The sequence below is a fragment of the Sunxiuqinia rutila genome, assembly GCF_050589705.1.
GTDB lineage: Bacteria > Bacteroidota > Bacteroidia > Bacteroidales > Prolixibacteraceae > Sunxiuqinia > Sunxiuqinia rutila.
In genome coordinates this window covers 229,710-281,245 of the sequence record NZ_JBNGOT010000008.1, presented here as the reverse complement: position 1 = coordinate 281,245, position 51,536 = coordinate 229,710, and the positions used below count along the sequence as shown (strand labels likewise).

The following is a 51,536-nucleotide window of genomic DNA, read 5'->3' as shown; positions in this document are numbered from 1 at the left end:
TCGAACACCTATGATGGCGACATGGTTGACAAGTACTGGAAAATGACTGAGCTGGGGCTGGAAGAAGATGAGCAGTCGTTGACCACCAATTAACAGCATTACAAACCAATGGTGTCCTTGTGTTTCTATACTTTCCGGTGGCTGGCTCTCGGGGCCGCACCGGCAAGGATACCGAAGAAGGGCTCCAGTTCGTTTAAACAATTTTGTTGCTAGGCAATTTGATGATGTTTTTGTATTTTCGGGAAAAGTCAAAAACATGAAAATACCGACCACTAAACAGATAGCAACGATTGATCAATTGACTATTCAGAATGAACCCATTGCCGATATTGACCTGATGGAGCGAGCCTCGCTTCAAATTGCCAATTGGTTGATTCATCATATTTCCAACGAAAAAACACTTTACTTCTTTGCTGGTCCGGGGAACAATGGCGGTGATGCGTTGGCTATTGCGCGGATGATGGCAGACCACGATTATCAGTGTTCGGTGTTCTTGCTCAATTTTGGAAAGGCGCTGACCGGATCGCCGGCAGAAAACTGGCGTCGACTGGAAGAGCAGGGAAAAGTAGCACTTGGCATTATTGATTCAGAAACGGCTATTCCTGCTATTCCCTCTGATGGCATCGTATTGGATGGCCTGTTTGGTTCAGGCCTGAGTCGGAAGCTGGATGGCTTGCCACTTTTGGTGGTTGAAAAAATCAACAGTTCGAGGGCGCAGGTTATTGCCATTGATATTCCGAGTGGATTGTTTGGCGAGGATAACAGTCAAAATGATTTATCGGCTGTTGTACGGGCATCGCATACGCTTACTTTTCAGTTTCCTAAACTGAGTTTTTTATTTCCTGAGCATGACGAAATTCTCGGACAGTGGGAAGTTTTGCCCATTGGGCTTCATCCGGATGCTATTGCTGCGACCGAAACGCCTTTTCATTTGGTGACACTTGATGAAGTGACGAATAAAATGACCCGGCGAAAGAAGTTTTCGCATAAGGGAACATACGGACATGCTTTGCTGGTAGCTGGTTCTTATGGGAAAGTGGGAGCGGCTATCCTTTCCTCAAGGGCTTGCTTGCGTTCGGGAGTAGGTTTGTTAACAACGCATATTCCCCATTCGGCTTATCAAATAATACAAACAGCCATTCCAGAAGCCATGTGTTCAATTGATGCTTCAGACTTGATGTTTACCGAGTTTCCGGACTTAACACAATTTTCCGCTGTTGGGGTTGGCCCGGGCCTGGGCTTGAAGCCCAATTCACAACGCGCATTAAAACAATTGCTGGAAGCTAAACCTTCAAAATTGGTGCTGGATGCAGATGCCCTGAATATCTTAGCGAAGCATCCGGATTGGCTGGAATTACTTCCTGTTAACACGGTTTTAACCCCGCATCCCAAGGAGTTTGAACGCCTGGTGGGAGAGACGCCTGATTCCTATACCCGGCTACAAAAGCAAATGAAGTTCTCCCGAAAATACCAGGTTATTGTGGTACTGAAAGGAGCTCATACCTGCATTTCGTGTCCCGATGGGCAGGTTTTTATCAATGCAACGGGTAATCCGGGCATGGCAACAGCCGGAAGCGGCGATGCTTTAACGGGCATCATTCTGGGTTTGTTGGCGCAGCATTTTCCTCCGCTTGATGCGGCTCAGCTAGGCGTGTTTGTGCATGGTTTGGCAGGAGATCTGGCTGCTGAACAGCAGGGGGAAGTTGCTTTGATTGCGGGGGATTTGATTGATACTTTGGGCGAAGCTTTTTCTGTATTGGTAAAATAAAAGCCTAAACTTTTGGTTCTTATTTCTGTGCGGCGACGAGAAAATGCTAATTTTGTTTCCGTCCTTCATTTTTGAAGGTTCATAATTTAATTTTGATTTCAATTTTAATTTGATTTAAACCATGAAAACATACGTGCTAGTGGCCTTGATTTTGGTTTCGTCCACGGTCTTTGGCTTTCAAAAAGATGATAAAAAGAGTAATGACAATCTGACTGTTCCTACGGAAGGAATGGTGTATAGTTTACCGCGAACCGGTGTTCGTATTCATGTGAAGGCGAAACAGGAGAAGTTCTTTCACGGACCTTATTTTCAATATGCCGAAGCTTTGTTGGGAATTAAAAATGCACCTTCGTCGGATTTTGAGCGCTGGACCATTACGGATATTCAGATTGAAACCTTTAGTGAGCCCGATCCGGAGCAAGTTCACAAGGCCATGGGGCGTGCCGGGGCCATGTTAAGCCTGACGGAGTCGGGAGTTTTGGCAGGCATTAATTCAGATACACCTACTGCGGCAGAAAGCTATGCCGTATCAACTTTTTTGGGCGATACCAAAACCCCGGAGTTCCCGTTTTTGGATTTGTCTCTGAATCCTTTTTATGAAATGGGGGACTCAGCCAGTAGCCGGGCTTTTGTGACCAAGTCCATTGAAGAAAAAGCGCAGGAAGCTGCCCACACGGTAACTAAGTTACGTAAGCGTCGTTTTAAATCCCTGGCCAATGCCTACGAAGAGCAATTGCCTGATGGGCGTGCTTACGAGTTGATGGTTGAAGAGCTGGACAAGCTGGAAGAAGAATATGTTGGCCTATTTGTTGGCAAGTCATACACAAAGTCATTTGAATACAGTTTCGATTTCATCCCTGGAGGAAGCGATGTGTCAGGCGAAGTGGCTTTCCGGTTTTCTGAAAACAAAGGCGTGCTTCCCAAAACGGATTTGAGTGGCAAACCCATTGTGGTGGATCTGAATAAACTGGATGATCTATCATCGGCTCAGGAGAAACTGAAAACTTCGTCCAGTGCAGTTGCCGGACAAAGCGGCATTTTTTACCGGATTCCGGGGAAAGCCGAAATTAAGGTTCTGAACGGATTAAACACCATGGCGATTGCCCGAACAACCATTGCCCAGTTTGGCACGGTGGCTCCATTTCCGGAGAGCTTGCTGGATGGAAGCTACCGCATCTCTTTTCATCCAACAACAGGAGCCGTAAAAAATGTAATGGAAAAGTAGGCGTGCTTTCGACACAACCAAAAATTTTCAAAATTGAATTTAGCCCTATACGACTTGTTGTATGGGGCTTTCGTTTACAATTGATATAAGTCAAAAACAAGTTACGTCATTAAATTGTACTTTTAAGGAATTAGAAAATTAACACGATAAGTTATGAGTCAGAAAATAGTCGAATTGCAACCCAGCAAGCTTTGGGAGAATTTCCACCAGTTAACCCAAATACCACGTCCATCGAATCATGAAGAGCAAGTACAGGAATTTGTTTTCAACTTTGGAAAAGAACTGGGCCTGGAAACCCTAAAGGATGAAGTTGGAAATATTATAGTACGAAAGCCAGCTACCCCGGGTATGGAAAACCGGAAAGGGGTTATTTTGCAGGGGCATTTGGATATGGTTCCGCAGAAAAACAGCGAAAAGGAACATGATTTTGTAAACGACCCGATTGAGGCTTTTGTTGATGGCGACTGGGTGACGGCCAATGGCACTACCCTGGGAGCTGACAATGGAATCGGAGTGGCTGCAGCCATGGCGGTTCTGGCTTCAAACGATTTGAAACACGGCCCACTGGAAGTGCTGTTTACGGCAACAGAAGAAACAGGAATGGACGGAGCCGAAGGATTGAAGGCGGGTGTATTGCAAGGCGAAATATTGTTGAACACCGACTCGGAAGATGAAGGTGAGCTTTATGTTGGCTGTGCCGGAGGAGAAGATGTTGGCATCCGTTTTACATATACCGAAGAGCAAGTGCCGGCCAATGCGGTTGCTTTTGAAGTGAATATTACCGGACTGAAGGGTGGTCACTCAGGCATGGATATTATTTTGCAGCGGGGCAACGCCAACCAGGTATTTTTCAGGTTGCTGAATGAAGCCTATCTGGCTGTTGGAGCCCGCTTGGCAAGCATCAATGGCGGAAGTTTGCGCAATGCTATTCCTCGCGAGGCTTTTGGTGTTATTACTGTTGAAGCGGACAAAAGCGATTCGCTGAAAAATCTGATTGAAACAGAGTTTACTGCGATTAAAAAGGAACTTTCAGCGACTGAGCCGGAAATGAGTCTGAGTATTGTTGAAACAAAACTTCCTGTAGAGTTGATTGATGAAAACACTCAGGTTAATTTGACCAAAGGAGTTTTGGCATGCCCCAATGGCGTAATTCGGATGAGTGACAGCATGCCTGGTTTGGTGGAAACATCGAGCAATATGGCCAGTGTGAAGTCGGATGCAGCCGGAAAAACGATTGACATTGCTTGTTTGATGCGCAGTTCTGTTGATTCAGCCAAAGCGAACCTGGGCAAGCGAATTGCTGCTGCATTTAGCATGGCCGGAGCAAAGGTGAAATTCTCCGGAGCTTATCCGGGCTGGCAGCCTAACATGTCATCGCCAATTCTGAAAACCATGCAGGAAGTATATCAGCAAAAATATGGCAAAGTGCCGGAGATTAAAGCCATTCATGCCGGTTTGGAATGTGGAATTCTGGGCGGAACTTACCCTCATTGGGATATGATTTCTTTTGGCCCAACGATTCGTTTTCCGCATTCGCCAGATGAAAAGGTGAACATTGCCACCGTTCAAAAATTCTGGGACTTTATGGTTGCCACTCTTGAGAATATTCCGGTGAAATAGTGATGTTGTCTTAAAAGAAAGAGCGCCTGATTAAAGACTAATCAGGCGCTCTTTTTTTGTTTAATTTGTGTCTGAATTATCCCCTGTTTTAAAACTCCAGGTTGGACCATTGGCGACAATGTTTCCATCGTATTTAGCCACTACATACCAATAGTAAGTGGTGTTATCGGCTAGGTTGTCAACAACAACCTCCTTAACCGTCAGGCTTTCTCCAACAATGGTTTGAGTACTGGAATTGGATATGAAAAGGTAAACATCGTAAGAAAGGCTGATGTCTGATTTTGACTGATCTACCTTCCACTGCATGGTAAAGGACCGGAGTTGGTCAACTGCTCCATTGCCCGGAACCGGATCGAAAATGGTTACCGAACCATAATCTTTATCGTCTTTTTGTAACACGATATTCATTTGAGTCTGTTCCCGATCATAAACAGAAACGATGATTGTACTGCTCAAGTACTCTTTTTTTCGTGCCGTAACACTTACTTCGCCACTGAGAACTTTGCTAAAGGAAAACTCGCCCGAATTATTGGTAAGGACAGATGAGCTTGCCGGGTTGGTCGCGACAAGTACCCCCTCCAGAGGTTCGTAAGTTTCTCCGTCAACAATTACCCCGTTTAAACTGCCGTAATAGGTAACGTCAACTTTTTCATCTTCGCATGCGGCCAGGAGCAGGAGGAAAAGCAGGAAGATGCTGATGTGATTTATTTTTTTCATAACCGTATTTTTTATTTGATGTAATATTTCAAGCCTAACTTGAAGCCATAAAATGAATCGTTGTAAACACCGCTGATAACTTTATCGTACCGGTCGTTAAGCATGTAATTAAGATACCCTTCGGCCGATACAGCCATTTTGTTGGTCAGCAGGTATTCAGCTCCGCCGCCAAAGCTGGCAAAGGGGATGAAGCGTTTCTCTGAAAGACCAACGTCATGGGTTCCTGAGCGATGAACAGCTCCAGCGCCCAGGTAGGCGAAGGGCGATAATTTTTCATAAGGAAGAAAATAGTAGTTCAGGTTAAGTTGGGAGAGGAGTTCGCGGAGGTCAAAATTGTTTTGAGCATGAACCATGGCTCCGGAGTTCTCCAGTTCCAGATGAAGGTGTGGGGTAATTGATTTTCCAATGGTAAATGTTCCAATGGGGCGAATATCTCCGGCCGTATAGTCTCCATCGTAGTACAGGGCTCCGGCTTTAATTCCCAGGCTCAGTTTTCCGTGAAATCGTTCTTTTTTGAACTGCCTTCCCACATGGTCTTTGGTCAGGTTTTCGGTTTTCTCTTCTTTGTAACGCAAAAAGGCACTACTCAGCGTGTCTGTCTGGTTTTCAAGCGCCCATAGTTTATCAAAAACACCTTCTATAATTAAGCTTTCAACAGCTTTTTCGATGGCTTCGGTTACACAAATTTCAGTGGGTTCATTATAGGTGAATCCGGTCTCCGCTTCCAAAATACGTTTCAATTTTACGTAGCGGAAAAAGCCTGCCGAAACTTCCTGCGAAAGGATGGATTTGGTGGTGTACACGGTTTTCAGAATTTTTCCGTTGGCTGTTGAAACGGCACGCAGGTAAATGCTGATTCGATCTTCCCGGTATTGTCCCGAAAGGTCTGCTCCAAAATAACGCATGCCGGCACCGCCTGTAAAGACATTGGATTCATAAGATACGATGCCGCCCTCGAGAATAACACCGGCAAAAAGCAATGGAGGCAGTAATGCTCCGTTGCCATTGTCTCCTTCGTATTGTGCACGGCTCGAGCGGATGATTTTGCGTTCATTTAATAAGTTGGAGATGTTCTCTCGTTCGATGGGAATGAACCAACCTGATTCTTCGAGAGCTCGGATTAGGATTGTGGTGGCTCCTTGCGTGACGGCAGTTGACCAGTTTGCTCCTGTTACGGAGGGTTTGTATTGGCCTGTCTGATCACGAAACTTGTAGACAGCAGCCACAATTTTTTCCTGGGGCTTGGGAAGTTCCAGAAGGTCTTTTTTTACCGGGGTTTCGGGACCTAATGAGGCGCGTCGGGGGGCTAGCGGCTGATGAATGTATGAACCACAAGCGGTCATAAACATCAGAAGCAATAGCGCACACGAAGCCCTATACAGCTTTCGTCTCTGTTTCATCATAGTTAGTTTATTGGATGAACCAGTTTAAAAGTAAGGAACCTCAACAGTTGTTTGACTGCCTGTGGCTGCGTCTAAAATGGTAATGTTGATCCCATTAGCCTGATCACCGATTTCAATCTGGTAGTTTCCTAAAGTGTAGGTACCGGCCTGCAAAGCATCTTCTCCAAATTGCTTGGTTACAATTTGTCGGGACAGCTGACTTAGAATTTGCCGATTCAGACTTTCTGTGAAACTTTCCAGTGGATCGGAGCTGTAACGACTATAGGCATCCTCCGTATCTTTAGTGATGTCATTCTGGGCTTGTGCAGAACTCATCAACCAACTGAAGTTGTAGGGATTTCCCCCGAAAGCCGGATTTTTGGGTGTATAAATAAAATCCTGTGCGTATGTTTTTCCTGCCACGAAAAAAAATACAATGATTAGTGTATTAAAAAGAATCCTCATCATTTTTTGGTTTTAAATTTTTAAAATATTCCTGTACCTGCCTGGTCTTCTCCATTGAGTTGACGCATGATCTCTTCGTAGTTTTTCAAATAATTGAAGGTTAAGGTTGCTGCTTGTTCTGAAAGTTGCTCGACAATTTCTTGCCGGGGCTGAAGAATAGCCTGGTAAACAACATTGTCGTTTATCGAAACTACGATGAGCGTTGAAGTCAGACGAAATGGTTTTTCCAGTATGGTTATCGTATAGTTTTTAGCGTCAACAGGCGGCTCCCAATTTGCATAGAACAAATCGTAAAAGTCGCGACCAATTTTCGTTTTCGTATTATCGACGAGTAGTCCGTCGATCTCGATTTCAATTTCATTCTCAGTCTCCTCTGTTGCTTTTTGCGTAATCTTCTCCAACAGTTCCTGCAGTACTTTGGGCGCAGGCTGACTGGTTGTCGAATCGGCCTGACTGACGTTATTCGTTAGGGAGAAGAGGGATAATATGGTTATAATCAGAATCATTGCCTGATCTTTAGGGGGTCGGGAAATAGGATTGGTCAATAATCACTTTCATATCTTGACCGGTTTGGGTGACTTCCATTCCTCCTGTAGTGGATAAAAAACTACTATTTACTTGCAGAGAGAGATTTTCTCCTGTTTGCGAATAGTGGTTTCCGTAGAGCTGGCTACTGCTGGCACTGGTAACTTCCAGCATATTGTTGCTGCCGTTTTGAGCGATTGTTTCAACCAAAAATCCAGCGGATTGATTTTGCTGCGAGAAATCCTGAACCAAATGTCCTTGTCCTATCTGGCTTATCAACAGGTAATTTTTCACCCCCGTTTGGGTTGTGTATATCTGATTGTCTTTACCGGCTTGTAAGGTGATTAGTCCATTGTATTGCCCCATTTGTTTGCTGCTTATTGAGTTGTTTTCAGCTTGTGCAGTTTCCATGGAAAAGGAAGTGTTTATTGCCAGCATTTCCGATAACAGATTGCTATAGTCAGCATTGCCTGAACTACTCCACAGAGTGCTTAAGTAGTTCATCTGAAAACTTAGTAAGGTATTGTTATTTCCTTCCTGTATAAAATTCATGCTGTTTTGGGTCCCTTCCTGGTATCCATAAGTCTGGTTGCCGGTAAGTAATTGGTTTTCCCGTGTTTGACTGATGGATGCCTGGTTGTTATCGCCGGCTTGTATCAATTCAGCAATATTGGACTTATCCTGGCCTGTCCCTATTAATCCTTGAAAACTTTCGAGTCCGGACGGGGCAATCTGTTGAATGCTGATTTGTGCATGCCCGGCAGAAGCGAAAAACATTGAAATAAGAATGACTACTAGTTGTTTCATTTGGCAAAAGCTTAAGTGTGTAATACCCCAGCCCGAAGGCTGGGGATTAAAACCATCAAATAAGGATTCAAGGACTCGCCTTTTTCCAGATAGGAGAGATGGTGGCAGGTATTGCGTTTTAGTTCTGTTGGACTACAACAATATTGTCATTGCCAGATTGTGTTGTGACAGACCAGTTCGAGTCGCCATTTTGAGTAACTCGAGAATCATTGTTCATGCCTGACTGAGTTTGCCATGACTCATTCCAATCCCCGGTTTGTTTAACTTCTGCGTAGTTAATACCGCCAGGAAGTATGTCATCAGTCTGTAGTTGGTGAGCATAGTTGTTGTCTCCGGTTTGCCAGATTCTTTCTCGTTCAAACTGGATGACAATTCCTCCAGCAAAACCTTGTCCTTCCATGATTTGCACTGCTTCGTTTGAGTTTCCCATTTGGTTGGCATAAGCACTGGATTTAAACACTTTGTTTCCAACATCCTGACCAAGTTCCTGATAGATAATGTTGGCATCTCCTTTTTGTATAGCAACAGCAGAAGCTCCATCGCCAAAAATGCTCATATTGACTGTGTTCCCATCTCCTTCTTGAGTGGCATATGCATCATAAGGAGCAATACCGGCTGCTGGTGCAGGAGTGTCAAAGTTTCCAACTTCGAGAATATTAGCTTCATTTCCATCACCTATTTGGTTGATGTAGGCATCACCTGTTGCGTTTTGCTGTTCTACTGAAGCGGCGTTGTCATCTCCTGTTTGGAAAATTTCAGAGTTGTGGGCTTGTCCGCCATATCCATTATTGTACTGGGTAACCACGGCATCGTTGTTGTCTCCAAGTTGATCGACATATGACATATTGCCATCCAACGAAGTCCCGCTTCCGTCAAAGCCTTGGGTGATATTAGCGCTGTTTCCATCGCCATCTTCCATAACTGTTGATACATGCTGTGCCATTGTCATGCTAACGGCAAACACAAGTGCAAAAAATAAACTAAACCTTTTCATGCCTCTAATTTTTAAGTTAATAGAAAAATAATTATTTAATTCTGTGTAACATTTACTGAATTAGCATTGCCGACAACCGAATTGTCAGAGAGGTTTCCATTGCCGGTTTGACTAATGTCAAATCCATTTGAGTTGCCTGTAATGTCTAAGTTGATCGTGTTAAAGTTGCCGGTGCTCGATGCCATTCCAACGTTCGTATTGCCCAGGATATCGATAAGGGCCCAGTTGTCTTCTCCGTCTTGCAGCAGGTCTGCTTCATTTTCGTTTCCGTCTTCGTCAATAAATCCATTGTTTACTGTTCCGGTTTGCGTTATCGATAGCTCGTTGTCATTGCCGTACTGTTTGGCTCTTGCCTGATTGTTAAATGGAGCTCCTGGCCATCCGGAAGAGTACCGCTCATTTGATCCATCGAAAATCTCTCCTGCTTGGATTATTTCGGCAGTGTTGCCACTGTTCTGTTGGTAGGTGCTGGCTGTATGGTTTTGCCCTGTTTGGCTAATGCTTGATGTTTGATTCAAACCCCATTGTGTTATTACAGCCGTGTTGTTGTCGCCATTATAAGGATACACTCCGTTAATTCCAACCTGGTATACCGTGGCTGAACCGTTGGAGCCCCATTGGAGAACTTGTGCATTGTCATCATAGCCTAACTGATTGACGGTAGCCTCATTGAGTTCCGACCCATTTCCCGTGTTGTAGTAGAGGTAATTTTCATTGCCTATTTGGTTTGCTGTTAGCGTATGATAATCCCCATGTTGCGCGTTATTCAAATAGCCATCATCACCAGCATCAATTTTATTTCCCATTCCATCTTGGGCGAGGGTGGCTGTATTTCCGTTACCATCTTGCAGAAGGTATGCTTTATTGTCATCATCAACATTATTTGCAGCTCCAGACTGAGCAACGCTTGCGTCATTGTCATTCCCCAGCTGGGTAACTTCGGCGTTGTGTCCGCCGCCATTCCAGCCTCCGCCTGCCTGAGTGACAAACGAGCTGTTGCCATCACCTTCCTGATATACTTTTACGTATTGATTGGTTCCCCCCTGAATGGTCGTAGAGGCGTTGTTTGAGTTGTATTGCTCTACTTTTGAAGTATTCCATTTGGGATCGCCACTATTGGTTTGGTCTTGCAAGGAGGTATTGGATGTGCCGTCTTGAATCAATTCTGCCGTGTTGTTATAGGCTTTTTGATATTGCTCACCCTTATTGCCTGTTCCTGTTTGGTCTATTTTGGCCATATCATATCCGGGCCATGGAGCAAGTTGCTTTTGGATAGCAATGTTGAGAGATCCATCCTGATCTACAAATGCCTGTTGTTTCCCTCCGGTTCCTCCTTCTTGTTCAATGTCGCTCGAGTTTGCTCCTGCTCCTCCGCCATTTTGTTTTACAGTTGCTTCATTGCCAGTTGCGATGGATGTTTGAAGAATAACCGAACTATTGGTTCCTGTTTGTTCAACAGAAGCATCATTGTTAGGACCGTTTTGGGTAACGGTTGAACTGTTCTGCGCCATTGCCATGCTTATGGATAGCATCATTGTTAAAAGATAAATTAGTTTCTTCATACTTTATTGTTTTAGTTTATGTTTGATTATTGTAAAAGTGCTCTCTGTTTCAGAAAGAATATGACTTGTTGTTTTACACTGTTTTATTTTTCATCGTCTTGTCTGTAAGGACCTTTTCGGGGAGAAATGTACAATGTTATGATAATAAGCAAGGGTTGATCGCACGATAAAATTTATTATCCCCGGTATTTATTTACTACTCAAGCTCGACTATCAAATTTCCAACAATCCCCTGTCGGATTCAATAAGGACTTTTACGGAAAGTGTGTTGCTTGAAATTCAGGAAAAATACGGATTGTGTGATTTAGCGATTTATATTAACATGTGTTCAGTATAATATAAAAGGATGTGATTATCGTAAAAGTATTGTGAGCTCAGGAGGCTGTTCATTTGTCGGAAGAGTATTGGAGGCTTTAAATGAGTCGTTCTGGAAATAAATCGAGAAAAAGAACGAAAAATTGTTTAAGATGTTGTAATTTGAAGTCCCTGATAAAGAGAGTAATATACATAAAAAGATAGATGGTAAAGCCACCCCGTCGGTAGATAAATAAATACTTTGATTACCTGGACATGGCTGTAAAAAAGATTCTTGTTATTGATGATAATAAAGCCTTTTCTAAAACCTTGCGAAATGTACTGAAAGGCAATGGTTATGAGGCTGTTATTGCGGGCTCTGGAGGTGAAGGAATTCAAAAGGCCTACGAGTACGGTCCGGATTTGATCTTATGTGATATTAAAATGGCCCCAATTGATGGTTACCAGGTGTGTAATATTTTAAAAGAAAGTAATTTGACAAAGAGGATTCCTTTCATTTTTATTACCGGCAAATCGGGCTTAGATGAAATACGATTAGGCTTGGAGTTAGGGGCTGACGACTATTTGGTTAAACCTTTTAGAAATGACACCTTGCTTGCTTCCATTAAAACGCGCTTAGAGAAATATGAATACCTGGTTAACCTGGGACGAAGCAAGTATCAGGCTTTTGTTGATTATTCGCCTAATGGTATTTTCCTTTTTGATGGGGTAACTATCTATGAGTCCAATCATGCCTTTAACCGGATGGTGGGGATTCGAGAGTCAGCTCTGACAGACACTCCGTTTAGCGATTTGGTTGGAAAAACAAACTTTGCACGGATTGAGGATCGAATTAATCAATGCATGAATGGTTTGCTAAGTAACTTTCAAGAAGAGGTAACGATTCTTTCGGCTTTGGGTATTCAGGAGAAGTTTGTCCTTTATGTTGCTCCTAGTATCAAATACAATGGTTTCTCCTTATTAACCGGCTTGCTCATGCCGATGAGGAGAAGCGAAAAGGTCGGACATGTAGCGTTTGAGCAATTGGTGACTATTCTTGAAGAAGAGGACATTAGCTTGTCGGATCCTGTTGTTTTGCGGCTTCAAAAGGAGTTTGGTTCGGGAGGAGGGCGTACTGTGGGCATAGACTATGGCCACAGTACTGTTACAGCTGAGGTGGAATTCTCTAGTAGGGAGCTTGAAGTTCTGAAACTCTCCTGCAAGGGCATGCCAATCAAGAATATTGCTGAAGAACTATGCATTTCAGGCCGGACCGTCGAAAGTCATCGGGCAAGCCTTATGGAAAAAACAGGCTCCCGGAATATTATTGAAGTGATTATCTATGCGCTTAAAAATCAGCTTATCAAGATTTAATAGGTAGCTGAAAGTGGCTTGAACTTTTAGTAATCCTAAGGAATAAGTCAAAAAACGGATTCCTTTCTTTTTCTAGATCGGTGCTTCTGAATGATTATGAGCGAATATCATGAATAAAGTCAATAAATATCCGTAAATCCTAAAAATAGGTGTTTGTTAACAGTTTTGCTTTTTTGAAGTGATAAAAATACCGCTCTTGCCTTCCAAGGCGATGTTGCAGCCTTGGTTGAAAGGCTTATTCGGCTTTGATTCGTTTTTCAATATATTTCGAATTCATGATTCTTAAAACACCCATATAATCCATTTCAAATTCGAGAAGAGATCCGACCTGGTAATTTTCCTCATTCTTACCAAGGTCTACCACAAGCATGTCCGATGAGGCTCCGACGATCTTGTGATTTCTATTTTTAAGCTTGATATGGTTTTCATCAATGTCCAGCAAGCCTAAATCAATTAATGCACGATGTGAAGTTGCTGCCTGGTCGGTATCTTCAAAAATAACGGTTTCGCCCAGCAGGTTTTTACCCAGCTCGCCAATGGGACGCATGCGTTTTTCGGTCAGTTCGATGATTTCGGCGTACAGCTGAAAAGTATCGTTTTCCATTTGGTCGAAGGTCACATTGTTATACACATCTGTTCCCAGGAAAAAGGTTTCACCAATTCGAAAGTGGTTAATGCCTTTGGGCAGTAGTCCCTGGAATATTAGAGGCACAGTAACGGAGGCTCCCCCCGAAACATATTCAATTTCTTTGTTGAACTTCGCTTCAATCAGTTGCTCATACAGGCAAAGCTGGACTAGTTTGTCGTGACTTGGCAAAATGCCGTACATACACGTTAAATTGGTGCCAATGCCAACCACTTCAATATTGGGCAGCTTGAAGACGGCATCGTAAAAGTCAAGAAAATCTTCCTGTAAAACGCCTTCCCGTAGCTCGCCGGTCTCAATCATAATGATGACCTTATGGATTTTGTCCTGTTTTTGGGCTTCTTTGGATAAGCGGGTGATGGTTTCAATTTCAGTATTGAAACTGATATCGGCATACCTGACAATTTTGTCGATGGAGTGCTTCGGTGGTGGTTTTATGTAGATGGTCTCAATTTCATCGGATATGGACTTAATCATTTTCAGGTTTGAAACCCGGGAGTCACAAAGTTGCTTAACACCAAGATTGATCACTTCCTCCAGATAGCGCTTGTTGCCACAGAGTAGTTTGGAAACGACTGCCCATGTGATGCCGTTATCGGATAAAAGTTTTTCGAGGTAATCGTAGTTTTTCTTTAGCTTTTGGGTGTCTAAAGTAATGAATGCCATAATTTGTTTTTGCCTTTAAGTTGAGGACGGAGCCTGGTTGAATGTGCTCTGTCTGATTATGTTTTAAATGAGTGTTTTAGTTGTCTATTGGATTGAATCCAGCACTTAATTTATCAAGGGAAGACCATGAATTAAATAGTTGTTCGTATAGAGACAAAATTGAGGTGTTCGATGGCTTTCTGTAGCCGTTTTTCTGTTTGTTGCCTGGTATTGTTGATTCAGAAATAGCGAGAATAAAGATGAATGGTGGCGAGAGTCAATATTCATTGTTTTGTCTAATTTTTATTGCTTGTTCCTTGTTGTAAGGGGTTCTGAGTTTTGTTGTCGCTTTTAAAAAACTACAAATTGAACAACAAGCTGACAGGAACATTGTTTTCATTTTTTTTTCATGAACAATGCGTTAATAAATGAAACGTGTAGTGTAGGAATGAATTGTTGGGGTAAAAAAAAAGCTGCTCTTTTCTTTTAGAGCAGCCTTCCTTGAATGACCGAAAGTCTTATAAATCTTTTATTTCGTTGACGAGTTTCTGAAGCGTGCTTTTGGCATCTCCAAACAGCAGGCGTGTTTTATCATCGAAAAACAAACTGTTTTCAATGCCTGCATAGCCTTTCCCGCGTCCCCGTTTCATCACAATGATATTTTTTGATTCGTGTGCCTTGATGATCGGCATGCCGGCAATCGGGCTGGACGCATCGTTGATGGCTGCAGGGTTAACCACATCATTGGCGCCAATGACAATGCTTACATCCGTGCTTGGCATATCCGGGTTGATGTCCGCCATTTCAACCAGCTGGTCATAGGGAACATCTGCTTCGGCTAGCAATACATTCATGTGTCCGGGCATGCGACCGGCTACCGGGTGAATGGCATAGCGAACGTTTACTCCTTTGGATGCCAGCAATTCATCCAGCTCGTGGCAAACATGCTGGGCCTGAGCAACTGCCAGTCCGTAGCCGGGAATAATAACAACACTGCGCGAGTAGGCCAGCAAAACAGAGGCGTCGCTAAGCGTCATTTCCTTCATGGTTCCTTCGGCGCCAGCTGTTGCTGCATTTGCTCCGCCAAAGGCTCCGATAATAACATTCAGCAAGGAGCGGTTCATGGCTTTACACATGAGCAAGGTTAAAATACTTCCGGCAGCACCTACCAAAATACCCCCAAGAATCATTGCCTGGTTGTTGTAAATAAAGCCAGCCATTGCTGCTGCAATTCCGGTAAAACTGTTCAGGAGTGAAATAACAACCGGCATATCGGCTCCGCCAATCGGCATGACAAACAAAACCCCATAAAGCAATGACACAAAGAAAAGCAGGTAGATGGCCCAGTTGAGCTGAGCCGGTGTTTGTCCTGAAAGTAATATGAAGAAGGCCAGTGCAAAGGTTCCGGCAAGGAGGATTAAGTTTACGTAGCTCATGTAGCCGGCACGAATATCTTTCACTTTGCCATCGAGCTTGCCATAAGCGATCATACTTCCACTAAAGGCAACGCTCCCAATGATGAGGCCCAATAGGGTTACCAGTACCGATCCCCAGTTGCTCATATCGGCATTTGGAAATTCGAGCAGAGCCACCAAGGCCGAAGCAGCTCCTCCGGTAGCGTTGTAAAAAGAAACCAGTTGAGGCATGGCTGTCATTTTTATTTTTCGAGCAATGATCCAGCCAACGGTTGAGCCTACGCCAATGGCCGCCAGGATAATCCAGACATTGGCGGGTTGGATACCGCTGCCGTTGGCATTTTTGTGCAACAGCAAAGTGGTTAGCATGGCCAGCACCATGCCGCCTCCGGCATAAAAGTTTCCGCGCCGTGCCGTTTCCGGATGACTTAGCAGTTTTAGTCCCAGCACAAACAGCAGTGCGGCTACCAGGTAGCTTAATTCGAGGAGTGTTCCTCCTACCGTAAATTCCATTCCGTTATAAGTTCCTAATACTTTATCCATGAGCGCCTCCTATTTCTTCTTCTTTTTAAACATTTCCAGCATGCGGTCGGTCACCACAAAACCGCCAACCACATTGAGGGTTCCAAAGATGACAGCCAGGATTCCCAATATCAATTCGGTATTGATTGTGCTGGCATCGGCATGGCCAACCAGAATAATTCCACCAATGATGATGACACCACTGATGGCGTTGGCTCCCGACATGAGGGGGGTATGGAGAACGGCAGGAACATTGGAAATCACCTCAATGCCCAGGAAAATAGAAAGTGCGATGATAAAGATCGCCTCTTTGTAGGTATAGAAAAAAATTAATAATTGATCCATTATGTTGAATTTTAGGAGTGAATAACGGCTTGGACGCGTTCGTTGATGATGGCGCCTTCGTGTGTGATGCAAGTTCCTTTGATGATGACATCGTCAAAGTTGAGGCTGAACGCACCTTCCTCGTTAAAAAGCAATTCCAGGAAGTTGAGGATGTTTTTACCAAACATTTTACTGGCATCGGCAGGCAATAACGAAGGGTAGTTGGATTGCCCGATAATGGTTACGCCATGTTTTATCACTGTTTTATTGTCTTGGCTAAGCGCACAGTTGCCTCCGGTTGATGCAGCCAAATCGATAATGACAGCGCCCGGTTTCATGGCGGCAACGGCATCTTCAGGAAGTAGCAGTGGAGCTTTACGTCCCGGGATTTGAGCGGTGCAAATTACCACATTGGCTTTGGCCGCATGATCGTTGATGGCCTGCTGTTGTTTTTGTTTAAATTCTTCGGTTTGTTCCACAGCATATCCTCCGGCAGCGGCATCTTCTTTGGCACCTTCCACTTCAACAAACTTAGCCCCTAGGCTCATAACTTCTTCCTTGACGGCTGAGCGCACATCGAAAGCCTGTACCTGCGCCCCCAATCGCTTAGCGGTGGCAATGGCCTGCAGGCCTGCAACTCCGGCTCCGAGTACCAAAACAGTGGCTGGACGGATGGTGCCGGCAGCAGTCATAAACATCGGGAAAAAAGTGGGCAGGAGGTTTGCCGCATCTAGTACAGCCTTGTAGCCTGCCACGGTAGCTTGCGATGACAATACGTCCATGGACTGTCCTTGCGTACTTCGGGGAATCATGTCCATGCTGAACGTGGTCATCTTTTTCGACACAAACTGGTTCACCAAATCAGTATTCCAGAGGGGATTGTACTGACTGAGCCAAATTTGCTCTTTTCGAAAGGATTCAATCAATGACTTGTCGGGAGGATGAATCCCAATCAGAAAATCGGTTTTTGCCAATACTTCTTCGCGGGAGGCAATCGTGGCTCCAGCGTCTTTGTAAGCTGCATCACTGGCCAATGCAGACTCACCAGCCCCGGTTTCTATATAAACCGTCACTTTGCGCTGGCTTAAAGCAGAAACCATTTCAGGTAAAAGGGCTACCCGGTTTTCCGAATCTCCCTCTTTTAAGAGTCCAATAAGCATAAATTGATAGTATTTAGTTACTAATTTTAATGTGCTTGTATCTGGTGCTGATGCTTGGTTTTTTTTTTGACTCTTTTACGAATATAGTTAATTAAACTTCTTTGTGAAATTTAATTGGACATGACTTGCCGGACTTTGAAATGAAGACCTGCCCGAATTGGGAGTTCTTTCATATTTGTGAAAAACTATTTTTGAAAAATCCCTTATAAATCCTTGAAGAGAATATCTTTGCATTTCAATTTTAAAGAATGAAAAGTTATGCAGACTTGGTTTGAATGCAAAGTTAAATATGTGAAAGTTGATCAGGATGGACGCGAACGGAAAGTGTCGGAAGCCTACCTGGTAGATGCCGTTTCGTTTACTGATGCTGAAGCGCGGATGATTGAGCAAATGCAGCAGCTGGTTCGCGGAGGCGAGTTTTACATCGACAATATCAAAAAATCGAACGTTATTGAAATCTTTCCTCACGAAGATGGCGAATACTGGTTCAAAGCCAAAATCGGTATTGTTACCATTGACGAGAAAGCTGGCAAGGAAAAGAAAATTAACAACTACTTTTTGGTTGCTGCAGATGACTTCAAACAAGCTCTGCTACGTCTGGAAGAGGATCTTTCCTATATTTTGGTTCCCATTCAAATTTCAGCCATGAACTTAAGTCCCATTGTGGATGTGTTTCCTTACTTCAAAGATGAGGTGAATGAACCGCTTCCCCCGCACTTAAAACCGATTCAAACGGAAGAGCCTGTTGTTGAAGAGCCTGTTGTGAATGAGGAATTTGAAGGCGAGTCGGCCGTTGAGGAAAATGAACAGTCTGAAGAGGCTGACGAAGAATAAAGCACTCAGCCCTTTCAGGAACCTTTGCCAGCAATGGTTCTCCGTTTAGCCTGATTGGGATGATCGAATAATAGCAACAAAAAGAATCCCGAAAGCACACGACTTTCGGGATTCTTTTTTGCCATTTTTAGTGGGTTTGAGGAACTGTTTCTTGTAGTCCGAACATCACCCTGAAAAAGCAAAACTGGTCACGCTTGAGCGGTTCAAACAAATAGTAGGCCGTGGTTACCCGGCAAATGTCTTTTACTTCAGAGAAAATGCGGTTGACTACTTCCTTGCCTTCCTCGCTGATTTGCTCAGAATCGGCAATCCAATCGAAGCAGGAATTGAATTCACGCAGTTGATCGTCAAAGTGCAGAATCCGGTCCACCAGGCTTAACGGAATCGATTTGCTGATTAATGTTTCCTTCAATCCGGGTGTCAGGTTTTTATGCACCACTTTCAGTAAGTAATAAAGGCTTTGGTAATCCCCGTTTTTAGCTTCGCTGAAATAATCGTTATAGCCAAGTGCTTCAAAAATAGATTTCTGAAATTTCTTATTGTCCTTGAAGTCAACTTTGATCAAGGCGCGAAGCAGGGCTACGTTTCTCAACGAAGAAAGCATCAGTTCGTGTACATACTTCTGCATGTCAGCATGTTTGTCATAGTTATCGGCAGGCAGGTATTTTTCTTTAGCCGATTTTATTCTGGACCGGAGCTCATCGGCATAGGCCTGATTCCAGTCATTTCGAATAAGGGAAAGTTCGTAGATGTTCTCGCTGAATGATTGAGCGATTTTCATGCAGGCCAGTAGTGTTGCATTGGCAGTGGAGCATGTTGTTTTCTCTTCCATGTTGCGTTGAATTTTTGGTTAGAATATTACTGAACATCGAGAAAAAAGTTACGACAAAACCAGCTCAAAAAAAATGCATAACCTATTTATAACGAGAAGTATGTTGTAGAATATGTTGAGTGAGTAATTTGAGTGTGTTTATTTGTTGAAAAGAACTTATGCTTTATTAATGGGGATCCCTTTGTGGGTTAGCCAGGGAGAAAGAAAATACGTACTTAAAAGCATATTAGCCCGGGAACTTTCCCAAAAGCTAGAGGCTTAAAATGAAGACTCCCCGATAAATGACTTTACCGGGGAGCTTCTTTATTTTAGTTCATCCAATGACCTTCAGTCATCTGGTGATTTGCATTTCTGACTAGTAATTGATCTTCGAGCCACGTTTCCGTTCTGCTTCGCGCAGCAAAATTTTACGCATACGCAACGATTTGGGAGTAACTTCCAGGTATTCATCCTTTCCGATGTATTCCAGTGCCTCTTCCAGGCTAAATTGAATCGGAGGAGCCAGCTTGGTTTTTTCGTCCGATCCGGAAGCACGCATGTTCGTTAGCTTTTTCGATTGGGTGACGTTGATCGTCAGGTCATCGGCACGGGTGTTTTCGCCAATTACCATACCTTCGTAAACTTCTTCGCCTGGTGGGATAAAGAAACGTCCGCGGTCCTGGAGTTTGTTCAGCGCATAAGCGAAGGTTGTTCCGGGTTCCTTGGCAATCAACGAACCGTTTTTGCGTCCTTCTATTTCGCCTTTCAGCGGTTGGTATTCGATGAAGCGGTGAGTCATTACAGCTTCACCAGCCGTAGCGGTTAGCATGTTGGTTCTTAAACCGATAATTCCACGCGAAGGGATCAGGAATTCCAGGTGAATCCGGTCGCCTTTGCGTTCCATGTTTTGCATTTCGCCTTTGCGAACTGAAACCATCTCAACGACTTTACCTGAATATTCGTCCGGCACATCGACGTGCATTTCTTCAATGGGTTCACATTTAACCCCGCCAATTTCCTTGTACAACACCTGTGGCTGGCCAACTTGTAGTTCGTAGCCTTCGCGACGCATGGTTTCAATCAATACCGACAAGTGAAGTACGCCACGGCCATAAACGGTAAATACATCGGCTGATGCGCTTTTTTCAACACGCAGTGCCAGGTTTTTCTCCAGCTCTTTATACAAGCGGTCGTGTAAGTGGCGTGAAGTAACAAATTTTCCTTCTTTTCCGAAGAAAGGAGAATCGTTGTTGGTAAACACCATGCTCATGGTAGGCTCGTCCACCGCAATTGGGTCCAGTGGTTCCGGGTTGTCGATATCGCAAATGGAATCGCCAATATCGAATCCTTCAATACCGACCAAGGCACAAATATCGCCATTGCTGACTTGCTCCACCTTTTGGCGCCCCAGCCCGGTGAATACGTGTAATTCTTTAATTTTTGTTCGTTTGATTGAACCATCGCGTTTGCCTAAGGCTACTTGCATGCCTTCTTTCAGCTCGCCACGATGAACGCGTCCAATGGCAATCCGACCAACATAGGATGAATAATCCAATGAAGTGATTAGCATCTGTGGGGTTCCGGGATTGGGTTTTGGGGCAGGGATGTATTCGATAATCGCATCGAGTAACGGTCCAATATTATCTGTTTTGTCACTCAGGTTAGCGGTCATCCAGCCCTCTTTGGCCGATCCGTAAATGGTCGGGAAGTCGAGCTGTTCTTCGGTAGCATCCAAACTAAACATCAGGTCGAACACTTGCTCGTGAACTTCCTCCGGACGGCAGTTTGGTTTATCGACTTTGTTGATCACAACAATTGGCTTCAGGCCCAGGGCCAAAGCTTTGGAAAGTACGAAACGCGTTTGAGGCATGGTGCCTTCAAAAGCATCAGCCAACAGCAAAACGCCATCAGCCATGTTGAGTACCCGCTCTACTTCTCCTCCAAAGTCGGAGTGACCCGGGGTATCAATGATATTGATTTTTGTACCTTGATAATCAACCGAAACGTTTTTGGCCAGGATGGTGATTCCGCGCTCACGTTCCAGGTCATTGTTGTCGAGAATCAGCTCATTCTTTTTCTCGTGGTCTTTGATGGCTGTACAATGGTAAATTAACTTGTCCACCAAGGTCGTTTTGCCGTGGTCAACGTGTGCGATAATCGCGATGTTTCTAATCTTCTGCATATAGTCTCCAAAATTGAGGCGCAAAGTTAATCGATTTTCGGCTTTTTGCTGCTCCTCATTCAATTAATTGACGGTAACTTAACAAGGAATTTCCGAATTGGTTTAATTCCTGAAAATGAAATTATTGCTTTGGGTATTTCAAGCCATAAATAATGGACTAAACGGATTTTTCGCTGCTTTTGCTATTGTTGCAAAACTTGGTATTTCCAGTGTCTGCAACCTTGATTTTTTGTGTGCTGATTTCAATTTTCACCGGGCTTTCCAATAAAATGGGGTCACCATCCCGGTGAAACTGCCTGGCTGAAGTTTTTAGGGTAATGGGACCGGCAGTAGATCGGTAGCTTAGGTGTTCAGAGCTTTTGAGTGTTCCGAGAAAAAGGCGCAACGAAAAAAGCACGAATGCCCACAGGGACATGGGGCGGACCAAAACGAGTTCAAGGAGTCCGTCGGTCGGATTGGCTTGCGAAGCGATACGGGCACCGTAGCCAAACTGGGCCGTATTGGCTAGGTTGATCATGAAAAAACGGCCGTTGATGGTTTCATTCTCCAGTTCAATGCTTGCCTGTATGGGGTTGTATTGCCAAAAGACACGGATGGAGCTGAACAGGTAATTCCAAAAGCCACGCCCAGGGAGTTTGGCAAAATCATGAGCGACCTCACCGTCGTAGCCAACGCCGGACACATGCATGCTGACCTGCCCATTTATAAGCATGGCATCGGTTGTCAGGTTTTTGCCGCTTGCAATAGCCGCCATTAACTGGTTCAGGTTTTTGTTGAAGCCAAATTCACGGGCAAAGCCATTGCCTGATCCTGCCGGGTAAACGGCCAGCTTTTTATCGCTACCCAAGAGGGCCGTTGCCATTTCATTCACCGTACCATCTCCTCCAACGGCAACAAAAACATCGTGACGGTCAAATTCTTCCTGAATAATTTGAACGCTGTGCCGGGGATAAGTTGTTTCCCGTATCGTTATGTTTTCCTGACGGGCTTCAAGTTTTCGCCGTAACTGACGTGTTTTGCGCTTGCCGGCATTTGGATTGACAATGACTAGAATGTTGGGTTTGTTCCGACTCATATAGCTACTCTGCTTATCCAGAATTAGGAGTTCAAGTTAGCATAAAAAACCGTTTGTCCGGATGCCAATTAAAGGTCTTCCGAAGGAAAATCTTCGTGCAGTTTTAATTCAATGGCCTGTCGTCCCGGAAGCGGTATTTCAGCCAGCTGAATTGGCTTGATCTTAGTTGGCACATTGCCGGCTTGGTTTAAAGGACGAAGGGTAAATTGTGAAAACCATTCGTAGAGACGGTCATCATTGTAAACCCGGTGAATGTCATGTCCTTTTCCGGCCAACCGGCTGTAGGTAACGGGAGCCTCCCGTTTTTCAAGGGCCTTAACCATGCGGTCGGAACGGGAAACAGGGACCTGCTTATCCTTAGCGCCGTGAAACACCCAAATGGGGAGATGAGTCAGGTGGTCGGCCCATTCATCTTTGGCGCCACCGCAAAGCGGAGCAATGGCTGCAAACTTATGCGGATAACGGTTGGCCAGTTCCCAGGTGCCAAAACCACCCAAGCTCATTCCGGTCAGGTAAACGCGTGTGGAGTCAATGCGGTATTGCGCGTTGATTTCAGCATAAATGGTGTCGAACCAGTTTTCGCTGGCCCAGTTCTTTCCCCAGGGACACTGGGGAGCTACAACAATAAAATCAAGTTTTTTGCCTTTATCCAGAAAGTAGGGGAGCCCGTATTGTTTAACCCGGTTGATGTTGGTGCCGGAAACGGAACGTCCGTGCAGGTAAAAAATGACAGGAAGCAGTTGGTTCTTCAAGCTGTCGTAATTTTCAGGAAGAAAAGTCAGGTAGTTGTACCTGACTTTTGGGGCTTTATTTTGTGCTTCTGCTTGTTTGTTGGGCAGCCAAAGTAAATTGGCTAGCAGAAAGATAATCACTATTCGATGCATGTTTTCTAAACTAGTAAACGTGCGAAGATAGAAAATAGGCCGTTTGGTGGTTTGAAGCTTAACGCTTTTTCACCAGACCTTTGCAATCGTTAACAATTCCGGATGCATTTACTGCTCACGGGCAGTCAGCTTTATTTGTGCCTTTTCTTTAGCTCGCGTGCCAAATCTTCAATGCGGTAACCTTTGTGCGTAAGCAGCACGATGAGGTGATACAACAAGTCGGCGCCTTCGTACAGAAAGTTTTCATCGTCGTTGGCCATGGCTCCAATGATGGTTTCAACGGCTTCCTCGCCAACTTTCTGAGTAATGGTGCGGGTTCCTTTGGTAAACAAGGAGGTGGTGTACGATCCTTCGGGCATTTCTTCCTTACGTTTGTCAATGAAGTCCTGCAGGTGCTTCAGAAAGGCCAAATCATCCGGCTCGTTGGTTTCGTTCCAGCAGGTGTCGCTGCCCGTATGGCAAACAGGGCCAACCGGATCTACTTTAATCAGCAGCGTGTCGTTATCGCAATCCGAAGCCATGGACACCACATTCAGAAAGTTTCCACTTTCTTCGCCTTTGGTCCACAGCCGGTTTTTGGTACGGCTGAAAAAGGTTACTTTACCGGTTTCTTCGGTTTTTGCCAGTGCTTCTTCATTCATAAATCCCAGCATCAGTACTTTGCTGGTTTTGTCATCCTGAATGATGGCCGGGATCAGGCCGTTTTGTTTTGAAAAATCTAATGCTTTATTCATGTTGTCGTTCTTATTTTTTCTGTCGTCTGAATTTATGATCTTACCGCAATGCCTTTGTCCCGTAGGTAGGCTTTCAAATCGGGAATCGCAATTTCCTTGTAGTGAAAAATGCTGGCCGCCAATCCGGCATCGGCTTTCCCTTTGGTGAACACATCGACAAAGTGATCCATATTGCCGGCACCACCCGAGGCGATGATTGGAATTTTTAGCATGTCAGCCATTCGGGCCAGTTCGTCGTTGGCAAAACCCGCTTTGGTGCCATCATGATTCATCGAGGTGAACAGGATTTCTCCCGCCCCCCGGTCTTCGGCTTCTTTGGCCCAGCTAAACAGTTCTTTGTCGGTCGGTATGCGGCCGCCATTAACGGTTACGGTCCAATGGTTTTCGTAGTTTTTGGCATCGATGGCTACCACCACAAACTGGGTTCCGAAGTTCTTTGCCAAGTCGTTAATCAGTTGTGGGTTGCGGACTGCGGAGGAATTAATGCTGACTTTGTCGGCTCCGGCACTCAGCAAGGCTTCGGCATCTTTAATCTCGCTGATTCCACCTCCAACGGTGAATGGGATATTTATCTCGCGAGCAATGCGTTTCACAAGCTCCACAAAGGTTTTACGTCCTTCGTGGGTGGCTGTGATGTCGAGGAAAACCAGTTCGTCGGCTCCTTGTTCTGCGTACAACGCACCCAGTTCTACCGGGTCGCCTACCGATTGAATATTGACAAAGTTCACGCCTTTTACGGTCTGACCGTCTTTAATATCCAGGCATGGTATGATTCGTTTTGCTAACATGTTTGAGTTTACAGTTTCAAGTTCAACGGAAATTACGCTGAGATAAATTTGCTAATTTCTTTCAGGCTAATCTTGTTCTCATAAATCGCTTTTCCGGTAATTACCCCGGGAACGCCCATTTCATCTAGTTCGTGAATGTCTTTCATGGTGGCAATTCCGCCGCTGGCAATCAGTTCCAGCCCTTCAAACTGCGCCATGATTTCTTTGTATAAGTCAATGCTGGGGCCGGTAAGCATGCCATCGCGGGCAATATCGGTCGAGATTACTTTTTGAATGCCTTGGCTGGTGTAACTTGCAATGAAATCAAGAATGGATAATTCGGAAACTTCCTGCCAGCCACTGACGGCAATTTTTTTGTCTTTAGCGTCGGCTCCCAAAATAATTTTTCCGGCACCGTAATTTTCGATCCAGCTTAAAAAAGTCTCGCGATTTTTAACAGCAATACTCCCGCCGGTAACCATTTGAGCGCCGCTTTCAAATGCAATTTTAAGGTCTTCGTCAGATTTTAGTCCACCACCAAAATCAACAACCAGGTTGGTTTTTCCGGCAATGATTTCCAATACCTTGTAGTTTACTATGTGCTGGGCTTTGGCGCCATCCAAATCAACCAAATGTAAGCGGGTAATACCGGCATCTTCAAACATTTTGGCTACTTCCAATGGATTTTCGTTATAAACCGTTTTCTGGTTGTAATCGCCTTGTGAAAGTCGCACGCACTTGGCGTCAATCAGGTCAATGGCGGGGATGATGGTTATCTTGTTGTTCATAGGTACAAAGTTCATGCGTACATAAGGAGTTTAATTTTGCTCATGTACTTATGTACACAGGCACTTATGCACTTTTTTTACAAATTCAAAAAGTTCTCTAATATTCTGGCACCAACAGGGCCACTCTTTTCTGGATGAAACTGGGTGGCGTAAAAATTGTCCTTGTGTAAAGCAGCACTGAATGGATTGATGTAATTCGTTTCCGCCGCTGTGTGCTCCCCAACCGTGGCATAATACGAATGCACGAAATAGACAAACTGTTGGTCGAGGGATTGGTCGAATAAATCACTTTTCAAGTTGCTGATGGTGTTCCATCCCATGTGCGGAACTTTGGTGATATATTCCATACCAGGCTTAGGAGTAAACCGCTTTACCTTTTCTTCAAAAATGCCCAGGCAGGGCGTATTGCCTTCTTCCGAATGGCTGCACATGAGCTGCAACCCCAGACAGATACCCAGTACGGGTTGTTTGAGCGAAGGAATAAGCAAGTCCAGTCTTTCTTTTTTCAAAAAAGCCATGGTGGTGCTGGCTTCACCCACACCGGGAAAAATGACTTTATCGGCTGCCCGTATTTTTTCATGGTCCCCGGTAATTTCCGCCTGAATACCCAAGCGTAACAAAGCGTTGCTGACCGACTCGATGTTTCCGGCGTTGTATTTGATAATGACGATGTTCATATGTTTTTAGTGCATAAGTACATGAGCACATAAGTACTCAGAATTATTCCATTAGTTTTTTCTCTAATCCTCGAAGCAGTGCTTCGATCTCTTTTGTTTGCTGGTACATGAGTTCGAAATCCGATAAGTTTAAATAACCTATGTTTTTTGATATTTCAAGTTGTGTTTGGCATTCATAGAGAGAGCCAATTGAAATTCGGATATAACGGATAAATTCGTTATTGCCTTTTCTTCCAAAACCTTCTGCAAGATTGCTTGGAATGGATGTGGCTGCCCTACGGATTTGCGAGGTCAATCCAAACAATTCCTCTCGCGGAAAAGTAAGCGTTGTTTTGTATACATCAGTCACAAAAAACATGGCCTTTTGCCAAGCAATAAATTCACGGTAAGTCTTCATGTTAACTATTTTATAGGTGAACGGATGAACTGATGTACGTGGTACTTTTGTACTATTTTAACAGTTTATCAATTACAGCTTTCATCTCGTTAAACTCCTCTTCTTTGTAAAGCCGGGTCATGTATACAATTTTACCCTCCCTGTCGATGATGACATTGCGGGTTACGCCAGCTCCTTTTTCAGCATAGCTGTAGAAGATTTTACCTTCAGGATCGAGCAGTAGAGGATAGCTTACCGGAATTTGATCAGCGAACTTTTGCACTTTTTCCAGGGGTTCATCCAAGTCGATTCCGAATAAGGCAAAATCCTCCTTGTTCTTATGCTTTTGCCAGATGTCTTTTTCAATATGTGGCATTTCTTTTCGGCAAACGCCACACCAGCTTGCTGTAAATTGCAGCATAACTACCTTTCCTTTGAAATCGGAAAGGCGAACGGTTCTTCCTTCGGCAGAAACCGTTGTGAAATCAGGAGCTTGTTGCCCAATTTTAACGATGTATCCGTAGTCAGCCGGAATTTCTTTTTGCACCACTTGTGCCTGTGTGGAAATGGTCAATGTACTCATCAATAGGATAAAAGTGAATAGTTTCATGTTGAATGTTTTTAATGAAAAACGACCGTTCGGTTGTTGTATACGAGTATTTTTCGTTGCAGGTGCTTGAAAACGGCATTGGAAAGTACAATTTTCTCCAGATCACGTCCTTTGCGAATCAGGCTTTTGACGGTGTCAACATGACTGCAGCGGGTTACGCCTTGGTCAATGATCGGGCCGGCATCCAAGTCGCTGGTCACGTAGTGGCTGGTGGCACCAATTAGTTTTACGCCACGGGCATGTGCGGCGTGGTAGGGCTTGGCTCCGGCAAAGGCCGGCAAAAATGAATGGTGAATGTTGATAATCCGGTTGGGATACTGCGCCACCATATCTTTCGACAAAATTTGCATGTAACGGGCCAATACGATGAAGTCAATTTTATAGTCCTGCAGCAACTGCAGCTCCAGTGCTTCCTGCTCGGCTTTGTTTTCAGCTGTAATCGGAATGTAATGATAATCGATACCGAAACGCTCAGCTACAGGCCGCATGGTTTCGTGGTTGCTAATGATGACAGGAATTTCAACATCCCACTCTCCGGCTGTGTAGCGCGATAGAATATCGAACAGGCAGTGCGACATTTTAGAAACAAAAATGGCCATGCGTGGCACATCTTCTGAAAAGTAAATTTTCCAGTTCATTTCCAGCTTGGATCCAATCAGGGTGTCGAAATATTCAGCGATTTTATCGGCCGGGATGGCAAAGTCATTCAATTCCCATTCTACCCGCATGTAAAAAATCTTTTCTACCCGGTCCACATGCTGGTCGAGGTTGATGATGTTGCCGTTATTCTTGTTCAGAAATTCGGTAACCGTTGCTAATATTCCCTGTTTGTCAGGACAGTGAATCAGTAAAATAGCCGTGTTTTTCTTCTCACGGAGCGGTTTTATGCTTTTCATTGTTTATTTCGTTTGACTCAAAGACTCCGGGGGATTGGCCGGAATGCTTGGTCGTATTTTTTACTAAAATTCATTTCCGGTCCAAAAGAACTAAAGGGTTCCTTTGGTTGACGGAAGTTCAAAGTTAAACACATCTTTGCGAATAGCCATTTTGATGGCTCGAGCCAGGGCTTTAAAAATGCCTTCAATTTTATGGTGCTCATTGTCGCCTTCTGCCTTGATGTTTAGGTTGGACAAGGAGGTGTCGGAGAAGGATTTAAAAAAGTGAAAGAACATTTCAGTCGGCATGTCGCCTACTTTCTCCCGCTTGAATTCTGCATCCCAAACCATCCAGGGGCGGCCACCAAAATCGATGGCGACCTGCGTCAGGCAGTCATCCATAGGCAGGCAATAGCCATAGCGCTCCACACCGCGTTTATCGCCCAAAGCCAGTTTAAACGCTTCGCCTAAGGCCAGGCCGGTATCTTCAATGGTGTGGTGTTCATCAACGTGCAAGTCTCCATCAACCTGAATGGTTAAGTCAACGCCGGAGTGCCGGGCAATTTGGTCGAGCATATGATCGAAAAATCCCAGCCCGGTGCTGATATTTCCTTTGCCGGTTCCGTCAAGATCCAACTCGATGTTGATTTTTGTTTCCTTGGTATCGCGTTGAACGCGGGCGGTGCGCTCGGGAGCAGCCACGGTGGCATAAATATCATCCCAACTGGTGGTTGTGAGCACGCAAAATGATTCTAACTGTTGGTTCTGCAACTCATTGGTCAGTGAACCATCATTGATTAAAATGCCTTTGGCTCCTAGGTTTTTAGCCAGTTCAATGTCGGTCAACCGGTCGCCAATGACAAAACTGTTGGCTAAATCGTAGCTTCCGTCCATGTATTTTCCCATCAGTCCGGTGCGTGGTTTGCGTGTAGGCGCATTATCCTCGGGGAAACTGCGGTCGATTAAAATGGCATCGAAAGTGATTCCTTCGTTTTCAAAAGCCTTTAGCATCTTATTGTGAGCGGGCCAAAAGGTGTCTTCCGGAAATGAGTCTGTTCCCAGGCCATCCTGGTTGGTCACCATAACCAGTTCGTAGTCGAGGTTTTTAGCTACAAAGTAAAGGTTACGAAAAACACCGGGGATAAACTCCAGTTTCTCCAGCGAGTCAATTTGCTCGTCCTCCGGCTCACGGATCAATGTTCCGTCCCGGTCGATGAATAAAGCCTTTTTCATAGTGTGTAATCAATTTGAAAATCGAATAATGAATTATTCGTGATTTATATCAATTCGTTTAATTTATCCATTAAGATCTGGTTCTCTTCGGGCGAACCAACCGTGATTCGCAGGCTTTCATTGCACAATACCACTTTGGAGCGGTCGCGCACAATAATGCCATTTTCAACCAAATAATTGTAAATGCCACGAGCATCATGCATTTTCACCAGCAGGAAGTTGGCATCTGAAGGGAACACCTTTACAACAAACGGGAAATTGCTGAGTTGTTCGGCCAGTTTTGCGCGTTCCTGAATCAACGATTCGACCCACTGGTTTTTATCACTTTCCTGTTCCATCAGTTCCAGCGCCTTTTGCTGGGTCAGGATATTGATGTTGTAAGGGTATTTTATTTTGTTGAAAATGCGGATAATTTCTTCGCTGGCAAAAGCCATCCCTAGTCGAATGCCCGCCATTCCCCAGGCTTTGGAGAAGGTTTGTAAAATAACCAGGTTCGGATGCTGGTTGAGTTCGGACAGCAAACTGGCTCCGGGAGCAAAATCAATGTAAGCTTCATCAACCACCACCAAGCCGGAAAAGCCTTGAATGAGTTTGGTCATTTCATTTTTGTCGAGCAGGTTGCCGGTGGGGTTGTTGGGGGAGCAAACAAAAATAAGCTTGGTATTGGCATCCGTTTCCTTCAGCAAGGCATCGGCCGAAAAGCTATAATCGTCATTCAATTTTACCCGGCGTACTTCAATATTGTTAATGTCGGCCGCCACCTGGTACATGCCGTATGTGGGATCGATAGTCACAATATTATCCTGTCCCGGTTCGCAAAATGCGCGGAACAGCAGGTCAATGGGTTCATCGCTGCCATTACCCAAAAAGATTTGATCGGCCGCACAGTTTTTCAGTCTGGCAATTTTCTCCTTCACTTCGCGCTGAAGCGGATCGGGGTAACGGTTATAAGGAGCATTGAACGGATTTTCATTGGCATCAAGAAAAACCATGGCTTCACCGGTGTACTCGTCACGAGCCGAAGAGTAGGGTTTTAGCGCTTGAATATTCTTTCGTATGAGTTGTTGTAAGTTCATGTTGTATTGAATTTGGAGACGATGGGAAATAATTATCTTCTATTGTTTCTCATTGTCTTCTAACGTTTTCAATCTTAGTGTTACCGCATTTTTGTGCGCGTCCAGTTGTTCGGCAGCAGCCATTTTCTCAATGACTGGACCCAGGTTCAAAATACCTTCCCGGCTTACTTCCTGAAAGGTGATTTTCCGGATGAAGCTGTCAAGGTTTACTCCGCTAAATGAGCGTGCCCAGCCGTTGGTTGGCAGGGTGTGGTTGGTTCCTGACGCATAATCGCCCGCGCTTTCGGGGGTGTAGTTGCCCAGGAAAACAGAACCAGCATTCACAATTTTTTCAGCAACGTCTAAATAGTTATTCATCGAAATGATGAGGTGCTCTGGCGCATATTCATTGATGAGCTCAATCATTTCATTTTCGTTATTCAACACGATGGCAACACTGTTGTCGAGCGCTTTGGTGGCAATGCTCATGCGGCTCAGTTGTGCCAGTTGTTCTTGCAATGCGGTTTCCACCTGGTTGATCAACTTTTCGGAGTTGGTGACTAAAACGACCTGTGAGTCGGGGCCGTGCTCCGCTTGCGAAAGCAGGTCGGAAGCGATAAAAGCCGGATTGGCTGTTTCGTCGGCCATTACGGCTACTTCGGATGGTCCGGCTGGCATGTCGATGGCCACATCGCTGATGCTGACCAGCTGTTTGGCTGCCATTACATATTGGTTTCCGGGACCAAATATTTTGGAAACTTTTGGCACTGGACCGGCACCGTAAGCCATGGCACCGATGGCCTGTACACCACCCAGTTTGAAAATTTTTGTGACACCAACAAGCTGCGCCGCAAACAGAATGGCCGGATTGACTTTTCCTTCTTTATCGGGTGGAGTGCACAGGACAATTTCCCGGCATCCAGCAATTTTTGCGGGGATTCCCAACATAAGAACCGTTGAAAATAGAGGAGCTGAGCCTCCCGGAATGTAGAGGCCTACTTTTTCGATGGCCACGGCTTTTTGCCAACAGACTACACCGCTGGTTGTTTCAATCTTGCTTGTTTCTGTTTTTTGACTGGCATGAAAATGCTGAATGTTCTGTGCAGCGGTTTGGATGGCTGCCTTTAAATCAGCCTCCAAATTAGTTGCAGCTTCCTCGATTTCAGCTTGGCTTACAGCAAACTCGCGAAGGACTACTCCGTCAAACTGCTCGGTATATTTCTGAACAGCGGGAAGTCCATCTGTTTTTATTTCATCCAGAATAGCCCCTACTTTTTCGCTGAGGTTGGCTGCGTTAAACAGCGGGCGTTCCAACAGTGCTGCCCATGTGCTCTTTTCAGGATTTAAATAGCGTTTCATGCGTCAATTTTATAGTAAGATTGAATGTTTTCTTTGTTTATGTGTGGCCCTGTTTAGAAAATCATCTTTTCAATTGGCATAACTAAAATACCTTGTGCTCCAACTTCTTTTAGTTTTCCGATGATCTCCCAAAACTCTTTCTCTGCAATTACAGAGGACATAGATACCCATCCTTCTTCAGCCAATGATGTAACCGTTGGACTCTTCATGCCTGGAAGAATTGCTTTTATGGCGTCAATTTTTTCTTTGGGGGCATTGAGTACGATGTATTTTTTATCTTTTGCCCGCTCAACCGATTCCATGCGGAAAATCATTTCATCCAGAATGGCTTGCTTGGCTGGTGAAAGCTCTTTCGGGGCTACCAAAACAGCTTCTGATTGAAGGGCTACTTCTACTTCCTTCAGTCGGTTTGAAACCAAAGTTGAGCCTGAACTTACAATGTCAAAAATGGCATCAGCCAGCCCAATTCCGGGGGCAATTTCTACGGAACCCGAAATCACGTGAATGTCGGCTTGTACGTTGTTTTTATCCAAAAAGTCTTTCAGAATAACGGGATAGGAGGTCGCAATTTTTTTGCCGTTGAACCATTCGATGCCCGGGTAGTCTTCTGATTTTGGAATGGCCAGGCTTAATCGACATTTGCTGAAACCCAATCGTTTGATGATTTGCACGTTTTCTTTTTTCTCCAGCATTTCATTTTCACCAACAATACCAATGTCGGCTACTTGGTCAGCTACGGCCTGCGGAATATCATCATCGCGCAAAAACAGGACTTCCAGCGGAAAGTTTTTTGCTGCAGCCAGCAGTTTTCGCCGCCCCAGGTTAATGTTAATTCCAGCTTCTCCAATAAGTTGCATGGAGTCTTCATTGAGTCTCCCTTTTGTTTGAATAGCGATTCTTAGTTGTGTCATGCTAATTTTTGTCAATAAAAAAGGCTTACCGTTTTGGTAAGCCTTCTTTGGGTTAATATTGTTTACAACAAAGCAAAAGAATTACGGCCTACCAATTAATAGGATGTGATGATGGCCGATATGTCCCAGTTTGTTATTCATGTCGTTTTTACTTTGAGCTGCAAGTATAGTGATAAAATAAAGGTGAACCAAATGAAATTCTGACAAATTGTAACTCCGATCCGATTTTTTATTCTTTTTTTAATTTTAGTATTTTGTGACAATCGATTGCATTAAAATATTATTTTTGATTGCATGATTAAACCTAAATCAATATCATAATGAAAAAAGTACTATCTGTTTTACTGCTGTTTTTGCTTGCTGGCAGCCTGAACGCCGGGAATAAAGACAAATTGTTTAAGCCCAATCACATTAAAAAGGTGATGAAGAAAGCGACCTTCTGGCAGTTAAAAAATCCGAAGCACAAATTGTATGATTGGACCAACGGCGCTTTTTATGCGGGTGTTTTTGCGGCTTATGAAACAACCGGCTCTAAAAAGATTTGGAAAGCTTTAATGGAAATGGGAGAGGCCAATGAATGGAAGCCTGGCCCTCGCTTGCAGCATGCCGATGATCATGCGATTTGCCAAACCTACATTGATATTTATCGGATTGAGAAGGACGAAAAAATGATTGCTCCTTTCCGGGAAACGGCTGACAAAATCATGGCGACGCCATATAAAACCGGCGAAATACGCCCGATTACCTGGTGGTGGTGCGATGCCCTGTTTATGGCTCCTCCGGCTTTGGTGAAGTTAGGAGTTACGCTGGGAGATGATAAATACCTGGAGTTTAATGACAGGCTTTTTAAGGAAACGTATGACTTGCTTTTTGACCAGGAAGAGGATTTGTATGCGCGGGATATTCAGTATAAAACCGATTGGAAAGAGCCTCGCTATGAAGCCAACGGTGAGAAAATATTTTGGTCGCGTGGTAATGGGTGGGTGATGGGCGGACTGGTGCGCGTGTTGGAGGAACTTCCTGCTGATTATAAAAACCGCCAGTTCTACGAAGATCAGTTTTTACGCATGGCCAGTAAAATTAAAGCGCTTCAGCAAGCCGATGGTTTATGGCGAGCCAGTTTGTTGGATCCGCAATCGTATCCAGGTGGCGAGTCGAGCGGTTCGGGTTTTTATACCTATGCTTTGGCATGGGGAATTAACAATGGCCTTTTAGACAAAGAGGAGTATCAGCCGGTGGTTGAAAAGGCCTGGATTGGCCTGAATGGTTTGTTGCAAGCCGATGGGCATGTGGGCTGGACCCAGCCAATTGGTGCCGATCCGCGTGCAAATTTCTCGAATGACAGTTGGGCGGTTTATGGCACAGGAGCCTTTTTACTTGCCGGAAGTGAGGTGATTAAAATGGATTGGTAGTTCGTTTTGAACTTCTGAAAATAAACGAAGAAAGCGGTTTCTCAGGGAGATAACCGCTTTCTTTTTGTTGTGACCATTGCGTATTTAGTCAAATATGTTCTTCATCTTCTCAAAGAAGTTTTTGTCTCCGGCTCCCGGCGTATGCTGGAAGTTTGGAGATGCTTGCAGCTTCTCGAGAAGTTTACGCTCTTCAGCCGAAATTTTCTTCGGAGCCCAAGCGTGAATACGTACCAGTAAATCGCCTTTGCCATAGCCATTCACATCAGGCAGCCCTTTTCCGCGTAAGCGTAAAATTTTCTCGGGCTGTGTGCCGGCTTCTATCTTCACTTTTACTTTATTCTCAACAGTAGGTATTTCAGCTGTTGTGCCTAAAGCAAAATCAGGCAGGCTGAGGAATAAATTGTAGATTAAATTATTGCCATCCCGAATTAGTTCCGGATGGTTTTCTTCTGTAATAATGACTAATAAATCACCATTCAGTCCGCCGCGTCGTCCAGCATTTCCTTTGCCTGAAACATTCAGCTGCATACCTTCTGCTACTCCGGCCGGGATTTTGATGCTCACAACTTCTTCGTCACGAACAACGCCTTCGCCGCCACAGGAGTTACATTTGTTTTTAATAATCTGACCTTCGCCATTACAGCTGGGGCAGGCTGCTGTTGTTTGCATTTGTCCCAACAAGGTGTTGGTTACGCGGGTTACGTGGCCGCTTCCGCGACACGTGGAACAGGTGGTATAGTCATTGCCGCCTTGCGCTCCGGTTCCGTTACAGGAATCACAAGCTTTGTATTTCTTTAGCTTCAGTTTCTTTTCTACGCCATTGGCAATGTCTTTAAGCGAAAGGGTGACTTTTACGCGCAGATCGGATCCGCGATGCACTCTTCTGCCGCCTCCGCGAGATGACCCGCCAAAGCCGCCGAAACCGCCTCCGCCAAAGCCATGACCTCCGAAAATATCGCCAAACATGGAGAAAATATCATCCATGGACATATCGTGCTGGCTGAATCCACCGCCGCCACCTGCTCCGCCAACTCCGGCATGCCCGAACTGGTCATAGCGTTGTTTCTTTTGCGGATTGCTCAATACCTCATAGGCCTCGGCAGCTTCCTTGAATTTTTCTTCAGCTTCCTTGTTGTCCGGATTTTTATCCGGGTGATATTGAATGGCTTTTTTCCGATAGGCTTTTTTAATTTCCTCGGCCGAAGCGTTTTTGCTAACTCCTAATACTTCGTAAAAATCTCTTTTTGTCATACTTGCTTTTTCTTTGTCTATTCGCCAATTACCACTTTCGAAAAGCGAATGACTTTTTCATTCATCAGATAGCCCTTTTGAATGACATCCACCACTTTCCCTTTGAGTTCTTCTTTAGGGGCAGGAATTTTAGTTACCGCTTCGTGCAAGTCGGTATCAAAGTCTTTTTCTAAGGCGTTAATTTCAGCAATTCCGTTTTGTTTCAGGAAATCCTGAAATTTGCTATAGATCAACAGGATGCCCTCTTTTAGTGGGTCTTTGTCGTCAATCTCGCTGAAAGCCATTAGCGCGCGTTCAAAGTCATCAATAACAGGTAGAATATTGACAATAACCGTTTCTCCACCTGTTTTCACAAGGTCCATTTTCTCGCGCATGGTGCGTTTGCGGTAGTTGTCAAACTCGGCTTGAAGACGAATGTGTTTGTCTCTTATTTCCTGCAATTCTTTTCCTAAAGCTTCGATTTTATCTTCAGGTTTCTCTTTTTTTGACTTCTTATCTTTTTTAGAGGCTTCTGCCTTTTCTGATTTTGCGTCTTGTTCAGCCGTTTCGTTTTGTTCCTGAGCAGTTGTTTCTGTCACTTCCTTTTCTTCTACTTGCTCTTGTTCGTTGTTTATTTTTTCTTTGGCCATGTTTCTTCGTATTTAAAATTACCGGATTGTCGATTTACAAAAACGTTGCCATTTCGCGTATGGGGACAATTTGGCACACCTGGCTTGTCAATAGCTGACAAAAGTATAAAAAAAGAAAGGCAGCACGGGTGTACTGCCTTCCAATGCTATGTGGATATAATCTTATTTTAATAGTTCCTTCAAAGTAGCTTCAAGCGCTGCTCCACGCAGGTTCTTGGCAATGATTACCCCATCGCCGTCAATCAGGAAGCTTGCTGGAATACCGCGAACCCCATATACAGCAGCGTATTTGGCCTGCCAGCCATTCAAGTCTGACACATGGTAGTCCCAACCGAGTTTGTCATCTTCAATGGCTTTTTTCCAGGCTTCTTTGTTTTTGTCGAGTGACACGCTGAAGACCGTAAAGCCATTTCCGTTTTTAAACTTTTTGTCTTTAAATGATTCATAGGCAGCCACAACAGTTGGGTTTTCGCGCCGGCAAGGGGGACACCACGAAGCCCAAAAGTCAATTAATACCACTTTCCCTTTTAAGGAGGATAAGGTAAGTTCTTTTCCGTCAATTGATTGTTCTGCAATTTCAGGAGCTTTATTGCCAACGGCAAGACCTATTTTAACATCATCGCCGGCATATGATTGGGCGATCAGGCCTACAATCAATGTCAGTGTAATTAATAATTTTTGTTTCATCTTTCTTTTCTCTTAATTCAAAATTTCGACTCAAATCGAGCCCAATAATAGTAAAAATGCAACTATGTCACTATGTGGGCACGTCACTTTTTGAATTTATTAACAAAACGGCTTGCTGATAATCGGTTAGCTGGTTCTAATGATATTGGCTCCGATAGCCTGCAAACGCTGGTCGATGGCTTCATAGCCACGGTCGATCTGTTCAATGTTAAAAATTTCGCTTTTCCCTTGAGCCGATAAGGCTGCAATTAGCAAGGCTACTCCAGCCCGAATGTCAGGTGATGACATAGTAGTACCACGAAGCGTGTGTTTTTTATTCAATCCGATGACTGTGGCACGGTGCGGGTCGCAAAGGATAATTTGGGCTCCCATGTCAATGAGTTTATCCACAAAGAACAGACGGCTTTCAAACATCTTTTGGTGTATAAGCACGCTGCCTTTGGCTTGGGTGGCTACCACTAAAAAGATACTTAGCAGGTCGGGTGTTAATCCGGGCCAGGGAGCATCTGAAATGGTCATGATGGACCCGTCGATGAAGGTTTCAATTTCATAGCCTTCCTGTTCGGGAATGAAAATGTCGTCTCCTTTAACCTGCAATTTGATGCCAAGGCGTTTAAAAGACTCAGGAATAATTCCCAGATGTTCAATTCCGGTTCCCTGGATGGTTATTTCTGAACCAGTCATGGCGGCCAGCCCAATAAAGCTGCCAACCTCAATCATGTCGGGCAAAATGGCGTGTGTGCATCCGCTGAGCTGTTTAACTCCTGTAATGCGAAGCAGGTTTGAGCCAATTCCCTCGATCTTTGCCCCCATTGAAACCAGCATTTTGCAAAGCTGCTGCAGATAGGGTTCGCAAGCTGCATTGTAAATGGTGGTAACGCCTTCAGCCATAACGGCAGCCATTAAAATATTGGCAGTTCCGGTAACTGATGCCTCGTCGAGAAGCATGTAGGCTCCCTGAAGTTTTTGGGTCGTAACCCGGTAAAAAAGGTTGACGGGGTCGTAAGTAAATTCAGCTCCGAGTTTTTGGAGACCAACAAAATGAGTGTCTAAGCGGCGGCGTCCAATTTTATCACCACCCGGCTGAGGAATCAGGGCTTTGCTGAAGCGAGCCAACAGGGGACCGACAATCATGATGGATCCGCGCAAGCTGCTGGCCTGACGGGCAAATTGCTCTGATTTCAGGTAATGCATATCCACCTGATCAGCTTGAAACTTGTACTGTCCTTTTTGCAAACGTTCGGTTTTAACGCCTAGTTCGCTTAAAATTTCGATGAGTTTCAATACATCCCGAATTTCGGGAATATTGCTAATGATAACGGGTTCGCTGGTTAAGAGGGTTGCACAAATAACTTGCAATGCTTCGTTTTTTGCACCTTGAGGCTTTAGCGTCCCTGCTAATTTTTTTCCGCCTTCAATTTGAAATGTTGCCATCTCCCTGAATAGTGTTTTTAGTCGTTTTTGCGATGTTTTTTGGGGCCTCGGTTCGAGCCGGTGTTTTGTTTTTTGCGTGGGGCTGAACGGAAAAGAATATCACGTGTTTCGGTTAGATCTAAATCATCTCTTTGGATTTTTCCATCGGAAACAATTTCCAGATCCTTGTAAATTTTCTCATCATCTACGGCGTCTTTGTTCCACGTCAGGTAGGATTTCTTCATGTGGTTGGCCAGCAGGGTGATCAGGATTTCCTTTTCTTCGCCGCTTTCATATTGAATGGCTTCATTAACCATCAATTCCAATGTTTTTCCGTAGTAACGAAATTTGATTTTATTACTTGAGTAAGGTACTTTTTTGGGAGGCTCCTGAAATGTTTCCGGCTTTGGCGGATCATACGGATAATCGATATCCAACTTGAAGTCAGCCATAATTGCCAGGTGGTCCCAGAGTTTATGCTTGAAATCGTTGATATCGCGCAGGTAAGGGTGTAAGTTCCCCATGATGTCGATAATAGTTTGGGCCGCTATATTGCGTTCAGTACGGTCCTCAATGGTCATCACGTGATCAACCATATTCTGAATATTACGCCCATACTCCGGCAGGGGTAATTTTTTACGATTCGAGTTGTAATCCATTTAAAAAAAAATATCTAATAAACTTTTGTGTTAAACAAGGTTGTACTAGTTCGGTAATACTATTGATAATCTGAAGTAAAGGAGATTTATCTACCTGCAAAGCTAAGTGAAAATATTTTGTTGACAAATTTAATTTGCGAAAAACTTGATTGGTTGGCTGTTATTCCCTTCCAGCCGTTGAATTATTGAACAATTTTTAGCTTGGCAAATTTAAGCAGCAATTGCTTTTGACCGGCATTGGGAAAGAAAACGGTAGCTTTAAGGTTGGGAAACGTACCTTCAACCTGCTGGACCTTACCTTTACCAAATCGTTGGTGTTCAACCAACATGCCCGTTTGAATGTCGCGAGGGTCATCGCCATCAAAATTTTGAGCTTGCTTTTTGGCTTGCCGAAGTTGGACCAGTTTTTGGTTCATGCCTGGCTGATCGGCAGTAACCGGCCGGCGGGCAGCTGCCGATGGTTTTCCAAATGTTTGTTTCTGAATGGCTTTGTCTTCACCCGGCAATTCGTCAAAGTTAAAGTCGGCTTCAGCTGGAAGTTCCAGAAACTGCATGTCAACTTCGCCGATAAAGCGGCTGGGATTGCAGAAATCAAGTTTCCCCCAGCGGTAGCGTTGTCGGGCAAAGCTGAGGTAGGCATTTTCTTCGGCGCGAGTAAGAGCAACATAAAACAACCGGCGTTCTTCTTCAAAAGCTTCAGGGGTGATGTTTCCAAACTGGTTGGAGGGGAATAGGTTTTCTTCCACTCCCACGATAAATACGTTTTTAAATTCAAGCCCTTTGGCCGAGTGGATGGTCATCAAGGTTACCTTATCGCGGTCTTCGTCTTTATCTGAATCCTGATCGGTAAGCAGGGCCACATCCTCCATGTAATTAGCCAGGTGGTTGGGCTGTCCTTCCTCGCGGGCATTGATTGAGAATTCCTGTATACCATTCAATAACTCCTGGATATTTTGGAACCGGCTTAGTCCTTCTGTTGTTTGATCCTTGTATAAATCTTTTATGACACCAGTCTGTGTGGCAATTTCGCTCGCCATTTCGTAGGCATCGTTCAGCTCGTTTTTCTCCTGAAACTGTTTGATCAGGGCCGCAAATTGCTGCACTTTGCTGATGGTCCCTCTGTTCAGAGCGGCATGATTGACGGATTCACTTTGTTCGATAATCTCGAAAATACTGGTGCCCTGACTCATCGCTGCTTGCTCGAGCTTGGTTAGTGTGGTGGCGCCAATTCCGCGGGCCGGGTAATTAATGATTCGTTTGAGGGCTTCGTTGTCCTTCGGATTGATGACGATCCGGAAGTAGGATAGTAAGTCCTTGATTTCCTTGCGTTGGTAGAAGGATAGTCCTCCGTATATTTTATAGGGAATATTGCGTTTGCGAAGCGACTCCTCAAAAATACGCGACTGGGCATTGGTGCGGTACAAAATTGCATAGTCGTAATAGTGGTAGTGATGCCGCATGCGTGTTTCGCTGATTTCATTGGCAATCAAGTACCCTTCCTCGTTATCGGTTAATGCCGAAAACACTTTGATGCGGTTCCCTTCGGCATTTTCAGAAAAAACCCGTTTGGGGAGCTGACGTTTGTTTTTTTGAATCACGCTGTTGGCAGCATTCACAATGGTTTGCGTTGAGCGGTAGTTTTGCTCCAGCTTGTAAACCTGGTGCTCGGGGTAATCTTTCTGAAAATTCAGAATGTTTTCAATTCGTGCTCCGCGGAATGAATAAATACTTTGGGCATCATCGCCAACAACGCATAGGTTTTTGTGTTTAGAAGCCAGGTTTTTTACAATCAGGTATTGCGAGAAGTTCGTATCCTGATACTCGTCAACCAAAACATAGTCAAATCGATCCTGGTATTTGGCCAGTATGTCTTTGTGGTCGCGGAACAAGATGTTTGTTTTCAATAGCAGGTCATCAAAATCCATGGCTCCGGCCAAAAAGCATCGGCGTGAATATTCCTTATAGAGCTCAGCGATGCGTGGCATGCGTATGCTCATGTCATATTCGCGTACCTGGGCATTGGTGGCATAGGCTGCGGGAGTAATCAGGCTGTTTTTTGCTGCTGAAATCCGGCTGGCAACCACGTTGACTTTGTATGTTTTATCGTCCAGCTTAAATTCTTTGATAATGGTTTTCAACAGGCTTTTGGAGTCTGCTGAATCATAGATTGTGAAATTTGAGGGGTAACCAAGAACTTCCGATTCCACCCGTAAAATGCGGGCAAAAATGGAGTGAAACGTTCCCATCCAAAGGTATTTGGCCGTGTGTGCCCCAACAACATTGGCAATCCGTTCTTTCATTTCTTTGGCTGCCTTGTTGGTAAAGGTAAGCGATAAAATGCTGGCCGGTCGTGTGCCTTGCTTCAGCAAGTGAGCAATGCGGTAAGTCAGTACCCGTGTTTTGCCAGAGCCGGCTCCGGCAATGATCAGGGATGGCCCTTCGGTATTTTCAACAGCTTGTCTTTGAGCTTCGTTTAATTCTTCAAGATAATTCACAATCACTATATTTCTAAGTCAGCCTCAAAAGTATAACCTATTTTCTTATTTCGAAGCATTGGCCTCAGCTAGTTTTCAACAAATGAGTTTTGAATGAAAAAATGAAAGATGGGTAAAAGATAAGTCAATTTTAAACGTTAATATTGTAATACAATATAATTCAAGCTGTTTTTTGAAGATGAAATTTAATGCGAAAACTTCACTTGTTGTCTTGCTGATTGCCTTGTTTTTTCCCTGTGTCGTTATGGGGCAGTTAACTGCTGCGTCGGACGATGTTGTGTCTACCGCCTACAGTTCTGGGAGTCAAGATCAGATTTATATTTTTTGTGCTGCTCCCGATGAGAATGCCGGGCAATTGACGGCAACTTCAAGTACGGCAGTAGCAGCCGGCTTTGAGTGGTTCATATACAACCCGGGAACTGGAAACTTTGATGCTTATCAGTCGGATAATTCGGGAGTGGCTTCGTCAACCATTAGCAATTTGGAGAGTGGATGCTATCGGGTTGAAGTGACTTTTGGAGAAACAACTGAACTTTATACTGCTTGGGTGATGAACAGCTGGTATGCTGCAACAGCCGAAATTACGGAGTCGACCTGTGACTATTTTCAGATACAAGCTGCTTTTGACGAAGCTTCGTCAGTTTATTATGATTTGGCTACAGGTTCCGAGTTGCAGGTTTTTAAAGATGTAAAAGTGCGCTGGGAGGCCGATGGGGAGCCTGTTGCTTCGGTGTTGAGCCCTCAGGTTTTTTCGCCACCGGCAAGAAATATGGAATACAAATTGACTGTTTATGACCGCTTTGGGTGTCAGGTTGAAGTGCCGGTTTCTTATCAGAGTATTGTGACTGAGGCGTCATTTGATGCCACGCCGCTGGAGGGAGAGGCACCTTTGGAGGTTTTGTTCACAAGTACCTCGCTCAATGCTGACGGCTATGAGTGGTTTTTCTTTCGGAACCGGGATGAGCTGATTCAGGAAGGCCTTGATGGCGGAGTGGTAGAAGATAGTATTTTAGCAACTGCCATTGATGAGAACCCCGTTTTTATTTATGAAAATTCGGGTACTTACCAGGTGAAGCTGGTGACTACAAAGAATTCGGAAAACTTTGCATGTACGGATACCTTTTACCTGGAAGATTATATTGTTGTTCAAAACTCCTTGCTGGAGGTTGCGAATGTGTTTACCCCCAATGGAGATGGCGTGAATGATGTCTTCGTGGTTAAATACCAGTCGATCAAATCGATCAATATTCAGGTGTTTAATCGTTGGGGGCGAAAAGTTCATACGTGGGAAAACAACAATGTGCAGGGCTTTGAGGAGACATCAAGCGAGTCTGTATGGGATGGCCGGATTGGTGGGCGTTATGCCAGTCCTGGGGTTTATTACTATGTTGTACGGGCAGAAGGACGTGATGGAGAAACTCAGAATGCACATGGTTTTGTGCACTTGTTTCGTGAAAAATAGATCTCTGTGGTTTAAGGCTCTTGTTTTCTGCTAAAGGGTCAGTGAACAAGTCGGTTTTGTATTTTGTTTTGTTTAACTTAGACGTGATGATTGCTCTTGATTGCGAAATGAAATGCCCCAAATCTAAACCGTATGCTTGCTCCAATATGTTTATTTACATACAACCGCCCTGCAGAGCTCAAACAGACCATTGATGCCTTAAAGCGCAACTACCTGGCTTCGGAAAGTGAATTGTATATTTTTTCGGATGGTGCTAAGGATCAACAATCGGATGAAAAAGTGTTTGCTGTCAGGCAGTATCTGGAAACGGTTACCGGGTTTAAATCAGTCTCTGTTTCATGTGCTCCGGTTAACCGAGGCTTGGCAAATTCTATTATTGCCGGGGTTTCTAAGCTCCTTGCTCAATATGGGAAGGTCATTGTATTGGAAGATGATCTGATTACATCGCCGAACTTTCTTGATTTTATGAACCAGGCTTTGGTGTATTACGAAAAGAATAAGAAGATAATGAGTATTTCGGGATACACCATGGACTTGCCTTCCTTGAAGAATCGAAAAGATGATTTTTACCTGGGCTACCGTGCAGGCTCGTGGGGATGGGGCATCTGGCAAGATCGTTGGGAGTTGGTTGATTGGGAAGCTCAAAGTTATCAGTCTTTTCGGTGGAGTTTTTTGAAGCAGTTTCGCTTTATGCGCGGAGGAATGGATATGCCTTACATGCTTTGGAAACAAATGACCGGGCGATTGGATTCATGGGCTATTCGACTGGGGTATTGTCAGTTTGAGCATGATTTGCTCACTGTTTTTCCGGTTCGGTCCAAAGTGAAAAGTATTGGTTTTGGAGAGGAGGCTACAAACACCAAGAAAAGCCATCGTTTTCGAACGCACTTGGATGATGGTTTGAAGATGGATTTTGAGTTTTCGCCGGCTCCGGTCATCGACCCTTTGCTGGTTAAGGAATTTCGAGGGAAATTCTCTCTAAGGTCGCGTATCGTTGAAAAATTTAAGTTAGCCTGATATGAAGCCAGATGTTTTGTTTCTTCTTCATTGGCCGTCAGCCATTCATGGCTCTTCCATTGTGGGACTGTCTATTAAAGAGAGTCGGGAGATTAATCGGGCTTTCAATACCAGGTATATTAACCTCTTGTTGTCGGATGAAGTGAATGAGTCTGGCGAATTGACGTTTCGAAAGTTCTATAAAGGCTTGCTGATCACGGGAAGGCTTTTTAAGGAGCTGGTTCGAAGACGTCCTTCTGTTTGTTATTTTGCCTTGACAACTACGGGGGCTGCCTTTTTAAAGGATTTTATTCTAATTTTTCTGTTGAAGTTATTTCGGGTTCCTCTGGTGTATCATTTGCACAATAAAGGCTTTGAAGAGAGGAAAGATAGCTTCTTTTTTCGAAGGCTCTTTCATTTTGCGTTTGCTAACTCTGCTGTCATTCTTTTGTCACAACATTTGTATTCTGATGTTGCCCCCTATGTTCAGCCCGGGCAGATCAGGATTTGTCCGAATGGGGTGACTGCTGCCCATTATCGGAATGGGCAGGAAAAGGAGGACATTCCCGAAATTTTGTTTCTTTCAAATCTGATTCGAGCGAAGGGGGTGGAAGTTTTGTTGGATGCTTGTTTGCTGTTGAAAGAGCGCAACTGTTCTTTTCGTTGTACCTTGGCTGGGGGTGATGGTGATATCTCCGGGATGGAGCTTGTTGAGCTGATTGAAGAAAAGGGGCTTTCAGCACAAGTGAGTTATGTGGGGTGTAAGTTTGGGGAGGAAAAGGAGCAGGTATTTAGTGCTGCTTCAATTTTTGCATTTCCAACTTATTATAAAGCTGAAACCTTTGGCTTGGTTAATGTGGAGGCCATGCAGTATCGACTGCCGGTGGTGTCGACTTTTGAAGGAGGGATTCCGGATGTTGTTGAAGATGGTGTTACCGGTTTTTTGGTTCCCCAGAAAGATGTGGTTTCGCTAGCCGATAAGCTTGAAGTGTTAATTAAAGACGAGGATTTGCGTGTTCGAATGGGGCAGGCAGGATATCGTAAGTATGAAAAAGAGTTTACGCTTCGAAAGTTTGAGAGTCGGTTGATCGAAATTTTGCAAGGAGAAATTAGTGTTTCAGCTGAAGTTTCTGGTCAATATGGATTGACTCGCTCAAGAAGGAAATGATTCAGCATTTTTTTCAATAGGCGTTTCTTTTCGAAGCTGAAATTAAATTAGAAAGTTGAGTGTATGGATTATCAGTTTTACACTTTGATGTATGTTGATTTTGAGAGCAAATCGGCAGCAACTAATGGCGTACACGGTGATTTTGATCGGCAAATTCAAACTTACATGAAGTGTTGTGAGAGTTTGTCTGACTCCCTGCAGTTTTTTACTTCAAAACCGTTGGTGGTATTGACTAATCAGCAGGAATATCTTGAACGATATTCCAAGAAGTTGCAGTTTGTTGAAATTCCCTTTCAGTTGGATGTACCGCGTGGGATTGCATTTTATTCAGCCCATTTTAAGTTGGACGTATTTCGGTATTTTGGCTCTTTGGGAGAGCAGGGAGGTTATTGTGTATTGGTTGACAGTGATGTATTGTGTTTGAGTTCAATGCCGCAAAATCTAAAAAATTGTATCCGTAATAATATTCCTGCTTTTTACGATGTAACAGCTCAGCGCTACCCGGCATATGGGAGAGAGCGTTTGATTCAGGATAAGGAAATTTTGATGAAGGGTGAATCATCGTTGGGCTTATGGTGTGGCGGTGAGTTTTTAGGAGGTGATGCTGCTTTTTTTAGTCGGTTGAGTGAAGAGATTCGGCTGGTGCAACAACACTACTTCGAAGACTACGCATTGTTTCATCATCAGGGTGATGAGGTGTTGGTGTCTGTTGCTCTGGAAAAAATGATGCGCGAAGGGGGCTACTGTTGCGATGTTGGTACTTTTGGAGGAATTGCCCGGTTTTGGAGTGTGCCAACTTTGCATGTTCAAAACAGTTGGAAGGCCTACGAAGATTGTTTTCTGATTCATCTTCCGACCGATAAACGGTTTATTTCTTCTGTGATTAAGGTTGATGAAGGCTTGAAATTACGCTTAGGGCGCTACTTATTTTGGGCAGTTTTTCTGAATCGCTTGAAGTTTGGAGTTAAGAAGATGTTACCGTTTTTGAAGCGAAAATAGTTGCCTTTATGCAAGGTGGATTGTAATGCAAATAGGCAACCAGAATTGGCTGCCTATTTGTTTTTGTCGAATTATTCAAATCGGGATATTCAGAAATGTGATTCAGTTAAGCTATTCACAGATTAGATCAAAAACTTTGGTTGCATCAGTCAGGTTATCTGCCCAGTTGGGATTCCAGCCGTCAGTGATGCTGGTGAAGCCTGCGTAAGCTTCGCCAATGTATGTTTTTTCATACGGCCATTGCCAGTTGTAGGGAATAATGATGCCATTCGGGTGTTCTTTTCCTTCTTCGTCAATCCACGTTGAGCCATCGGCTAGGTTGGCTTGGAGCTCCCAAATGTTCAGGTCGTAGGCGTTGGTCGTTCCCGGGTGCACCGTAATGAATGGTTCATAGGGGAAGTCCGGATCGAAATCAAAATTCTCATCGGTCAGAATTGTAATGATGGCGTTGGCGTGAGGTTCGCAATCCGTGTCTGTTGGCAATGTGTTGGCAACAAATGGATAGGGAGCCTCGTTTTCTGCTGGTAAAACAGCTTTTGTACTCGCAAATACCGTAATGATATAGTAGTCTCCATCTTCTTCGATGTCGGCGTGTCCGTTGATCCCGCCAGTCAGGGCATCAGCGATTCCTGTTTTTGGAATTTTGATTTTGAACGCGTGATCGTAGCTGGCTCCTCTGGCTGATGCGTAGATCGAAATTACCAGCATATCCTGAGAGCGGAGAACGTCTGATTTTATGACCAAGTCATTGTAGTCACCGTCGTTACCGTCAGCACCGTCTTTCATAAGGTCTTCCCAGGCATAGGTGAAGTCAACGGTGGTAAGGCACTCGTCAAGGCAGAATTCGAAGTATACTCCCCAGTTGTTGCCTGGAAACTGCATGGCATCGCTCAATGAAACTCCTTTGTCGGTTTCAGTGCAGAATCCCCCCCAGGCTGTTTCGCCATTGGAAAGAGCTGCGTGTGATGCAATATAGAAGCAGTCGGCATTAGGAGCTATCTCATCGATGTATTCTTTGGGAACAACAACGGTATAGCTAGTCATCATAGCAGATGCTTTCCAGCTCTTTTTAAATTCAAATTTTCCGGGAATGGCTCCACCGCCGCTTAGTTTTTTTGCTGCGTCAAATTGGTCGAGGTCGGCAAAAATGTCAAGATGAATCTCAGTGAGGTAAACACCTGATTCGGTTACGTTGTAGGTAACGTGAATGTCATCTCCGTCCTGCGAAACGATGACTGTGCCAACTTGCATGTGTTGACCTGCCACCAGGCAGACTTCTTTGCAGGGATAGTCAATTACCAGGTCTTTTAGTGTTTGTCTGTCAGTCATGTCAACCTCCTCGCAGCTTTGGTACGTTAGTCCAACTGTAATTAAAGCTAGGATGAACATGATGCCCTTTTGGTAGTTTAGAATCGCTCTTTTCATAAAAAATGATTTTACTTTTTTATTTGTAATAAAGATTTGTTTTTATGTTACTCCGTATGGCTTTGAAATAGGCTGTGGCCATACATCGGAACAAACTTAGGGCACTTGCGAATTATGCACAATGGGTAATTTTACCCACATATGAGTTTTAGTGAGGAGGCAGCGCTATTTGCGTATGGAGAAAAAGCATGTGGGATGTTGGAGGGGGTGAAGGGGGGGGGGGGTAAATTGAAAACCCCGGATAGGCTGTCCGGGGTTTTAGTCATAATTAGTTTGAATGCTAGTTATGATAGGATTAGAAATGGTCTTTTGTTAATCTTCTTCCTGTTCGGCGGCATAAGCTGCCAGAAGCTCTTCTTGTACTTCCTGTGGTACTTTTTCATAGCCGTCAAATGCAATGGAGAAGCTTCCGCGCCCTTGTGTTAAAGAACTGAGGGCGGTGATGTATTTGTGCATTTCCTTCAGTGGGACTTTGGCATTGATCTTTTCGAAGCCTCTTTCGCTGCCCATGCCCATGATTAATGCGCGTCGTCCCTGGAGGTCGCTCATGACGTCTCCCATGCGATCGCTTTGTACGAAAACTTCCAGGTTGTAAATGGGCTCCAGGATCTTGGGACCAGCATTTTTGAAGGCCTGAGAGAACGCATTTCGTCCGGCAAGTTTGAACGAGATTTCGTTGGAGTCTACCGGGTGCATTTTGCCATCGTAAACGTAAACCCGAATGTCTCGCGCATATGATCCGGTAAGTGGACCTTCTTCCATTTTTTCCATGATTCCTTTGAGGATGGCAGGAAGGAAGCGGGCATCAATGGAGCCGCCCACGATGCAGTTGTGGAAGATGAGTTTTCCACCCCACGAAAGCGGGTACTCCTGGGTGTCGCGAATGGAGAGTTTTTGTTCTTTGCCATTCATGGATACCAATGTCTTTGGTTCAACGCCATCGATGTAGGGCTCGATAAACAGGTGAACTTCTCCAAACTGTCCGGCGCCGCCCGATTGTTTTTTGTGTCGGTAGTCAGCTTGGGCTAGTTTGGTGATGGTTTCACGGTAAGGAATTTTGGGTTTGTCAAATTCGATGTCGAGTTTGTATTCGTTGTTGTAGAACCATTTTAGTGTGTTCAGATGGTATTCGCCTTGGCAGTGCACCAGCATTTGCTTCAATTCTTTTGAATACTCCACGATGTAGGTCGGATCTTGATCGTGTAGCTTTTGGAAGCTTTCGCTGATCTTTTCCTCGTCAGCTTCGTTTACGGCTTTCAAGGCAACGGTGTGTCTGGAAGGCGGGAATTTGATTTCGGCAAACTTGTAACCGGCTGATTTTTCGCTGAGGGAGTTGTTGACATTGACATCTTTCATTTTTACCGTGGCGCCAATGTCGCCTGCGGTCATGGCCGCTACTTTTGTTCTGTTTTTTCCGGCAGAAACAAAGAGCTGGGAGATGCGTTCTTTGTTGCCATTTTTGGCAATGATCAGGTCTTGTCCTTCTTTTACGGTGCCACTCATTACCTTGAAATAGGTAATTTCCCCCACGTGCTGCTCGATGGTTGTTTTGAAAACCATCAGCGAAGTTGGTGCGTCTTCCCCTTTTTTTACTTCTTTTCCATTGATTTCAGGTACTTCGACGGCTTCGGCAGGCGATGGTGTGATGTTGGCGATGAATTCGAGTAGGCGGCCAACGCCCATGTTGTGTTTGGCAGCCGCACAGAACACCGGGAATAGGCTTCGGTCGATCATGCCAAGTTTGATGCCCTGGCGCATTTCGTCTTCGCTGAGGCTTCCCTTTTCAAAATAAAGTTCCATGAGGGCTTCGTCATTTTCTGCCGCCATTTCAACCAGTTCGTTGTGTAGTTCGTCAGCGCGTTCTTTTTCATCGTCCGGAATTTCCAGGATTTCGGGTTTGCCACCATCTGCCGGATATTTGTAAAGCTTCATTTTCAAGACGTCAATAATTGAATCGAAGCCAGGGCCGGCGTTGACAGGGTATTGAACAACGGTTACTTTGTTGCCAAAGATGCTTTTGGCCTGGTCGACAGTTTGCTCAAAATTGACGTTTTCGTGATCCAGTTGGTTGAATACAAAGATCATTGGTTTGCCGGCTTTTTCAGTGTGGAGGCACACGGATTCAGTGCCGGCTTCTATTCCGTGAGGGGTGTTGATGGTTACAATGGCGCTTCCGACAACATGAAGTGCGGAAACAACACTTCCGCGGAAATCGTCCATTCCCGGGGTGTCGATAATGTTAATTTTTTTGTCGTTGCAGAAGGAGTGGAGAACAGTGGAGAAGACTGAGTTGCCATAGTCGTGCTCGATGGGCAGGTAGTCAGATACGGTATTTTGGGATGAAACCTCGCCTCGCCGGTTGATTACTCCACCCTCAAACAGCATGGCTTCTGCGAGGGTGGTTTTCCCACTGCCAGCATTTCCAATTAAAGCAATGTTGCGGATTTGATCTGTTTTATAGATTTTCATTTCGTTAGTTTTTATTGGTTAAAACACGTTTTGTAGGTTGAATTTCCTATGGAAGTCACCAAAATTAGTAATAATTTATTAACAAACAACGATGGTTCTGTGGGTGAAATATGTTATAGAAATGCTTTTTGGAATGTGTAGTCTTTTTTATTTCTGAAAAACTTATATGGCGCTTGTTTTTGTTGATGGGGGTGAAGGTGCCAGCAAGCGGGGTGGTGTATTTTTTTTGAAGGAGGGGGCTTATTGGAAGGAGCTAGTTTAAGGCTTTTCCGATGGTCGAGTTAGGAACAATAGATAGGCGGTATTTGGATTAATCGCTATTGTGCTTTTTATTTCTTCGGAAAGCTATTGGAGGCTAAGTGTCGGGCTTTCGCTATTAACCGGCAATTGTGAATAACTAATCGCAAGGGGCGGCAAATGAACGTTGATTTCCTGTAATTTTAAGGAGTAAAATAGTGTTATGCCTCGTTTCCCTCATTATAAGCAACCCGACGCCATGGATTGCGGGCCAACGTGCCTGCGGATGATCGCCAAGTTTTACGGGCGCAACTTCAATTTGAACTACTTACGGGAACAATCACACATTTCGCGCGAAGGTGTTTCGCTGCTTGGTGTCAGTGATGCCGCAGAAGCGATTGGGATGCGTAGTTTGGGAACCAAGGTGACTTACGCCCAGTTGGTGAAGGATGTTCCGAAGCCTTGTATTGTGCATTGGGATCAAAACCATTTTGTGGTTGTTTACCAAGTAAAAAAGGGGAAGGTGTATGTGGCCGATCCGGCTTTTGGCTTGGTGAAGTATAATGAGCAGGAGTTTAAGAAGCATTGGTTGGCTACGGTGACAGCCGGAGAGGAGAAGGGGATTTGCCTCATGTTGCAGCCTACGCCGGCTTTTTATGATCAGGATGATGAGTCCGATGACCGCACAGGTTTTGCGTTTCTGTGGCGCTATGTTCGGCCGCATCGTCGCCTGGTGGGGCAGTTGTTGATTGGTTTTTTGGCCGCGAGCATTATTCAGCTGATTTTTCCATTTCTGACACAAAGCATTGTTGATGTTGGAATCAATAACCAGGATATCAGCTTTATTTACCTGGTGTTGGCAGCTCAGATGATGTTGTTTGTGGGTAAAATGTCGGTTGATTTTATCCGTTCGTGGATTTTGCTGCATGTCAGTACCCGTATTAATATTTCCATTATTTCTGACTTCCTGATAAAGTTGATGAAATTGCCCATTGGCTTTTTTGATACCAAAATGATTGGCGATTTAATGCAGCGCATTCAAGATCATCGCAGGATTGAGCGGTTTCTGACCACGCAAACTCTGAGTGTTTTGTTTTCGCTGTTCAACCTGGTGATTTTTGGTGTCGTGCTGGCCATTTACAGTTGGCAGATTTTGGCGGTGTTTGTTGTCGGGTCCGTTTTGTATATGGGGTGGGTGTATTTATTTATGCAGCGTCGTCGTCAGCTCGATTATAAAAAGTTCGCCCAGTTGAGCGAAAATCAAAGCATGTTGATACAGCTGATTAATGGGATGCCCGAAATCAAACTGAATAACTACGAAAAGCAAAAGCGCTGGGAGTGGGAGCGTATTCAGGCGCGGCTGTTTCGGGTGAATGTGCAAAACTTGTCGGTGGATCAGTACCAGCAAGCGGGATCGGTTTTTATCAATGAAACCAAAAATATTATTATTACGGTTTTGGCGGCTATGGCTGTGTTGAATGGGCAAATGACCCTGGGGATGATGTTGGCTGTGCAGTACATTATCGGGCAGTTGAATGCTCCGCTTTCCGAGCTTATTAGTTTTATGCACCTGGCGCAGGATGCGAAAATCAGTTTGGAGCGACTAGGGGAAATTCAT

At 44.5% G+C, this 51,536-nt stretch carries 45 protein-coding genes (1 of these 45 only partly in view); 11 read left to right on the top strand and 34 right to left on the bottom strand.

Features of this window, described 5'->3' with window-relative positions; genetic code table 11:
- The first annotated feature begins 256 nt into the window (after positions 1–256).
- The 3 genes from ACRD6K_RS12595 (at position 257) to ACRD6K_RS12585 (ending at position 4,613) form a co-directional block, all read left to right on the top strand.
- Positions 257–1,768, top strand: coding sequence for an NAD(P)H-hydrate dehydratase (locus ACRD6K_RS12595; protein WP_430973522.1), 1,512 nt, complete (start codon positions 257–259; stop codon positions 1,766–1,768).
- A gap of 121 nt (positions 1,769–1,889) precedes the next feature.
- Positions 1,890–2,993 carry a DUF4831 family protein gene (locus ACRD6K_RS12590; RefSeq protein ID WP_430973521.1) on the top strand — a complete coding sequence of 368 codons (1,104 nt, stop codon included), beginning with the start codon at positions 1,890–1,892 and terminating at the stop codon, positions 2,991–2,993.
- A gap of 153 nt (positions 2,994–3,146) precedes the next feature.
- Entirely contained in the window at positions 3,147–4,613 is a 1,467-nt protein-coding gene (locus tag ACRD6K_RS12585; protein ID WP_430973520.1) for an aminoacyl-histidine dipeptidase, read from the top strand.
- Positions 4,614–4,673: 60 nt separating this feature from the next.
- Here ACRD6K_RS12585 and ACRD6K_RS12580 read toward each other — a convergent pair whose 3' ends face one another.
- The 7 genes from ACRD6K_RS12580 to ACRD6K_RS12550 form a co-directional block, all read right to left on the bottom strand.
- The gene (locus ACRD6K_RS12580) at positions 4,674–5,330 is read right to left on the bottom strand and encodes a carboxypeptidase-like regulatory domain-containing protein (protein WP_430973519.1); all 657 of its coding nucleotides are present in this window, start codon (positions 5,328–5,330) and stop codon (positions 4,674–4,676) included.
- A gap of 11 nt (positions 5,331–5,341) precedes the next feature.
- Entirely contained in the window at positions 5,342–6,733 is a 1,392-nt protein-coding gene (locus tag ACRD6K_RS12575) for a CsgG/HfaB family protein (RefSeq protein ID WP_430973518.1), read from the bottom strand.
- Between the two features lie 24 nt (positions 6,734–6,757).
- Positions 6,758–7,180 (bottom strand): curli production assembly/transport component CsgF, encoded by a 423-nt coding sequence (locus ACRD6K_RS12570; protein WP_430973517.1) that lies wholly within the window; start codon positions 7,178–7,180, stop codon positions 6,758–6,760.
- A gap of 17 nt (positions 7,181–7,197) precedes the next feature.
- Positions 7,198–7,683 carry a CsgE family curli-type amyloid fiber assembly protein gene (locus ACRD6K_RS12565; RefSeq protein ID WP_430973516.1) on the bottom strand — a complete coding sequence of 162 codons (486 nt, stop codon included), beginning with the start codon at positions 7,681–7,683 and terminating at the stop codon, positions 7,198–7,200.
- 10 nt (positions 7,684–7,693) lie between these two features.
- On the bottom strand, positions 7,694–8,509 hold the full coding sequence (locus ACRD6K_RS12560; RefSeq protein ID WP_430973515.1) for a hypothetical protein: 816 nt from the start codon (positions 8,507–8,509) through the stop codon (positions 7,694–7,696).
- A 118-nt stretch (positions 8,510–8,627) separates the two neighbouring features.
- Complete coding sequence (locus tag ACRD6K_RS12555) at positions 8,628–9,503, bottom strand: hypothetical protein (RefSeq protein WP_430973514.1); 876 nt, start codon at positions 9,501–9,503, stop codon at positions 8,628–8,630.
- A 35-nt stretch (positions 9,504–9,538) separates the two neighbouring features.
- Positions 9,539–11,065 carry a hypothetical protein gene (locus ACRD6K_RS12550; protein ID WP_430973513.1) on the bottom strand — a complete coding sequence of 509 codons (1,527 nt, stop codon included), beginning with the start codon at positions 11,063–11,065 and terminating at the stop codon, positions 9,539–9,541.
- A 570-nt stretch (positions 11,066–11,635) separates the two neighbouring features.
- Here ACRD6K_RS12550 and ACRD6K_RS12545 point away from each other — a divergent pair.
- Positions 11,636–12,733 (top strand): response regulator, encoded by a 1,098-nt coding sequence (locus ACRD6K_RS12545; RefSeq protein ID WP_430973512.1) that lies wholly within the window; start codon positions 11,636–11,638, stop codon positions 12,731–12,733.
- A 235-nt stretch (positions 12,734–12,968) separates the two neighbouring features.
- Here ACRD6K_RS12545 and ACRD6K_RS12540 read toward each other — a convergent pair whose 3' ends face one another.
- From ACRD6K_RS12540 to ACRD6K_RS12525, 4 genes are all read right to left on the bottom strand, one after another.
- Complete coding sequence (locus ACRD6K_RS12540) at positions 12,969–14,045, bottom strand: alanine racemase (RefSeq protein ID WP_430973511.1); 1,077 nt, start codon at positions 14,043–14,045, stop codon at positions 12,969–12,971.
- Between the two features lie 497 nt (positions 14,046–14,542).
- The gene (locus tag ACRD6K_RS12535) at positions 14,543–15,982 is read right to left on the bottom strand and encodes an NAD(P)(+) transhydrogenase (Re/Si-specific) subunit beta (RefSeq protein ID WP_430973510.1); all 1,440 of its coding nucleotides are present in this window, start codon (positions 15,980–15,982) and stop codon (positions 14,543–14,545) included.
- 9 nt (positions 15,983–15,991) lie between these two features.
- Entirely contained in the window at positions 15,992–16,306 is a 315-nt protein-coding gene (locus ACRD6K_RS12530; protein ID WP_299579801.1) for an NAD(P) transhydrogenase subunit alpha part 2, read from the bottom strand.
- An 11-nt stretch (positions 16,307–16,317) separates the two neighbouring features.
- Positions 16,318–17,445: an NAD(P) transhydrogenase subunit alpha gene (locus tag ACRD6K_RS12525; protein ID WP_430973509.1), complete on the bottom strand. Its 1,128-nt coding sequence runs from the start codon at positions 17,443–17,445 to the stop codon at positions 16,318–16,320.
- A 258-nt stretch (positions 17,446–17,703) separates the two neighbouring features.
- On the opposite strand from ACRD6K_RS12525, the gene ACRD6K_RS12520 reads away from it, so the two are divergent.
- Complete coding sequence (locus ACRD6K_RS12520) at positions 17,704–18,279, top strand: DUF4494 domain-containing protein (RefSeq protein WP_430973508.1); 576 nt, start codon at positions 17,704–17,706, stop codon at positions 18,277–18,279.
- A 127-nt stretch (positions 18,280–18,406) separates the two neighbouring features.
- Here the strand turns inward: ACRD6K_RS12520 and ACRD6K_RS12515 are convergent, their stop codons facing one another.
- From ACRD6K_RS12515 to hisG, 15 genes are all read right to left on the bottom strand, one after another.
- A complete protein-coding gene (locus ACRD6K_RS12515) occupies positions 18,407–19,111 on the bottom strand; it encodes a hypothetical protein (protein WP_430973507.1) in 705 nt (234 codons plus the stop codon).
- A 355-nt stretch (positions 19,112–19,466) separates the two neighbouring features.
- Complete coding sequence (gene typA, locus ACRD6K_RS12510; protein WP_430973506.1) at positions 19,467–21,272, bottom strand: translational GTPase TypA; 1,806 nt, start codon at positions 21,270–21,272, stop codon at positions 19,467–19,469.
- Between the two features lie 157 nt (positions 21,273–21,429).
- Positions 21,430–22,347 (bottom strand): diacylglycerol/lipid kinase family protein, encoded by a 918-nt coding sequence (locus ACRD6K_RS12505; RefSeq protein WP_430973505.1) that lies wholly within the window; start codon positions 22,345–22,347, stop codon positions 21,430–21,432.
- A 68-nt stretch (positions 22,348–22,415) separates the two neighbouring features.
- Positions 22,416–23,231: a carboxylesterase family protein gene (locus ACRD6K_RS12500; protein WP_430973504.1), complete on the bottom strand. Its 816-nt coding sequence runs from the start codon at positions 23,229–23,231 to the stop codon at positions 22,416–22,418.
- A gap of 131 nt (positions 23,232–23,362) precedes the next feature.
- Entirely contained in the window at positions 23,363–24,001 is a 639-nt protein-coding gene (hisIE, locus tag ACRD6K_RS12495; protein ID WP_430973524.1) for a bifunctional phosphoribosyl-AMP cyclohydrolase/phosphoribosyl-ATP diphosphatase HisIE, read from the bottom strand.
- On the bottom strand, positions 23,998–24,753 hold the full coding sequence (gene hisF, locus ACRD6K_RS12490; protein ID WP_430973503.1) for an imidazole glycerol phosphate synthase subunit HisF: 756 nt from the start codon (positions 24,751–24,753) through the stop codon (positions 23,998–24,000). The genes hisIE and hisF overlap by 4 nt, the downstream gene beginning before the upstream one ends.
- 32 nt (positions 24,754–24,785) lie before the next feature.
- Complete coding sequence (gene hisA, locus ACRD6K_RS12485) at positions 24,786–25,520, bottom strand: 1-(5-phosphoribosyl)-5-[(5-phosphoribosylamino)methylideneamino]imidazole-4-carboxamide isomerase (RefSeq protein WP_430973502.1); 735 nt, start codon at positions 25,518–25,520, stop codon at positions 24,786–24,788.
- A gap of 77 nt (positions 25,521–25,597) precedes the next feature.
- The gene (gene hisH, locus ACRD6K_RS12480) at positions 25,598–26,197 is read right to left on the bottom strand and encodes an imidazole glycerol phosphate synthase subunit HisH (RefSeq protein ID WP_430973501.1); all 600 of its coding nucleotides are present in this window, start codon (positions 26,195–26,197) and stop codon (positions 25,598–25,600) included.
- A gap of 43 nt (positions 26,198–26,240) precedes the next feature.
- On the bottom strand, positions 26,241–26,594 hold the full coding sequence (locus tag ACRD6K_RS12475; RefSeq protein ID WP_430973500.1) for a four helix bundle protein: 354 nt from the start codon (positions 26,592–26,594) through the stop codon (positions 26,241–26,243).
- Between the two features lie 52 nt (positions 26,595–26,646).
- Positions 26,647–27,183: a peroxiredoxin family protein gene (locus tag ACRD6K_RS12470; RefSeq protein ID WP_430973499.1), complete on the bottom strand. Its 537-nt coding sequence runs from the start codon at positions 27,181–27,183 to the stop codon at positions 26,647–26,649.
- 11 nt (positions 27,184–27,194) lie between these two features.
- Positions 27,195–28,079 (bottom strand): formyltetrahydrofolate deformylase, encoded by an 885-nt coding sequence (gene purU / locus ACRD6K_RS12465; RefSeq protein ID WP_430973498.1) that lies wholly within the window; start codon positions 28,077–28,079, stop codon positions 27,195–27,197.
- A gap of 90 nt (positions 28,080–28,169) precedes the next feature.
- Positions 28,170–29,291: a bifunctional histidinol-phosphatase/imidazoleglycerol-phosphate dehydratase HisB gene (hisB, locus tag ACRD6K_RS12460; RefSeq protein WP_430973497.1), complete on the bottom strand. Its 1,122-nt coding sequence runs from the start codon at positions 29,289–29,291 to the stop codon at positions 28,170–28,172.
- Between the two features lie 44 nt (positions 29,292–29,335).
- Positions 29,336–30,367 carry a histidinol-phosphate transaminase gene (gene hisC / locus ACRD6K_RS12455; protein WP_430973496.1) on the bottom strand — a complete coding sequence of 344 codons (1,032 nt, stop codon included), beginning with the start codon at positions 30,365–30,367 and terminating at the stop codon, positions 29,336–29,338.
- Between the two features lie 39 nt (positions 30,368–30,406).
- The gene (gene hisD / locus ACRD6K_RS12450) at positions 30,407–31,705 is read right to left on the bottom strand and encodes a histidinol dehydrogenase (RefSeq protein ID WP_430973495.1); all 1,299 of its coding nucleotides are present in this window, start codon (positions 31,703–31,705) and stop codon (positions 30,407–30,409) included.
- A 53-nt stretch (positions 31,706–31,758) separates the two neighbouring features.
- Complete coding sequence (hisG, locus tag ACRD6K_RS12445; protein WP_430973494.1) at positions 31,759–32,616, bottom strand: ATP phosphoribosyltransferase; 858 nt, start codon at positions 32,614–32,616, stop codon at positions 31,759–31,761.
- Between the two features lie 320 nt (positions 32,617–32,936).
- Here hisG and ACRD6K_RS12440 point away from each other — a divergent pair, with 320 nt between their 5' ends.
- Positions 32,937–34,028, top strand: a complete 1,092-nt coding sequence (locus ACRD6K_RS12440; protein WP_430973493.1) for a glycoside hydrolase family 88/105 protein — start codon at positions 32,937–32,939, stop codon at positions 34,026–34,028.
- Between the two features lie 84 nt (positions 34,029–34,112).
- On the opposite strand, the gene dnaJ is transcribed toward ACRD6K_RS12440, so the two are convergent.
- The 6 genes from dnaJ to ACRD6K_RS12410 all read right to left on the bottom strand — a co-directional run bounded on the left by dnaJ (position 34,113) and on the right by ACRD6K_RS12410 (position 41,162).
- Positions 34,113–35,279 carry a molecular chaperone DnaJ gene (dnaJ, locus tag ACRD6K_RS12435; RefSeq protein ID WP_430973492.1) on the bottom strand — a complete coding sequence of 389 codons (1,167 nt, stop codon included), beginning with the start codon at positions 35,277–35,279 and terminating at the stop codon, positions 34,113–34,115.
- 17 nt (positions 35,280–35,296) lie between these two features.
- Entirely contained in the window at positions 35,297–35,908 is a 612-nt protein-coding gene (locus ACRD6K_RS12430) for a nucleotide exchange factor GrpE (RefSeq protein WP_430973491.1), read from the bottom strand.
- Positions 35,909–36,070: 162 nt separating this feature from the next.
- Complete coding sequence (locus ACRD6K_RS12425; protein ID WP_299579741.1) at positions 36,071–36,595, bottom strand: TlpA family protein disulfide reductase; 525 nt, start codon at positions 36,593–36,595, stop codon at positions 36,071–36,073.
- A 126-nt stretch (positions 36,596–36,721) separates the two neighbouring features.
- Positions 36,722–38,029 carry a UDP-N-acetylglucosamine 1-carboxyvinyltransferase gene (murA, locus tag ACRD6K_RS12420; RefSeq protein ID WP_430973490.1) on the bottom strand — a complete coding sequence of 436 codons (1,308 nt, stop codon included), beginning with the start codon at positions 38,027–38,029 and terminating at the stop codon, positions 36,722–36,724.
- Between the two features lie 17 nt (positions 38,030–38,046).
- Complete coding sequence (locus tag ACRD6K_RS12415; RefSeq protein WP_299579735.1) at positions 38,047–38,667, bottom strand: DUF4290 domain-containing protein; 621 nt, start codon at positions 38,665–38,667, stop codon at positions 38,047–38,049.
- A 182-nt stretch (positions 38,668–38,849) separates the two neighbouring features.
- The gene (locus ACRD6K_RS12410; protein WP_430973489.1) at positions 38,850–41,162 is read right to left on the bottom strand and encodes an ATP-dependent helicase; all 2,313 of its coding nucleotides are present in this window, start codon (positions 41,160–41,162) and stop codon (positions 38,850–38,852) included.
- Positions 41,163–41,340: 178 nt separating this feature from the next.
- On the opposite strand from ACRD6K_RS12410, the gene ACRD6K_RS12405 reads away from it, so the two are divergent.
- From ACRD6K_RS12405 to ACRD6K_RS12390, 4 genes are all read left to right on the top strand, one after another.
- Positions 41,341–42,624: a T9SS type B sorting domain-containing protein gene (locus ACRD6K_RS12405; RefSeq protein WP_430973488.1), complete on the top strand. Its 1,284-nt coding sequence runs from the start codon at positions 41,341–41,343 to the stop codon at positions 42,622–42,624.
- A 132-nt stretch (positions 42,625–42,756) separates the two neighbouring features.
- The gene (locus ACRD6K_RS12400; protein ID WP_430973487.1) at positions 42,757–43,641 is read left to right on the top strand and encodes a glycosyltransferase; all 885 of its coding nucleotides are present in this window, start codon (positions 42,757–42,759) and stop codon (positions 43,639–43,641) included.
- Position 43,642: 1 nt separating this feature from the next.
- Entirely contained in the window at positions 43,643–44,788 is a 1,146-nt protein-coding gene (locus ACRD6K_RS12395; protein ID WP_430973486.1) for a glycosyltransferase family 4 protein, read from the top strand.
- 63 nt (positions 44,789–44,851) lie between these two features.
- On the top strand, positions 44,852–45,787 hold the full coding sequence (locus tag ACRD6K_RS12390; protein ID WP_430973485.1) for a hypothetical protein: 936 nt from the start codon (positions 44,852–44,854) through the stop codon (positions 45,785–45,787).
- A gap of 111 nt (positions 45,788–45,898) precedes the next feature.
- Here the strand turns inward: ACRD6K_RS12390 and ACRD6K_RS12385 are convergent, their stop codons facing one another.
- Together ACRD6K_RS12385 and ACRD6K_RS12380 are read right to left on the bottom strand one after the other, a co-directional pair.
- The gene (locus ACRD6K_RS12385) at positions 45,899–47,212 is read right to left on the bottom strand and encodes a DUF4842 domain-containing protein (RefSeq protein ID WP_430973484.1); all 1,314 of its coding nucleotides are present in this window, start codon (positions 47,210–47,212) and stop codon (positions 45,899–45,901) included.
- Between the two features lie 312 nt (positions 47,213–47,524).
- A complete protein-coding gene (locus ACRD6K_RS12380) occupies positions 47,525–49,681 on the bottom strand; it encodes an elongation factor G (RefSeq protein ID WP_299579714.1) in 2,157 nt (718 codons plus the stop codon).
- Positions 49,682–50,141: 460 nt separating this feature from the next.
- On the opposite strand from ACRD6K_RS12380, the gene ACRD6K_RS12375 reads away from it, so the two are divergent.
- Positions 50,142–51,536: the 5' portion of a peptidase domain-containing ABC transporter gene (locus tag ACRD6K_RS12375; protein WP_430973483.1), read on the top strand. Its footprint extends 795 nt past the window's final position; 1,395 of the gene's 2,190 nt are visible here — the first part of the coding sequence; its start codon is at positions 50,142–50,144; the stop codon falls past the right edge of the window.

What these genes read in the sequence shown, in the direction of transcription:
- ACRD6K_RS12595 (WP_430973522.1), top strand. Translation starts at nt 257, where the DNA reads ATGAAAATACCGACCACTAAACAGATAGCAACGATTGATCAATTGACT.
- ACRD6K_RS12590 (WP_430973521.1), top strand. Translation starts at nt 1,890, where the DNA reads ATGAAAACATACGTGCTAGTGGCCTTGATTTTGGTTTCGTCCACGGTC.
- ACRD6K_RS12585 (WP_430973520.1), top strand. Translation starts at nt 3,147, where the DNA reads ATGAGTCAGAAAATAGTCGAATTGCAACCCAGCAAGCTTTGGGAGAAT.
- ACRD6K_RS12580 (WP_430973519.1), bottom strand. Translation starts at nt 5,330, where the DNA reads ATGAAAAAAATAAATCACATCAGCATCTTCCTGCTTTTCCTCCTGCTC.
- ACRD6K_RS12575 (WP_430973518.1), bottom strand. Translation starts at nt 6,733, where the DNA reads ATGATGAAACAGAGACGAAAGCTGTATAGGGCTTCGTGTGCGCTATTG.
- ACRD6K_RS12570 (WP_430973517.1), bottom strand. Translation starts at nt 7,180, where the DNA reads ATGATGAGGATTCTTTTTAATACACTAATCATTGTATTTTTTTTCGTG.
- ACRD6K_RS12565 (WP_430973516.1), bottom strand. Translation starts at nt 7,683, where the DNA reads ATGATTCTGATTATAACCATATTATCCCTCTTCTCCCTAACGAATAAC.
- ACRD6K_RS12560 (WP_430973515.1), bottom strand. Translation starts at nt 8,509, where the DNA reads ATGAAACAACTAGTAGTCATTCTTATTTCAATGTTTTTCGCTTCTGCC.
- ACRD6K_RS12555 (WP_430973514.1), bottom strand. Translation starts at nt 9,503, where the DNA reads ATGAAAAGGTTTAGTTTATTTTTTGCACTTGTGTTTGCCGTTAGCATG.
- ACRD6K_RS12550 (WP_430973513.1), bottom strand. Translation starts at nt 11,065, where the DNA reads ATGAAGAAACTAATTTATCTTTTAACAATGATGCTATCCATAAGCATG.
- ACRD6K_RS12545 (WP_430973512.1), top strand. Translation starts at nt 11,636, where the DNA reads ATGGCTGTAAAAAAGATTCTTGTTATTGATGATAATAAAGCCTTTTCT.
- ACRD6K_RS12540 (WP_430973511.1), bottom strand. Translation starts at nt 14,045, where the DNA reads ATGGCATTCATTACTTTAGACACCCAAAAGCTAAAGAAAAACTACGAT.
- ACRD6K_RS12535 (WP_430973510.1), bottom strand. Translation starts at nt 15,982, where the DNA reads ATGGATAAAGTATTAGGAACTTATAACGGAATGGAATTTACGGTAGGA.
- ACRD6K_RS12530 (WP_299579801.1), bottom strand. Translation starts at nt 16,306, where the DNA reads ATGGATCAATTATTAATTTTTTTCTATACCTACAAAGAGGCGATCTTT.
- ACRD6K_RS12525 (WP_430973509.1), bottom strand. Translation starts at nt 17,445, where the DNA reads ATGCTTATTGGACTCTTAAAAGAGGGAGATTCGGAAAACCGGGTAGCC.
- ACRD6K_RS12520 (WP_430973508.1), top strand. Translation starts at nt 17,704, where the DNA reads ATGCAGACTTGGTTTGAATGCAAAGTTAAATATGTGAAAGTTGATCAG.
- ACRD6K_RS12515 (WP_430973507.1), bottom strand. Translation starts at nt 19,111, where the DNA reads ATGGAAGAGAAAACAACATGCTCCACTGCCAATGCAACACTACTGGCC.
- typA (WP_430973506.1), bottom strand. Translation starts at nt 21,272, where the DNA reads ATGCAGAAGATTAGAAACATCGCGATTATCGCACACGTTGACCACGGC.
- ACRD6K_RS12505 (WP_430973505.1), bottom strand. Translation starts at nt 22,347, where the DNA reads ATGAGTCGGAACAAACCCAACATTCTAGTCATTGTCAATCCAAATGCC.
- ACRD6K_RS12500 (WP_430973504.1), bottom strand. Translation starts at nt 23,231, where the DNA reads ATGCATCGAATAGTGATTATCTTTCTGCTAGCCAATTTACTTTGGCTG.
- hisF (WP_430973503.1), bottom strand. Translation starts at nt 24,753, where the DNA reads ATGTTAGCAAAACGAATCATACCATGCCTGGATATTAAAGACGGTCAG.
- hisA (WP_430973502.1), bottom strand. Translation starts at nt 25,520, where the DNA reads ATGAACAACAAGATAACCATCATCCCCGCCATTGACCTGATTGACGCC.
- hisH (WP_430973501.1), bottom strand. Translation starts at nt 26,197, where the DNA reads ATGAACATCGTCATTATCAAATACAACGCCGGAAACATCGAGTCGGTC.
- ACRD6K_RS12475 (WP_430973500.1), bottom strand. Translation starts at nt 26,594, where the DNA reads ATGAAGACTTACCGTGAATTTATTGCTTGGCAAAAGGCCATGTTTTTT.
- ACRD6K_RS12470 (WP_430973499.1), bottom strand. Translation starts at nt 27,183, where the DNA reads ATGAAACTATTCACTTTTATCCTATTGATGAGTACATTGACCATTTCC.
- purU (WP_430973498.1), bottom strand. Translation starts at nt 28,079, where the DNA reads ATGAAAAGCATAAAACCGCTCCGTGAGAAGAAAAACACGGCTATTTTA.
- hisB (WP_430973497.1), bottom strand. Translation starts at nt 29,291, where the DNA reads ATGAAAAAGGCTTTATTCATCGACCGGGACGGAACATTGATCCGTGAG.
- hisC (WP_430973496.1), bottom strand. Translation starts at nt 30,367, where the DNA reads ATGAACTTACAACAACTCATACGAAAGAATATTCAAGCGCTAAAACCC.
- hisD (WP_430973495.1), bottom strand. Translation starts at nt 31,705, where the DNA reads ATGAAACGCTATTTAAATCCTGAAAAGAGCACATGGGCAGCACTGTTG.
- hisG (WP_430973494.1), bottom strand. Translation starts at nt 32,616, where the DNA reads ATGACACAACTAAGAATCGCTATTCAAACAAAAGGGAGACTCAATGAA.
- ACRD6K_RS12440 (WP_430973493.1), top strand. Translation starts at nt 32,937, where the DNA reads ATGAAAAAAGTACTATCTGTTTTACTGCTGTTTTTGCTTGCTGGCAGC.
- dnaJ (WP_430973492.1), bottom strand. Translation starts at nt 35,279, where the DNA reads ATGACAAAAAGAGATTTTTACGAAGTATTAGGAGTTAGCAAAAACGCT.
- ACRD6K_RS12430 (WP_430973491.1), bottom strand. Translation starts at nt 35,908, where the DNA reads ATGGCCAAAGAAAAAATAAACAACGAACAAGAGCAAGTAGAAGAAAAG.
- ACRD6K_RS12425 (WP_299579741.1), bottom strand. Translation starts at nt 36,595, where the DNA reads ATGAAACAAAAATTATTAATTACACTGACATTGATTGTAGGCCTGATC.
- murA (WP_430973490.1), bottom strand. Translation starts at nt 38,029, where the DNA reads ATGGCAACATTTCAAATTGAAGGCGGAAAAAAATTAGCAGGGACGCTA.
- ACRD6K_RS12415 (WP_299579735.1), bottom strand. Translation starts at nt 38,667, where the DNA reads ATGGATTACAACTCGAATCGTAAAAAATTACCCCTGCCGGAGTATGGG.
- ACRD6K_RS12405 (WP_430973488.1), top strand. Translation starts at nt 41,341, where the DNA reads ATGAAATTTAATGCGAAAACTTCACTTGTTGTCTTGCTGATTGCCTTG.
- ACRD6K_RS12400 (WP_430973487.1), top strand. Translation starts at nt 42,757, where the DNA reads ATGCTTGCTCCAATATGTTTATTTACATACAACCGCCCTGCAGAGCTC.
- ACRD6K_RS12395 (WP_430973486.1), top strand. Translation starts at nt 43,643, where the DNA reads ATGAAGCCAGATGTTTTGTTTCTTCTTCATTGGCCGTCAGCCATTCAT.
- ACRD6K_RS12390 (WP_430973485.1), top strand. Translation starts at nt 44,852, where the DNA reads ATGGATTATCAGTTTTACACTTTGATGTATGTTGATTTTGAGAGCAAA.
- ACRD6K_RS12385 (WP_430973484.1), bottom strand. Translation starts at nt 47,212, where the DNA reads ATGAAAAGAGCGATTCTAAACTACCAAAAGGGCATCATGTTCATCCTA.
- ACRD6K_RS12380 (WP_299579714.1), bottom strand. Translation starts at nt 49,681, where the DNA reads ATGAAAATCTATAAAACAGATCAAATCCGCAACATTGCTTTAATTGGA.